Below are 45915 nucleotides of genomic sequence, written 5' to 3'. Positions count from 1 at the left end.
TAGCCCTCTGCTAGAGCTTTGCTAGGCGTTTGGTAGCCCTCTGCTAGAGCTTTGCTAGGCGTTTGGTAGCCCTCTGCTAGAGCTTTGCTAGGCGTTTGGTAGCCCTCTGCTAGAGCTTTGCTAGGCGTTTGGTAGCCCTCTGCTGCAGAATTCTCTGAAGAAATAGCGCCATCTACCTTATCTTTCTTTGGTAGAGCTTTGCTAGAATTTTTCTTAGCATTGGCGGCTTTTTTTCGTCCGCCTTTTGCTCCTCTAGCTCGCATGGACTTTGAGTAATCAATTTCTTTTTTGAGCAAGTCGAACATAACTTTATGTACAGCTGACAACTCAACTTCTTCACCGAACATGCCATACATATGTAGAGCGTAGATTAGTTCTTTTCGGTCTGGTTCTTCTAGAGCGGAGCACACCTCACCGATTTTCTCTGATACAGAGAATGCTTCAGCCATGTTTTAATCACCTCCTTCATAATGTCTTTGCCGTTGTTCTAAAACGGGATGTCTTCGTCATATACCGGTGCCTGCTGAGCGGGCGCTTGCTGGTATTGCTGGTAGCCCCCCTGCTGTGCCGACGCTTGGTCGTTATTGCGCGATGTTAAAAACTCGAGCTTATCAATAACCACCTCTAGTTTGCTGCGCTTTGTTCCGTCTTCTGCTTCCCACGCGTTGTACTTCAGGCGACCATCAACGCCAACCTTTGAGCCTTTAAAGAGGTAGCGGGATACAGATTCAGCACGCGCCCCGAACATGACGCAGGGAACAAAACAAGGGACGTGCTCCCACTCGCCGGTCTGCTGGTTTTTAAATCGCTCATTTACAGCGAGATTGAAATTCAGCACCTGCGCTCCGTTGCGTGTGGCACGTAGTTCAGGATCATGGGTAAGATTGCCGATCAGGCAAACCCGATTCATGGTCATGTTTTCTCCTTTATAATTTTTGATCGTTTATGCAATGGCTATCAAATTCTTAGAATGAGTAAGAGCCGGGCTTAGCTTGCGACTCTGCTGGTTGAGCGTCTACGACCTCTCCGGTCTCAGGATCTACGCCCTCAGGCACCTCTTCGGTCTCATAGTTCGGCTGCGTCTCAATGAGCGGCATATCCTCTTCTTCGTTGAAGACCTGCACCGTCTCGTCAGCCGCTGCTGCCTCTGCGCCCTCAACAGATACCGGCAAGAACTTAAAGGCACGGCGAATAACAGACTTCATCGCCATTGCCTCATAGTCAGTTGCCCAAGGACCATACTTGCCCGCCTTGGAGCGGCGCTTGACCGCTTCTACCTCTTGTTTTGTCATCACGTCGATGTAGTGCCCGCCGTCCTTAAAGTGAGCGACCATGTATACGTGAGTAAGTGGGCGGTTGTCGATCGGCTCAGTACTTGGAACGTGGCGCAGGGTCTCATTTAGCCCGTACTCATACTCGAACTCGTCTCCCTCATGCACGACGCGAGCACTAATATCTCGAAGCTCACCTGAGCGCCGTGCAAGGTCAATCATGCCCTTGTAGCCAAGGATGAAGGTTGCCTCTTTGCGCCCGGTCTTCTTGTTGTTAAACGGCAAGATATAGGCACGTCCCAGCCCGTCAACTGCGGATGGCTCCATGCCAAGAGCCGTACACTTCATGAGGCAGCCAAGTACACTCGCAGGGCTGCACTGAGCTAACTCGGGCGTTTGGTTGTATGCGGAAAGTGCCAGCTGAAACATGCGGTCACGGTTCATATGGCGCGGTGCCACTGCAGAAATTCGGTTCCAATTACGCTCAAGCAAGCCCTTAAAACCGGTGTTTTCAGACTTCTTAATCTCAGTTGATGCCTTAGCAATTGCTCCCATTGTTATAATTCCCTTCTATTAGTTGTCATTAGTTTTTCGCAGGTGAGAAGCGCAAACCACCGTCGCGCATATACTCAGTGGAATACATGGCGCGAAGCCCCGGATGATCTGCATCAAAGCGCTTAGAATCAAAACGGGTCGAGCTAGTGCGAATCCACGCGATTTTACCTGCTGGTGATACGATGCCCCTATGGTCTCCCATTTTGAGTTTCAGCTCTGAAGAGAGGCGCTTCTTATTCTCATCTGCGACCTTGCATGCATCGCAGGCGGCAAGGTACTCAGCGAGCACGTCAGGCGTTTGCCCAAGCTCTAAGAAGTCTTCTGTAGCTCTTGGATGGGCATTGATGATGTATGAGTTATCAACAGCCGCCGGGTCTGGCTCCTCACCACCTTTAACCGCCTTGTTCCAGAAGTTATCAACAGCGGCGTTAACCGCCTTGATGTCTTCCTCGTCGCGCATGATGCGGTACTCACGGTAGTCTTGCCCGCCGATGAGCACGGCTACGTCAGCAAAGGGACGACCGGTAACTGAGAGGTAGTGGGCGACCTGTGTCTGGTAAAACAGCGGTACACCGCTCTCCCACTTATCAGCACTGCGAAGACCTGCGGTTTTAATCTCGAGCACGCCCCAACCAAGCTCAGGGTCTTTGACCTCATAATCAAGTGATGCCTGCGCCCATGGGCGCTCAATTGAGCGGGCAATGGCATTTACACGCCGAATCGTGCGCTCGGGGTGGTTTTGCTTGTAATGCTCGCCTACCACAGGCTCAAGAATGTTGCCCCACATGACTGCGGATTTGCCTGAAATGTCTTCAGATACACCTGTGGTTTTATCAAGCCACACACGATACGGGGACGACCAAGGCGAGAGACCCATGATGGCTGCAACATCAGATCCTCCGATGCCTTGTCGGCGCAAACAAAGCCAAGAATCGTGAATCTCTTCCTCAGTTCCATCAAAACGTATGAGGTCAAAGTACTCTCCCTCACCACTAATCATTGCTTTCATCCTTTCCGATCCCAAATCGGATCAAATCAATTGCTTCTTCAAGTGTGATCTGCACCCAACGACTCTCAGCCCACTCACCAGATACCGACGTTTGACCAGCGAGACGCAGGTAATCAGCGGTGGTAACGTGGACTTGTGATTGAAGAATTGGAGCGCGGTAAACCTTTACAATAAGCATGCCGATATCTGCATCAGCATTTCCGCGCTCTATTACTGTCTGTGAGCGCCACTCGGCAATGAGACCAGGCGTTATGCGTTTGTGGGCTTTGCACTCAGCTATTGCATGAAACGCATGAGCATAAATCCCGTAGATATCACCCATGTCTTTATTACCATGAAGTGCACGGCGCTCAACTCGGTCATCTTCAAGCCCGGCTCTGAGTGCTTTGACCACGGCTGTTTCAAATGTGGTGCCTTTTTTCTTAGCTACGCTCATGCCGTGCCCTCAATCAAACCGGTAACAAGCATGAGCGCGATGAAGAAGATAGCGCCTAAGATATTGCGCTGCTGATCAGTTAAGTCATTTAGCATCATGCGAACTCCCTCACCAACAGCGCTAAGCCTTTAGCGGTGAGCTTCCCGTATGCTTGGCGGGTGATTGTCCCGTCGCTGTGCTGGATCGGCGGGGAAGCAACTTGTTTCATGCAGCCCTGATCAATTGCCCTGCGTGTTGGGGCGGTGCTTGCTTTGCACATAAGCTCACGATCGCGCAGGAAGTCGGTGAGATGATGGCGACGAACTAGCGGGTTGAGACTTGCAATGTAGCGTGCGGCTTCTGTAACCGTGATCAGGCCGTCTTCATCTGAGATGGCGCGCCCAATCTTTGCATGTGTCTGCATTGCTGCTATTTGCCTACGTTGGCGCTCAATGGTGCGCTCGGCAATCAGTACCGCACGCGCCATGGTTTCCTCAGGTGTTTCGTCTGGTGAGGTTGTCATGTACCCACCGTCTCGGCGGATGGCGGGTAGTACCTCGTCGAATACCCATGTTTCGAACTTCTGAGCGCTTTCGAGCTTTGAGGACGCGACAAGGCGATAGAGATCGCCTTCGGAAATGAAGCGAACTTCTTGCGTTCCGCCTGCTGTCGTAAGGGGGTAGCGTTTCACGACCCCCTTGCAATGACGTGCGATAGCGTCTTTGGTATTAACGTATCCAAGCGCGGTAGCAACATCGCGACCGCAGAAATACACGCGCCCATCTGATTCGACGGTGCGCAATGCTCCGAATTGCTCGGAGCCGAATTCGATAATATTCATTTAGAACTCCTCTTCCATCCAACGGTCAACCTCTTTGACCGGGATGCGGTAACCGCGTGCCTGACCAACCGGACAGACGGCATGGAGCCGCCCTGCGTCCATTTCATTTCGAAGGCTTCGCTCATCAAAGCCGGTGAATCGGGCTGTTTCTGAGAATGTGTATGCGAGTTTCGGGGGCAAGCCCGCCGCAACTGCGAACTTAAGCGCGGTTGATACATCAATCGCTTCTGCGATATCCATACGCGAGCGCACACTTTCAAGGCGTGCTAGCAGGTCTGTTACGCCTTCACGGCGCGTCTGCTTTGTAGTAGTATTCATGTTGACCTCCTTTTTGGTCGAGAAAGGCTCCTCTTGGTGGGTGGTAGCCTTTCTTTTTTTGATGTGATGTGTTTTCTTCTGGGGGTACACCTCCCCGCGAGCCTGTTTAGCGAGTCTCTGACTCAAACTCGACCGCCTTACCATGCGAGGCGTACGCCTTTCCGTCGGTGTTAGCGACGCTCTATGCAGTTTTCAAAGAACGGAGTTGCCTTTAGGCTGTGGTCTGGTTATTGACAATTAGTTTTTTGCAGTCCATCCGACTAAGTCATTAGGGGTCACCCCAAGCGCCTCAGCGATTGCAAATAATTTGTTCACCCCGGGGACAACAGACCCGTCTTCCCATTTGAAAACAGACCCCGGGTGCGAATGGGTCAACCGCGCTAGCTCTCGCTGGCTAATATCTTTTCGCGCCCTATACATTCGGATGTTCTCTGCAACGCGGCTCAAATCGAATTCCAAAGTGTCACCTCCTACCTATCAAATAGGGAACATATTCCCTATGCCATCAACTATAGGGAAGTTATTTCTTATGTCAATAGTTAAATACGAAAAAATTTGCCTATATTAGATTGATCTTATAAACTCGTCTTGTGACCTTGGGATTGGAGGCTGATATGAAGCTTAAAATTCGGGAATTGCGTAAAGCTAGAGGGATAACGCAGGGAAATCTTGCTGCCCTTCTATCAGTGGATATAAAAACTGTTGGGAATTGGGAGCTGGGCAAAACGCTTCCGGATATTAGCCAAGCATGGAATATCGCAGTTGCATTGAATACAGATCTAAATGAGTTGCTTGGTTGGTACGAAGACCACCCAATGACCGGGTCGCCGCACATTTCACATGATGAAGAGATTTTATTGCGTGACTATCGTGCAGCTACACCTGAAAGGCGACGCGCCCTAACAATGACTGCCCGCGATTATGCGGGCATGTCAAAAGCGTCAGAGGTAGATTCGCGGCAAGTTGAGAAAAAGAAAGCGGTCTAGCAGTTTCTGAAAAGCAGGGGGCGCTACTAAACGCCCCCAGAGGGTCTCATCGCACACACGGTGGAGAGACAAAGCCATTATAAGTGTGAAGGCGGATAATGGTAGGCTTTAAGTCGGCTATGGCGGGGGGACTTCTACGGAACCCTCGCCTTCTTTCTCCCATAGCGTAAGGAGGAGAGCCAATGGCACAGCGAAGCGCATACGGATGCATCGAGAAAGCGGGGACTAACCGTTGGCGCGTCCGTTGGTGGGGCGATATGCACGATGGAAAAGGCTACCGGCGCTGTTCTAAGACGATTCACGGCTCTAGAAAAGATGCGCGGCTCTATCTATCACAGATGCAAACAGCGCACCATGAAGACGCACCAGGCGTTACTATAGGTGATGTTTTTGAGCGTTGGTATTGGCCGCGCGCTGAGAAGACGCTATCAAAAAATAGCTTGATCAATTACAAGAGCGCATGGAACCGGGTACGGGATAAGTGGGAAAACAGGCTTGTAACCGACGTACACCCGATTGAGATACAAGAATGGTTACTTACCCTTACGGCTTCTCAGACGAAACGAGCCTTGGGCTTGCTCCGCCCGGTGATGGAGTATGCCGTTCGCTATGAGATGATACCGGCGAACCCCTTTAAAGTGAGATACGATACCAACCGCCCGAGCGATAAGAAAAAAGGCGTGATTGAGCGTGACAAGGGAATTTACACGCTTGATGAATGCGCGGCGCTAGTAAATGCTGCTAAGGATAGCCCGCTGCGTGTAGCTATCATTTTGGCGGCATTCGGCTCATGCCGTGTAGGCGAGTCCCTCGCCCCGACAGGTGCCGATGTGCAGGCAATAACCGCGTCTAACGGGATGCTCTGTGCAGCTGTTGCGATTACAGCTCAGGTGAATAACTCCGGAACGTTGGAATACACGCTTAAAAACGAACAGAGCGAGCGCACAGTTATCATCCCCGAACCATTCTCAAAAATCGTGATAGAAGCTGCGAAGAGAGCAGGAACCGGGCTACTCACTCACAATGGGCTAGGTGAGCCGGTCACAGATTATTATCGGCGGTCTGAATGGAAACGTATTTGTAAGTCAGCCGGTCTTCCCTGCTATCTACTTAGAAATCTACGCAACTCATGGCGTACATACATGCGATGGACACTTGGAGCCGACCTAGAGCATGTGGAGCATCTCATGGGGCATGCTGGGAATTCGATATCAGACAAGCATTATGTCCGACCCACCACCGAACAGTTAGTTGAGACCGTATCTATGGCGTTTGAGAAATGGGAAAATTTAGGAAATTGGGACAAATAGGGACAAACAGACTTTATACAAGCCTTCTACCTGTGGTTTTGTCAGATTGGATATTGCTACGTGGTATACGATTCCTCAAGTGTGGAGCGCACCTTTGCCGAAGCATTGGACAAACAAGACGAGGTGCTCGTGTTCGCCAAGCTCCCTTCTTCATTCAAGATTGATACGCCACTGAGAAGCTACAATCCCGACTGGGCCTATGTGGAAGACGCCGGAGGCGAGCGCCGCGTGTACTTCGTAACCGAAACCAAGGGCGGCAAAAATGGTGAGCCTGCGCTGCGCGATGCTGAGCGTATCAAGATCGACTGCGCCAAGAGACACTTTGAAGCGCTGAGCCTGGGTTACGACTTCCACTACAACGTACGCACTACATACCAGTACGAGTCTGCACAGTAAGCCCGGTATGCTATTTTGCCTCTGCCCAGGTAACGCCTGATGAGACATCGGCAACGAGCGGCACCTTGAGCTTAACTACGCCCTCCATGGTTTCTCGCACCATGGCAGAGAGGTGCTCAAGCTCAGATGCCGGGCATTCAAAATCGAGCTCGTCGTGAACTTGCAAGATCATGCGAGCGCTGAAATCTTCCTCACGCAGGCGCGCGGCCACCCGAATCATGGCGAGCTTAATAATGTCTGCAGCACTGCCCTGCATCGGATGGTTCATGGCCGTGCGCTCACCAAAATGGCGGAGGTTGGGATTTCTACTTGCAAGCTCTGGGATGGGACGACGCCGCCCAAACATGGTCTCGGCATAGCCAAGGCGCTTCGCCTGAGCCACCGTCTCATCAAGATAGGTTCGCACACCCGGATACGCTGCAAAATACCGATCAATCATCTCCCGAGCCTCAGCCTGAGGGATATCAAGCGTCTGAGAAAGACCATAGGCTTGCTGCCCGTATACAATGCCAAAGTTCACAGCCTTGGCACGGCTTCTGAGCTCAGGAGTTACCTCATCGATCGATACTCCAAAAACACGAGCTGCCGTTTCGGCATGGAAATCTTCCCCCTCATTGAAAGCGGCGATGAGGTGCTCATCCCCTGAGAGATGAGCGAGAAGGCGGAGTTCAATTTGGCTGTAGTCAACCGCCAAAAAGAGACAGCCAGGGCCTGCAGAAAACGCAGTCTTTACCGTATGCCCCAGCTCTGAGCGCGTAGGGATATTTTGCAAGTTAGGATTTGAGCTCGAAAGGCGACCAGTTGCCGTGACGGTCTGGTTATAGGTAGTGTGCACTCGCCCATCTGCTTTGCGAAGCGCTCCTAAGGTATCAAGATACGTAGACTTGATCTTGGTCTTTTCTCGGTACTCCAAGATTAAGCGCACCACCTCATGATCGTGCGCAAGCTCCTCAAGCACCCGAGCATTCGTTGAATAGTAGCCGCGCTGAGTTTTCTTCAAACCCTTGGTCGGCAAGCCCATGGTCTCAAAGAGTACGCGCGAGAGCTGCTGAGGGCTCGAAAGATTAAAGCTATCGTCTCCTGCAAGGCTGCGAATCTGAGCCTCAAGCTCAGCAATCTGGCTTCCCAATTTTAAAGAAAGCTCATGCAAACGATCGGGGTCAACGAGCATGCCCGTCCGCTCCATATCAGCAAGCACAGAAACCAACGGCATCTCAATGTCTGTGAACACCGACGTCGCGCCTAAGGCTTCTAGCTTTGCCGTTAAAGGTTCAATGAGTGTGCGAGCCAAGGCAGCACTTCTTGCAGCTACCGCACAGGCATCGTGAGGAGCTCCGTCCTCCCCTGCTGCTGGCAGCAGACTCAAGCCCAGATACGTTTCTGCCATCTGCATCTCAGCTATGTCTGACTGTGAGGAATCTAATAGATAGGCAGCTACTCCGCAGTCGAAGATGCGCTGAGGATCCACGTGAGCAAGATCCATAAGCGCAGGCTCTGAGGAGTCAACCGGAGCCAGCTGGTGCAAGAGCGTCTTAATATCTGTTGATACAAGCCTTCCGGCTTGAACTAGGCGCTTGAGCACAGCCGGGATGAGTCCTTGCGAGCAATCATAGCCAGGCGCTGTAAGCGTGCCTGCAGCACCAAAGGCGTCACTCACCGAAAAGAGCGCTCGATCGGTTGCAAGCCATAAGGTCTTCTCAGAACCAAACAGCCCGGGTTGATCTTGCTGCTCTTCTATAGAAGCGCCAATCCAGAGCCCCTCCTCAATGGCGCGCTCAAGCTCAGTCACAGCTACCACAAGCCCCGCCGTACCCTCCTGCTGAGCCTCCTCTAACAGCTCAGGCAAGACAAAACGCGAGCTTCCTGCATGATCTGTATCATCGCCAAGCAGATCCAGAAGACGATTTTGCATCGAGTTAATGCCGAGGCTGCCTAGAGTATTTCTGACCGCAGCCGCATCAAAGCCCGGGAACTGAGCTGCTTCAAAATCAACTTCAATCGGAGCATTCGTTAAGATTGTGGCAACTTTGCGAGAAACAAGAGCATCCTCAATATGGGCACGGAGATTCTCCCCCATCTTGCCTTTTACCTCATGCGCATGGGCAATCACGCCATCAAGATCTCCATACTGAGCAATGAGGGCGGCAGCTTTTTTGGGACCTATGCCTGGAACACCAGGAATATTGTCTGAGCTATCACCCTTTAAGCCATAAAAATCTGGAACCAAATCGGGCGTGATACCCCCGTAGAGATCTTGAACGGTCTCAGGAGTCATAATCTGCACATCGGAAAGACCCTTGCGCGTGCCTACGATCTTTACGTGATCGGTGCTTAACTGATACATATCCCGGTCGCCCGTAATCAGCAGGACGTCCATGCCCGCCTGCTCGCCCAAACGCGCAACCGTTCCTAAAATATCGTCACCTTCCCACCCTTCTGCCTCAAGAATGGGAACAGAGAGCCCCTCCAGTACCTCTTTAATGAGGGGGAATTGCTGACGTAAATCATCATCCATCGACGGGCGATGCGCCTTGTACTCCGGCAGCATATCCATACGAACCTGGGGGCGACCCTTATCAAAGGCGCAGGCAACCGCATCGGGATGAAAGGCATCGATCATCTTTAAGAACATGTTCAAAAAGCCAAAGACGGCATTGGTCGGACGGCCATCGGGAGCCGTCATAGTAGGAGGCACCGCATGAAAGGCGCGGTGCATCAAAGAGTTTCCGTCAATAACGGCCATGGTCATACGGTCAGTACGCGTTGATGCGTCAGACATAGATCCTCGTTTCACTCGGTACCTTGTTCCAGTCTAGAGCAAGCGGGGAAGCTCTACCTATTTGCGAACAGAAAAACGGCTCTCTACCACGGTAGCAATACGAATCTCGCCCACAGATACATCTGCTTGAGAGAGCAGATCGGCCAGCTGAGACTTTGATGGTGCTCGCCCTGAGCCTGCAATTTCTAACGACAAGACATCCTCATCGAGGTCAATCTCGCGCAGGCGATAATCTGAAGTATCAAGCCACGAAAGCGTAGCGCCCGTAGCAGCGCGCTGGCGAGCAGCTTGCTCAATAACATCCTTACTTGCAAGGGTGAGCGGAACAGCCACCGCAAGAGCGCCAATGACTACCACCGTATACCAGAGCTTACGAGCACGCTCGGCACCCTCAGAGTATGCACGAGCGCCCAGACCCATAGCAGCAAACGCAATGCAGCACATCACTTGAATTGAGAAAAAGTTTGCGCCAAACAAGAGCATCGCACCGGCAGCTGATGCGAGATCACCACTTTGCAGCGCAATGCCCACCACACAAAGCGGAGGAACAATGGAAGCAGAAATAGCAATGCCTGGCGCTGCATCGGGAATATCGTCTCGAATTAACGCGAGCGCAGCCATAAGGCCTGAGGCGTGAGCTACGACCAGATCAACCAAGCGCGGAGAGGTGCGTGCGAGCACTTCTTGATTCGTTGCCGTATTAACCGAAATCGGCACCACAGCACTCACCACAATCGCAACACCAATGGCCAGCGCCACTCCTGTTGCTGTAACCAGCAGGGTGCGAATTGCCGCTCGCGGGCGCCCCGTCACAATCGCTAACGCCGTGCCAAGCATCGGCGACATTAAAGGAGCGATGAGCATAGCTCCAATCACGACTGCCGGCGAACCTGCCGCCACGCCTCCGGTAGCGATCACTGCCGAGAGCGCAAGTCGTAAAAAGAACGAAGAATACTGCTCGATCGGATCAGCCACCTTCACAAAGGAACTGCGACAGGCCTCGGTTAGGGCAGCTCGATCAAGGTCTCCTCCCCGCAGAAGCCGGGCGAGGGCGAGTAGCGGGTTTTTCATAGTCGCCTTTCGTTCGTGCGCACACGTTCGTGCGCACACGCGCGAGCAGAATCGAGTGCAAAAGGTATGAAAGCGTAGCTCGAGGAAAGAGCTCGTTTCCAAACATGATACGGGATGGAGTGTTCTTTCGCTACTGAGGCAAAGAGAGGTACTGCATGCTCAAGTCGTGCCCTTCTCGTGCACGCACCCATACTTCACCAACCCCTTTCGTGCACTGATAGCTCGAGCGCGATATAGTGAAGCGGACAGACAAACATCCGAATGATTGGAGCCATGTTTATGGAGCGACCAAACGCCTGGAATCGCTATAGCGACGATCAGCTACAAGAGCTTGAAACGCTCGCAGCTGAATATATCGACTTTATTAGTACCAATAAGACCGAGCGCGCCTGTGCTTCGGCTGCTGTACGCCTCGCCCAAGCTGCAGGCTACAAGGATCTCAACACCCTCATTGAACAAGGGGTATCCCTGAGCGCAGGAGACAAGGTCTATGCCCTCTCCCATGGCAAGACCTTACTGCTTGCCACCATCGGGCGCCGTCCCATTGAAGAGGGCATGAATATCTTGGGCGCGCATATCGATAGCCCGCGCTTGGATCTCAAGCAAAACCCCCTTTACGAAGCGGGTGACTTGGCCTATCTGGATACCCACTATTACGGCGGCGTAAAGGCTTATCACTGGGTTGCAACACCACTGGCGCTCCACGGCGTGGTCTGCCGCCGCGATGGCTCAACCGTTGATATCTCCATTGGAGAAGATCCTGCCGATCCCGTCTTTTGCATCTCAGACCTCCTCATCCATCTGGCCTCTGATCAGATGAAAAAGCCGGCATCTGAGGCAGTAGAACACGAAAACCTCGATGTCCTCATCGGCGGCAGGCCGCTCGCGGCAACTGACGATGAAAAGATTGAAGAGCCCGTTAAGCGGCGGGTGCTGGAGCTGCTCGCTGAGCGCTATGGCATTGAGGAGGAAGATTTCCTCTCTGCAGAAATTGAAGTCGTGCCCGCAGGCAGGGCCCGTGAGCTTGGCTTTGATCGCTCAATGATCTTGGGCTACGGGCATGATGACCGGGTCTGTGCCTATACGTCGCTCAAAGCCGAGCTCGACGTTTCAGATGTAGAGCGCACCAGCGTCTGTTTGCTCGTCGACAAGGAAGAGATTGGCTCTGTTGGTGCCACAGGCATGACGAGCCGCTTCTTTGAAAATACGGTGGCAGAGATCATGACCTTGGCAGGAGAAGATAATCCCTTGGCGCTGCGACGCGCTCTTGCCCGCTCGCGCATGCTCTCAAGCGATGTTTCTGCTGGTTTTGATCAGCTGTATGCAGATCGCTTTGAGAAGCGCAATGCGGCCTTCTTAGGACGCGGACTGTGCTTTAACAAGTACACCGGATCGCGCGGTAAGTCTGGCTCCAACGATGCGAATGCCGAGTATATGGCGCTCATCCGAGACATTATGGATAGCGCCGGCGTGGCCTTCCAAACCTGTGAGCTTGGACGCGTCAATGCGGGTGGCGGCGGAACGATTGCGTATATCCTGGCAGAGTATGGCATGGATGTTATCGATTCTGGGGTTGCCGTCTTGTCGATGCACTCGCTCTGGGAAGTTGCCGATAAGGCAGATGTCTATGAGGCCTATCGTGGCTACAAGGCGTTTATTAGCCGCGCCTAAGAGAGAGCTCAGCTGCACTACCTCTAAGGAGTACGTATGAGTGCCGGAATCCGTGTCATTATCTCTCCAGCAAAACAAATGCTCGCTGGCGCAGATGACCTTCCTATCACGGACGTTCCGGCACACTCATACGAGGCCACGAAGATTATTCAGGAGCTTGCAACGTATGCCGACCCCAAGCTCCAGCAGCTCTGGAAGGTGAGCGATCGGCTGTTTGCGACTTGCAAGCCCATGCTTGAAGATCTCATACAAGATGGGATTCCGCAGCGCAAAAGCGAAATCTTAGGACACGCGTGGACACCCCGACTTTCCCCGGCAATCCTTGCCTATTCTGGCATCCAATACCAAAGCCTTGCTCCGGGCGTGCTCGATGATGCATCGCTTTCCTGGCTTGATGAGCATCTAAGAATTATTTCAGGGCTCTATGGGGTGCTTGCGCCTTTTGATGCTGTTTTGCCCTATCGGCTTGAGATGGGCTCAGGCCTCGCTGTAGGATCAGCGCGAAACCTCTATGAGTTTTGGGGAGACACACTCGCTTACACGGTTTTGCACGGCGAACATGCTGCGGTTGACGTGCATGATGCAGCTTGCACTGATGATGAAGCTGGTACACGCAAGCCCAAGGCAGCAGAGAAAACCGAACCGGTAGAACTGATTAATCTCGCGAGCGTTGAATATGCCCGCGCAGTCCTCCCCCATCTCTCCCCAGGCACACCCTGTACAACCTGCATTTTTGCTGAACTGGTACAGTACGGTCAGCCCAAACAGCGAGCCAGAGCCAGCAAAATTGCGCGCGGATCTATGGTTCGCTGGATGGCAGAACGTGGACTCAACAACACCGACGAGCTCACCGAGTTTTGTATTGGCTATCGATATGCTCCCGAGCTATCGTCTCGCGATCACAAGCTCAACCAGACTCTAGTCTTTGTGCGCGATGCAGCATAGCGAGAAAAAAGACACATGCCGAACTGCCGCCCCGCATGCCGAACTGCCGCCCCACATGCGCCTCATACGAACTACCGCGACCATATCCTCTTGATCTTCAGCCTCAGGCTATAAGCAAACCTCACGCTGGCCGCGCGAACCGTGCTCGAACCTAGGCAATATGGCCCAAGAAGTCTTGCGTGCGCTCGGAGGTAGGATGATCAAAGACCTGCTCAGGCGTGCCCTGCTCTACGATGACGCCACCATCCATGAAAACCACCCGATCGGCCACCTCACGGGCAAAGCCCATCTCATGCGTGACCACCACCATGGTCATTCCTCGATGTGCCAGATCGCGCATGACGCCCAACACATCACGAACAAGCTCAGGGTCTAACGCGCTCGTTGCCTCATCAAACAGCATAACGTCTGGGTTCATAGCAAGCGCACGTGCAATTGCCACGCGCTGCTGCTGGCCGCCCGAGAGCTGTGCGGGCATATAGTTCACACGATCTGCCAGACCCACCTTATCAAGCTCTTCAAGGGCAATACGCTCCGCCTCTTCTCGGCTTCTTTTGAGCACTTTTCGTTGGGCAATCATGACGTTGCGCTTGGCGGATAGATGAGGGAAGAGATTGAACTGCTGAAACACCATGCCCATATGCTGGCGCACGGCATTCACGTCAATGCCTGGAGCCGTAATGTCTTTTCCTTTAAAAAAGATCTTTCCGGATGAGGGACGCTCAAGTAAATTCATACACCTCAGCATCGTAGACTTGCCCGAACCCGAAGGTCCCAAGATAACGACGACCTCGCCACGAGCAATCTCTAGATCAATTGAGCGAAGCACCACTGTGTCTCCAAAGCTTTTGCCAAGACCTCGGATCGAGATAATGGGCTCGTCTGCTCCTTGCTCGGTCATGATGCGTCCTTTCCTGCAAGCGCAAGATCTGCGTGATCCTGAGCCTTGTCCTCATGTCCGTCTTCATCGTCTGAGTCAGAAGGGATTCGTCCGGTATCTGCTCCATGGAGGCGTGCCTCTAGGCGGCTTACAAAGCCTGCAAGTGGCAGGGTAACGAGCAGATAGAAGAAGGCAGCGACCACATAGGGAGTAATCGAGCCGGTGGTGGCCACAATCGTCTTGGCATACATCACGATTTCCATAACACCAACGGCAGCCAACAATGAGGTGTCTTTGAAGAGCAGAATAAACTCACTGGTAAGCGTTGGAATGACGTTTCTAAATGTCTGAGGAATAATGATCGAGACCATGGTTTGCATACCGGTCATACCAAGGGAGCGTGCAGCCTCACCCTGGCCGGTAGGAATCGATTGAATGCCTGCTCGGAAAATCTCACACAAATAAGCCGCTGAGTTCATTGCCATCACAATGACGCCGAGTGGATAGTTGCCCAGATTAACACCGGCTAAGGGCAGGCCAAAGAATGCAATATAGATCTGCAAAAAGGCTGGTGTTCCTCGGATGAGATTCACATACACACTGGCAAGTGCTCGAAGCACCTTAAGCTTTGAGATACGCATGAGCGAAAGGCCAAAGCCCACAGGAATTGCCAAGGGAAAGGCCACCAGCACAATGGCAAGCGCCATCAAAAAGCCTGAAAAGATGATGGGCAGGCTCGTAACAATCAAGACAGGGTTTGCAAACAGGCGCAAGAAACGATTTGCATTCCACGCCTGAACCCAAGGCTGGCTTTCAAGTGAAGCAGCGAGACGATCAACAATTGAGGTGCCGCGCACGGCAATAGCCCCCATACCGTCTACCTCATGCGTTTGGCCAGAGGCAAGCGTATAACCGCCTTCGATCGTAATATCTCCGCCAGCAGCGGGGAACTGCACCCCGTAGACTTCTACACGCACATACACGCCAGCAGGAGCAGGCTCTTGTAGGCGAATCGCTAAAGTCTGACCATCTGCCGTGAAGGTACAGCGAGGAAAACTGCGATCCATCAGGTCTTGGCCAGACAAGAACGTCAAGCGGGCATCTTCGGTGGTATAGCTACTTCCTTCGGGAAAGGTAAGGGTGAGTCCGCTTACAACTTCATCCTCCGCAGCTTGAACCTCCCAGGTAAGGCGTGTATCAATCCCGCCGACCACATCACTTCCGGTATCCGCATTGGGCTGAGCGCTTAAGCGTGTTACCTCAAGCGCAGATGCTGGTGTGGCCAGAAGCGCCTGCACGAACAAACAAAGGACAGCAGCAGCCGTAAGGGCGAGGCGCGTGGATAAGCGTCCGCCGGTCGTTCTCGCATCGAATGGTTTCAAAACTCTCCCATCATAGAGTCCCCGGCTCCAACAAGCCCCTCCCCGCCTAGGCGAGAAGGGGCTTGTCAGCGCGCGATCATCAGCGCTACTTAATGTTGTAGCGCTCCATCAGCGCATCAATGCTGCCGTCTTGCTCCAACTCGTTCAAGACGCGGTTAATATCCTCTTTAAGCTTAGCATTACCCTTGCCCACGGCGATGGCATAATCCTCACCGGTAGAAACCTGCTTGATAACCTGCTCATTATCAAAGGTGGAAGCAACCATTTGAGCGGCGACCGAACGATTGGTAACCAGCGAGCCTACCTGGGCTGCCTGCAGTGCCGAGAAGCAGTCAGTTGCGTTCTTGAAGGGCACCAGCTCAGCATTGGGGAAATTCTCCTTTGCAAAAGCCTCAGCCGTTGAGCCCGACTGCACAGCAATCTTCATGCTTGGCGTATTGATTTTCTCAGTGTAATTGTCTGCCGTAATCTCAGCATTGTCCTTCATGGTAACAATGGCCTGATCATCCATATAGTAGGTATCCGTAAAGTCAATCTGCTTCTTACGATCAGGTGTAACGGTAATAGCAGCAATGCCCACATCGTACTTTGCACCAGAAGCAACACCGGGAACAATGGTATCGAAGTCAACATTTTCGATCTGAACCTTGAGATCGAGCTTCTCTGCTACCAGCTTAATAAGGTCGAGGTCAAAGCCCTTATACTCGCCGTTATCCACATACTCAAAGGGTTCATACTCAGCAGCGGTTCCAACGGTTAGCACACCCTCTTTTACCAGCTGATACTCTGCGAGAGCTTGACCTGAGCCTGTTTGAGCTGAGGGCGCTTTGCCTCCGCATCCGGCAAGTGTAACAGCAAGTGCAATGCCTGCAACAGCGCCAATCTTTTGCAAGAGTTTCATTACGTACCCCTTTCTCGCTTCGACCTTCTATATCGAAGCATCTAAAGTGATAACACTATCGGCGATTATGCCTTTGGATGCAAACTGGGGCTCTTGAATGTTTCGATAATGTATCGAATAGTTATCCGTATAAATAAGGGTGAGTCATGAATATGCCCTCGAAAACCTCATTCAAGGCTCTCGAGGGCACACGGGCATCACGGCAGATGCCAGGCGCAACTACGTCGATAGCGTAAGCGACTTCGTGCAGAGCGCAACGTGCTGCGAGTGACTTCGTGCAGCGTATGAGCTCCCTGTCGTAAACTCGCTCACCACAACAGTCGAATGCAATGCAGCAAGTAAGCCAAGCGCAGCACGTGGGGTCAGCCCGTGAGTGCACCACTATGAACGAACTCAGTGCAGCGGCGAGCAACGTGCCGCAAACAAACTCAGTTCATCTCAGCTGCATCAAGCTCGTTTTGGCGCTCACGATCCCGCTCGAGCACGGGTGCCAAGAAGCGACCGGTATAACTTTGCTCACAGGCAGCTACCTGCTCAGGTGTGCCTGAAACAACAACAGTGCCACCGCCCGATCCGCCCTCTGGACCAAGATCAATAATGCGATCGGCAACCTTGATCACATCAAGGTTGTGCTCAATAACTAAGACGGTATTGCCAGCATCTACCAAGCGCTGCAAGACATCTATGAGCTGACGTACGTCATCAAAATGCAAACCAGTCGTAGGCTCATCCAAGATATAGAAGGTTTTGCCAGTCTGGCGGCGGTGTAGTTCCTTGGCCAATTTAACGCGCTGAGCCTCACCTCCAGAAAGCGTTGTGGCGGGCTGTCCGAGGCGCACATATCCCAAACCAACGTCGTACAAAGTCTGAAGCTTGCGCTTGACCTGAGGAATATTGCCAAAAAAGGCAAGGGCTTCAGTAACGCTCATGTCCAAAACATCGGCAATAGACTTGCCACGATACGTGACCTCTAAGGTCTCGCGGTTATAACGCTTGCCACCACAGACCTCGCAGGGCACGTATATATCGGGCAAAAAGTGCATTTCAATCTTGATCTGACCATCTCCCTTGCAGGCCTCACAGCGGCCTCCAGCCACATTAAAGGAGAAACGCCCAGGCGCATAACCACGTGCTTTTGACTCTGGGACACTCGCAAACAAGGCACGGAGATCATCCCAAAGACCAATATAGGTTGCAGGATTTGACCGAGGCGTGCGGCCAATGGGTGACTGATCAATATCGATGACCTTATCGATCTCTTCAACACCTTCGAGCTTGCGATAGGCACCTACTGGTCGCCCTGAGCGATGAATTGCATTCGTTAAGGCAGGCGCGATGGTGTCGGTTACCAGGCTTGATTTGCCCGAACCCGAAACTCCGGTAACGACCGTAAACGTGCCAAATTCAATACTTGCCCGTACATGCTGCAAATTATTGCATGAGGCACCTGTGATTTTGAGCGCCCCCCTGCCCGGGTGCCTGCGCTCACTCGGAAGGCGTACTATGCGTTTCCCACACAAATACTGACCAGTGAGTGAATCGGGACAGGCCATAATCTCGGCAGGCGTTCCGGCGCAAACAATCTTGCCTCCGTGCTCACCTGCTCCAGGCCCCATATCCACCACATAGTCTGCTGCACGAATCGTATCTTCATCATGCTCAACCACGATGACGGTATTGCCAATATCGCGAAGTCGTTCCAGGGTGGCAATGAGACGCTCATTGTCCCTTTGATGCAGGCCAATGGAGGGCTCATCGAGGATATACAAAACTCCCATGAGCCCTGCACCAATTTGGGTAGCCAGGCGAATACGCTGTGCCTCACCACCCGATAAGGTGGCAGAAGCACGGTCAAGGGTTAGGTAGTCCAGACCAACGTCTACCAAAAAGCGCAGACGCTCTAAGATCTCTTTTACGATTCGCCCGCCAATATAAAGCTGGCGCTCAGACAGTTCCAAGGACTCAAAAAAGGCAAGACTCTCTTTACACGACAAACAGCAGACCTCATAAATTGAGCGACCGCCCACCGTAACTGCCAGCATCTCTGGACGCAGGCGCGCACCCTTGCATGACCCACAAGGCTCTTCTCTGATATAGCGTTCAAGCTTGGCCTTTGTAGCCTCATTCGTGGTTTCTACCGATCGCTCGAACAAGATATTTCGAACACCGGAGAAGGTGGTAAACCAATGCGTATCACGACCATCTTGCGTGTGATAATCGACCCGCATCTTTTTATCGCCCATGCCGTCTAAAAAGACACGCTGTACTCGAGCCGGAAGATCACGCCACGGCGTTTTTGGATCAACCTTTAAATGGATACAGAGTGCTCGAAAAATCTGAGGATAGTAATTGGACTTACCAAAGAAGCTTCCAAATACACCCTCTTCAACCGAAAGCTCAGGATTCTCAATTAAGGCCTCTGCGTCAACAACCTTTTTAAAGCTCAGGCCATCGCAGTCCGGGCAGGCTCCATACGGAGCATTGAATGAAAAATCTCGGGGTTGCAAATCGTCAATAGAATGCCCGTGCTCAGGACAGGAAAGGGCAAGCGAATAGCTGAGTGTCTCCCCCACAGAGCCTTCTGGAGCATCTCGCTCAGGCAAGAGATGAACACCTACATTGCCGTGAGCCAGCATAGTTGCCTGCTCAACAGCAGAAGCGATCCTGCCCAGGCTATCGGGGCGCACCACAATACGATCTACGACCACCTCAATGGTGTGCTTGAACTTCTTATCAAGCTCAATCGCCTCATCTAAGCTGCGAACCTCGCCATCTACGCGAACGCGAGAAAAGCCCTCGCGTTTAAGCTCGGCAAACAGTTTGGCAAACTCGCCTTTTCTACCAACAACCACCGGAGCCAGCAACAAAGCACGCCGACCAGCAGCAGCTTCCAAAATCTTGTCTGCTACCTGATCGGTGGTTTGGCGCTCAATCACCCGCCCGCACTCAGGGCAATGCGGGGTGCCTACCCGCGCAAAAAGCAGACGAAGATAGTCATAAATCTCTGTTACCGTGCCTACGGTCGATCGTGGATTTTTTGATGTCGTTTTTTGATCAATGGAAACCGCTGGGGATAATCCGTCGATTGAATCGAGGTCGGGCTTATCCATCTGCCCTAAGAATTGCCTCGCGTAGCTTGAGAGCGACTCAACGTATCTGCGCTGACCCTCAGCATAGATGGTATCGAAAGCCAAGGAGCTTTTACCTGAACCCGAAAGGCCAGTAATAACGGCGAGTTTGCCACGTGGAATGGTGATATCAATATTTTGTAGGTTATGCTCGCGCGCCCCATGTATGACAATGGACGATTCTTCTGACATACGTCTGATCTCCTGTGTGTTCTTACCGCAGTAATGTGCAGCCATCAGTCTACCCCGTAAGACCCGCACATATGTTCGGACTTGAGAAGATCATAGGTGATTCACGGTCTGTTTGCTCTATCCGGTATGATGGGTGGATCCGCGTGCCAGAAGGTACGTTGCTTTGGAACTCATATGCGAGGTGTTGTTGGTCCATGGTAGAGGCGACCCCAACAATCTATGGCCTGTGGCCCTTATTTTCCCTGTTCCTTCTTATTGGAGGCATGAGCTTTGCCTGTGTTCGTACGTATCAGCAACATAAAACGTTCGATCTTGCCCTCATTATCTCAGCGCTTCCCCATGCGGCTCTTCTCATAGCACTTGCAGTCCTCATTTTTAATAGCCAGGTAGAAAACGAGCCTGGATGGCTTGTTATTGGTCTCGTTTCCCTCTCAATTTCCGCACTTGGGGCACTCACCTTGCTTCGACCACTTGTTGCCAAACGCATTGCTACCTTAAGCCAGACTGGCCGCATTGCGGTTACCGCGCTTCGTGACTCCAGCATCATCCTCGTCGTGGCTATTCTTGGTGTTTGTTTAATTGAAGCTCCGTGGAATGAAGAAATGGCAACAATTGGCATCCTGCCCTTCCTCGTTGCCGTCATCATACTCCTCATTGCCTTTGCGATTGCCTATTTTGCTGGCCAGCGCACCGGCGGTCTTTGTGCCCTCGTCTTACTTGGTGTGGCAGCCCTCGGCATTATTCAGCACTATGTCATTGAGTTTAAGGCGGCAGCAATTTTGCCGAGCGATCTTCTGGCCGCAGGCACCGCTGTTGCCGTAGGCTCAGGCTATGAGATCACGATCACGCGGACGATTGTATCTATCTTGCCGCTCATCGCGCTTTGTTTGACCCTGCTCTCACTCATCTGGCCAGCTCGCCCCGAGAGCTTGCCAAAAGATCTTCGCTCTCGTGCGATCCGTGTGAGTATCAATCTTGCCGCAGCAGCGCTCGTTATTTTGATCGGACAAGGGCTCTATCACTCGGTTCAGCTCGATCGAGATCTCCAAATCGGCTATAGCCGCTGGGATCCCCTCTCAAGCTATAGGGCCAGTGGATTCATCCCCGTCTTTACCTCTATCTTGCAAGATTTTGCGATTAAAGTCCCTGAAGGCTATACCGCATCTGAAGCCGATGAACTCACCGAGCGCTTGGCAGCAACGTGGCATGAGGGTCCAGGAGCTACTCCTGAGCGCCTTGCAGCATCTCAGTACTTTCATGAGCAAACGCCCTCAATTATCGCCATTATGAATGAGACCTTTTCTGACCTGTCTCGCTTTCCCGCACTTGCCGAGGCTGGCTATACCGGTCCTGTCCTTTTCAATTCCATCCCAGATGCAAAAGAGCGTGGCAGTCTTTTGGTCTCGGTCGTAGGCGGTGGTACCGCAAATACAGAGTTTGAGTTTTTAACTGGAGCGTCCATGGCATTTGTGGGGTCAAGCAAGGTGCCCTATCAGCTCTATCGCTTTAACCATCTCCAAACCCTGCCGCGTGTACTTGGTGAGGCCGGATGGTCTACCTGCGCCATTCATCCGCAGTTTGGCTTTAATTACAACCGAGCCAAGGTCTACCCCGAAATGGGCTTTGATACGTTTTTGGATGACCATGCCTTTGTTGATGCGCCTACCTACCACAACTGGACTTCGGATCGCGCAACCTACGACGCCATTCTTGATCGGCTGAGAAACAATCCCGAGCCACAGTTTGTGTTTGATGTCACCATGCAAAACCACGGTGGCTATGCAGCTGATACGGTTCCAGAAAAGGATAAGCCAGGCATTGTGCCCGTCGGCATTGATGATGAAGGTATTATCTCAGAACTCAATGTCTATCTTGCCTGCATGCAGCGATCTGATGAGGATCTCGCCTATCTGATAGAAGAGTTGCGCGGCCTTGATCGCCCCGTTGCTCTAGTATTTTTTGGAGACCATCAGCCCAGCTTTAGTAAGCCCTTAAACGATGCGCTCTATCCTGACGAGGACGAAGAATCTGCCGACCATCTCCTCCGTATTTACGAAACGCCCTACCTCATCTGGACAAACTACGAACTGCAAGGTGAGGGCAGCTCGGAGCCTGAGAGCATGCCAGCAGAAGGTGACAACGACGGCGCGAAAGGAACAGCAGGCTTCACGTACACGGCAGACGAGCATGCTGCAGCAGGTGAAGAAGAGGCGGCGGAGGCTCCAAGCGAAGAGCGACCAGTCATTGGTGCCAGCGCCCTTGCCGCTCGCTTACTTGAGATTATCGGAGCTCCCTTGTCCCCGTACCAGCAGGCGCAACTTGCCTTACGACAGGAGCTACCTGCCGTCAGTGCCTTTGGTATCCAAGGAGCCGACGGACTGAAATACCGTTTAGATGATGCAAGGCCGTGGACGGCTGCGCTCGATAGTTTCCAGCACATTCACTACCGAGCCATTGGTCAATCCCTACGGTAAACGTACCTTCACTGCATGTGCAGCGGCATATCCGGCACGCAGACCAGAGATCCATGCCCAGGCAAGATTGAAGCCGCCACAATCTGCATCTTGATCAAGTACCTCACCTGCAGCATACAAGCCGCTCCTGAGGCAAAGCGTCTTCAAGTCAACGGTGGACAGCGGAATACCGCCACGGTGTATCTGGGCTGAGCGCTCCTCTGCCCTACCCAAAACCTTGAGCGGAAAACTCCGTACGAGCTCATGCACTGGTTTGCCGCTCTTGTGTAAAGCGGCAAGCACCACATCTGCTAAAGCAGGCGCGAGCAGACCGGTAAACCAGCTCGCCTGGTCAGGTTTTGGCGCTAGGTTTTGAGCGCGCCAGGCCAGATCGCGCCCAAGCGCTTCATCGGTAAGGCATGCAACAAGATCAACGGCAAGCTCATCTGCTGCTTGAATCCGACGTGAGAGATTAAAGGCCATAATTCCCGAGATGCCGTAAGGCCGAAAAAGAAGCTCTCCCGCCTCCTCATAGATGGGCTGACCGAGACGTAGCAGCTGAACTGAGGCAGCTATACGCAGACCATCTAACGGTGCCCACATCGAGCCCCCAAGGTCTTTTGGCTCGCAGGCTATCGGGCACAATACTGGCTCTTCTGGCTCATGTTCAAGATCAAAGATTGAGCAGGCTGCTGCCGATCTGCCTCCAACAGCTAAGATGGCGCAGTGAGCACAAATACGCTTAAGAACGGTAGGTGCAGCAGCAAGCGCCCGTCGACGAGCACGGCGACGCGCTACAGACTCTGACACACCGCTTGACGCTGAGGAGGCAGGACTTGCCGTAAAGTCGCCCTCTGGTACCCGCACCTCTAAGATCCAGCCATCGCGCGTCTTTTGAGCACGCTCAAGCGTAGATGCGCAAAGTAGAGCAACCTGCTCACGCTTGCATGCAGCTAAAAGCGCCGCTTGCACACTCGCCGCACGCTTGGTAAGCGGATACCGCCAGCCATCTATCGAGGTCGTTGGCAGGCCAATGCTTGCAAAAAAGTCAGCAAGCTCCGCTTCGGGAGAAGCACCCATAACCGCTCGAGCAGCTTCTGGATGCAGATAATGCTCAGGATGGAGATGATCATTTGAAAGATTGCAGCGTCCATTGCCGGTAGCGAGCAGACTGGTGCCAATTTCAATATCGCGCTCTATCACCAGCACCCGAGCACCACTACGAGCAGATGCAATCGCTGCGGCAAGCCCCGAAGCTCCGCCGCCCATAATGGCAACGTCATAGTCCGCACCCTGCCCGCTTTCCAAACCGTACTCCTTATCCCAAACGTTGTGCGATGCCAAACTCAATTAGTTGCCTTGAGGATCAGCGGAAGCCTCGCTCTGTCTTTTTGGAACGAGCGCTTCAACAGCAGCTACCGCATCGGGCAAGATACCTGTTGGCAGACGATCCTCTAAAACACCCGCATCACAAGCGGCAGCAAGATCAGGGTCAAGCGGCAGACGCCCCAAGATCTCAAGGTCATGTTCGGCCGCCACCTTATCGAGCTTGCTTGACCCGAATACCTCAAGCTTCTTGCCACAATCAGGGCAGATGACATAGCTCATATTCTCTACGATGCCAAGGATATCCAAATCCATGCGCTCAGACATATTCACTGCTTTGGCCACAATCATGCTGACGAGATCTTGTGGGCTTGTCACAATCACAATGCCATCAACTGGCAGTGACTGAAATACCGTGAGGGCAACATCGCCGGTACCCGGTGGCATATCAACCAAGAGGTAATCAAGAGGCCCCCAGCTCGTTTCTGACCAGAATTGGCGAATTGCACCCGCGATCATAGGGCCGCGCCAAAGCACGGGATCAGTTTCATGAGCAAGCAACAAATTGCTCGACATTACCTTGATGCCATGCTCGGAAACCTCAGGCAAGAGAAGTTTGCCAATGCCGCCGACGCGCTTACCAGCCATCCCAAACATCCGTGGAATCGAAGGACCGGTGATATCAGCATCAAGAATTCCAACCGAATGCCCTTGGCGAGCAAGCTCTACAGCCAAGGCTCCTGTAATGAGCGACTTGCCAACACCGCCCTTGCCCGAAAGAACCGCAATCACACGCTTGACCTCAGAGAGGCTATTTTCATCAAACTGCAGAGGAGCTGCATCTGCTCCAGCAGCTTGTCGGTGCTCACATCCCATAGGACGTCCTTTCATCATGGCCTGCAGATGTATCTGTATATGCGCCCATTGTACCCAGAGCAGAGCGCAAGCGTGAGGGAGCCTCAAGCGGGCTGTACAGGAACCTCCGGCTCAGCACATAGCTCAACCGGGAGAAATGGTGGGTGATCCTCAGACGGCGGCATCACGCGCGCCACGTGCTACCTGACTGCGAACCAGCGAACGTGCAGGCAAACTCTTAAGGCGGCATCTTGCGCGCCCAGGTACTGCTTTACTACGAGTCAGCGAATATGGCGAACGATCTCGTAATACAGGATCGAAGGCAGGATCACGCTGCCAAAACAAGCAGGCCGCTCAACACACAAGATCAGGCGTTCATATCTTTCTTGCGCCGACGCAGAGCTCCTCCGAGCATGGCGGCAATGCCAGCGACACGTGCCAAGCTACCCGCTATGACTGAAGCATCACCAGTTTTTGGCAGCGCAGGCGGAGCAAGAGGCGCTGGTGGTGTTGCCGGGGGCTCCGCAGGTGGTGCCGGAGGCGTTGCGGGCGGCTGCTCAGGCGGTGTTACCGGAGGCGTTGGCGGCTCAGGCAACTTCTCGTAGGTTACATAGAAATGCCTCGTGTACTTAATCGTGCCAGTCACCGGGTCATAATCGTAATCAAACATCGGCAGCTTAGACTCTTTGCCATCCGCGTAGAACTTATTCGTATTCAGCTCAAAGTCATCAGCAACATAGCGATAGCCCTCAATATTGCGCAGCAACGATTGATAGGTAGGCTTTTCTTCCATAGGATAGGTTGCAGGACCCCACGAGAAATATTTGTTCTCCAAGGTCACAACATTGCCGTCTTTGTCATGCATGCGATACGTATCTTTCAGCGGGAAGAGATACTCCTCATAGCCGTCATGCCAAAGCGGGCTCTTCTTGGCAATTTGCTTGCCTTCAAGCGCTTGAATTAAATCGTAAGAATCCTGCTTTTTGCGGGCAACCAGCGGGCTTTTCTCTTCAGATTCTTTAATGCCTAAGGCCTTGCGGTAGTCGCTATCCAATACATAGCGCACATCCATAGAGGCCATCGGTCCAAATTTAAAACCAGTTGCGCGCGCACCAATCGTATTGTTGTAGTCGCCGCTGGTGCCCGTGCTTCCTGAGCCATAACTAAAGGCTCCGCTCCACACATTTTTAGGAATCTCATATTCAAAAGAAATATAGTGGAGCACTCCCGGCTCAACATGCTCTTCGATCATCTTATGACCAAAGGCTTTGATATCTTTGCGAGGCGTCGGCCAGATGCTTTTCGATTGCTCAATATAGCTCTCGGTGGGATTTGACCAAAGCGTACTTGGCTGACCATCAAGCTTAACGTTTTGAGGCGTTAAGAGCGAATAATACGGAGCAAGCTTACCTTTCCCATCTGCACCTGGTATGAGCGTGCGTGCATGGAACGCAAATCCCACACGCGGCTGATTGCGCATATAGACATCTTTACCATTGGTATCAAGACGCATAAAGGCATATATCCGCTCACCCGGAATGAGATTCGTAGAGAAGAACTTCACCGGGAGTCGCTGCATCTCTCCGGTTACTGGATGCTTCCGCCAATACTGAATCTCGATGGGCGGGTTTGCTTCAATCCCTTTCGGCGGTTCATAGAAGCGCTTGAGCTCTGGATCCATACCATAAAAATTGGCAGAAGCTGCCTGCTTCTGCTCAGGCGCAAGTGCCTCCCACTCAGGACTTCCCGTCTTTGGATAGGCGGGCTGTGCCTGATCTAAAGCGTTTGCTCGGGGCTCTGATGTAGGATTTGCTTCGAGCGGTGAAGCAAGGGGCTGCACTTGCGGATCAGCCGAGCTTGCCGTTTGTGTATGAGTAGGGAGCGCATCTGTTGGCGATGCAGAAGCGGGATCAGTCGCAGCAGGTGCTGCAGGATCGGCTGCACCTGCAGGCACGGCAATATCAGCTGCGCCATCGGCACTTGCCGCCTCTCCCTCCTCTGCTCCAGCCTGTACCGGAGCATGCGCTTGAGGCACCTCAACAAACGAGCTTCCTCCACCAGAAGAGCTGCCACCTCCGATAGAGCCTCCGCCACCCGATGCTCCTGCTGCCGCTGATGCTTGTGGCAACTCAGTTGCTAAGCCAGCAGCAATAGCAGGAACCGGCCCTGCTACCATCGAGTACGCAAGCACCGCAGCGATTGCTGCACGCCCGGTCGTCAAACCACGCTTCATACGAAAGGAACCTCCTCAATCAAGCTGCGGGATGAATCATCCCTCTCGCAGTAGCAGCATTATATATGATCGTGGAGGTAGCATACGAGCGTCGACCACGCTCATATGTGAAGGCATCCGTGCTTGAACCTTACATGCGTGGCGTAAATCCGCGCCGCTTGCGCTGTCCTGCAAAAACGGAGCCCTTGCGAGCATCCTGCTTTAATGCATCAATGATCTCTCGTTCACTGCCACCTTCGAGTCGTGCCTTGAGCTGTACCAATAGGTCGCGTTGGTGAGCCGCGTGCTCAAAATCCATCGCCTCGGCACTCGCACGCATCCCAGCTTCTAAAGACGCAATCACTTCGGGTAAAGCCTCATCTGGAATCGCTACAATATCAAAGTCAGCCCAATCTGACCTGCTCTGATCGCCCTCTTTTGCCGGACTCAAAAACACACCATCCACACGATCCTTTGAACCCACGTTCTCGACCGCCTCAGCAATGAAACTTGAAATATCTTTCACGGCCTTATGAACTGTTTTGGGCACAATGCCATGCTTCTCGTTAAAGGCAGCCTGGATAGTACGGCGGCGCTTTGTTTCATCGATTGCTTGGCGCATAGAATCGGTAATAGTGTCGGCATACATAATGACGTGCCCATCTGCATTACGAGCGGCACGACCAATGGTCTGAATGAGCGAACGGCGGTTGCGTAAAAAGCCTTCTTTATCTGCATCAAGAATAGCGACAAGCGATACCTCAGGCAGGTCAAGCCCCTCACGAAGCAAATTAATGCCCACCAGCACATCAATCTTTCCCTGGCGCAGATCACGCAGAATCTCAACGCGATCCAGCGTCGCCGTATCTGAGTGCATATAGTTCACTTTAATGCCAGCGTCGAGCATATGATCGGTTAAATCTTCGGCCATCCGCTTGGTCAATGTGGTAATCAGTACACGCTCACCGCGAGCTGCGCGCTCACGAACCTCATCTAATAAATCATCAATCTGCCCACGCACAGGGCGCACATCAATCTGTGGATCAAGCAGCCCTGTGGGGCGAATGATCTGCTCCACATCATTTTGAGAAACCCGAAGCTCATAGTCTCCCGGCGTTGCAGAAACATAGATGAACTGTGGTATGCGCGCCTCAAACTCATCAAAACGCAGCGGGCGGTTATCGAGGGCAGAAGGCAGGCGAAAGCCATGCTCAACTAAGGTTACTTTGCGCGAGCGATCACCCTCATGCATGCCACGAATCTGAGGCACGGTTACATGGCTCTCATCAATAATGCAGAGCATGTCTTCGGGGAAATAGTCAATGAGAGTAAACGGAGGCTCACCTGGACGACGGCCATCCAGATGGCGCGAGTAATTTTCAATACCGGTGCAAAAACCCATGGTTTCCAACAGCTCAAGGTCATACTCGGTTCTTTGCTGCAGGCGCTGGGCTTCCAGCAGCTTATCCGCAGCGCGAAGCTCTGCTACTCGGCTCTCCAGCTCATCTCGAATGGTCTTCAAGGCGGCGGTAACCTTGGGCTTCTCTGTTACATAGTGAGATGCAGGCCAAACCGGCACCGCATCATATTCGCGTAAGATCTCGCCGGTAACCTCATCGATCTCAGCAATCAGCTCAACCTCATCGCCAAAAAACTCAAACCGCAAAGGGTGTTCAGCATAGGGAGGAAAGACGTCCACCACATCGCCGCGTACCCGGAAGGTACCCCGCGCAAGCTCATAGTCATTGCGATCATATTGGATATCAATCAGCGAATGGATAAAGTCGTCGCGCTCAAGTGGAACTTTTTTGTCTACGTTTGGAGCTAAGCCTGCATAGTCTTCTGGGCTACCAATGCCATAGATGCAAGAAACGGAGGCCACCACAATGACATCGCGGCGTGAGAGCAAACTTGCCGTTGCCTGATGGCGAAGCATTTCTACCTCTTCGTTAATCGAAGCATCCTTTTCGATAAAGGTATCTGACTGAGGAACATAGGCTTCAGGCTGATAATAGTCGTAGTACGACACAAAATAGACCACGGCATTATGAGGAAAGAATTCCTTAAGCTCACTGGCAAGCTGCGCTGCCAAGGTTTTATTTGGCGCCATAACCAGAGCTGGTTTGCCGAGAGCCTCAATAGTTTTTGCCATCGTAAACGTCTTGCCAGAACCCGTAACACCTAACAAGACCTGGTAGCGATCTCCCGATTGCACACCTTCTACCAAAGACGCTATGGCTTCCGGCTGGTCTCCTGCCGGGGCAAATGGAGAGCTCACTTCAAACTGGGCATCGCCTGTCGACTGACCAAAACGGCGAAGCTCTCCACCAACACGAGCCATGCTCGAACCTGCTTCCATCTCAACCTCCGCCGTTCTATGTTTCGCCACGCGCGTATTCTCCTTTTAGCACAGAAGGTAGATTTCCTAGCCGCCCTCATGCACCGTACTCATCACCTTATTGGCCTTCATCCTACCCGTTCTCAAGGCAAAGCAAAAAGCACAGAATGAGCCGCGTGTTCGGCTCGCTGCGCATAAGGCGAGCCTCAAGACGCGAAGCGGCTCTTATGAAGCAGCCCATGCGAGATGACACTTACGAAGAGACTCAAACGCCACTGCATGAAGTTGGCGAGCCTCAACCTGCGAAACACCTCATACGAAGATGCGTGTGAAGAAGAGATGCCGACGCCCCCACACGAAGTTGGCGAGCCTCAACCTGCGAAGCGGCTCTTGTGAAGCAGTTCATGCGAAAACACACGTGAAGAAGAAGGGCACACGCTACTGCATGAAGTTGGCGCGACGTGTGCAGTCAAAGCACATCATACAAAGGCATTGGGATAGATCTGGCGGTATCGTTCGCGCGCATTATTAACCCGCGCAAGATAGGTTTGCGTTTCTGGAAAGGTAATGGCGTTATGTAAAACGGTATGCTCACCAAGCCACTGATCAACATTGCCCATACCGGCGTTGTACGCAGCAATTGCGCGATCAGTCTCTCCCTTAAAATAGGTGATCAGATACGAGAGGTACGCACAGCCAAACTCAATATTTGTTGCAGGATCAGTCAAGTTCGAAGCATCATATGCCTCGCCATCAACAAAGCCCTTAGCCACCATATCACTGGCAGTTTCGGGCATGAGCTGCATGAGGCCACATGCACCCTTTGAAGATACAGCCGAAGCATCCCAGCTTGACTCAGTGCGAATCACTGCTGCAACCAAATACGGATCAACTCCATGCCGCGTTGCTGACGCTACAATTTCCTCCTCATAGGAAAAGGGGTAGAGCGACTTGAAGAGAAGACCCGGTGCAAATGAATAGCAAAACGCCACGAGACCCATAATCAGAACCGCTGCAAGCGGAAGCACGCGATACCAGGTAAAAAGACGAGGACGACGGATCTTAGTGCGATCCATCTGCCGCCTCGATCTTGGACGCTCTGAGGATGTCCTTGACGCTCTTGACAAGATCCACCTCCCCATCCTCATTAGCAATCATACGGTCTGCGAATCGACGCAGTGTCTCATCATCTGCCTGCAAGGCATTTCTGCGATCAAACTCTGCCGGATCCATACCACGCGCAGACGCGCGGGTGCGCCGGAGCGCGTAAGGGGCGGTAACGCCAACAACCCGATCGGCTTGGGCAAGCAAGGCTTCATAGCCAAGAAGAACCGACATCTCCACCACGATACAGCTATAACGCGCCTGAGCAGCTACACGGGCGAGCTCTGCGGCAAGTTTTTTCTGCAACGGCGGAAGCACTAAAGCAGACAGTTGCGCTGCCTGAACAGGGGTCGCAAAAGCAAGGCGCGCTAAGGCTGGGCGATTGATGCTACCGTCCTTTTCGAGCACCTCAGATCCAAACTCATCTGCAAGTGCGTGCACCAGATCTGAGCCTGGCTCATACAAGGACTTAGCCAGCTCATCCAAGTCTATCCGGTACGCACCAAAGCGCTCAAAGGCACGAGCAGCCAAAGACTTGCCCGACGCAATCGAGCCTATGAGAAAAATAGTGACCATAGCCCATGTATTTTGCCCCATCTCACGCAAGACGAGAAGCGCATACCGTCCCTTCTTCTGAACTCCACGCGAGCGACCCCACCGTTTGAGCTCCGTCCCTTGCATCTCGTGACACCATTTCACAGAGGCTCACCAAAACATTTCAAACGCGCATTGCGTGCCAGTTGAGCGAACGTTTGTTTGCTTTGCTGGTATACTGCTCCTTACAGGCTGCCTCAGCTTTTCAGCCGAATCAATGTCCGAAGGGGGCTTGGATGAACAACCGCAATATTGATGTTCTTGCCCTCATTGATGAAATTCTGGACAGTTCATCTGGTCGCAAGCTTTCCCGATGGTCAGACGAGGTTCATCGAGAAGAGCCTTTGATTATGACGGGCACCCAATTATCCAAGTCAGCAAAAGCGCGCTTGCGTCAGTTCAGAAACATCTCTTCCTGGAAGACGGATGAATACGGGCACAAATTTCGCATCTCTCCTGAAGAGCTCTTTTATGAGCAGGCTCATTTCCTCGCAGACTGGGAAGAGCATGAAGAAAACTATTGCCTCTATCACGGTGACCTACCGTATTACGTAGATTTAAATGATCGGCAGCTGAGGAGCTATCTGTATTGGAGAACACAGGTACGCAAAGGCGAGATTCAGCCGGTAAATTTTAAGTTTATCTATCTCTATTTTGCCGAGATCCTCTGCGGGGCAGGAGTATCCGATCCGTGGGAGGGCTACCGTTTGCTTGCAACCATGTATCGCACGTGTTTGCAGCTCGCTGATGCCATGCGCCTCTGGAACGATGATCTTGAACTCTTGCATATCTGGCTCGTCGATTATGTGGTCTACCATGACCTTGATCTTGACCTCGTTACACAACCTGCACAGGCTATGTATGACAAACACCTTATCAACGTCATGCGCTTTACTGATGAGGCACTTGCTGCTCTTCCACCTAAGCGGCGCACCAAACGCGCCCCAGATATTCATATCAGCCCTGAGCAAGCACAAGCGCTGCTCGACTCACTGAATGCCTTGGTACCCATAGCCATCGGCCAGGGAAACGATATGGCCCCTTACGTTGAGGATCTGGCGTGGGTCGTAGCTATGGTATGGATCCGTCTTGCTTGTCATTACCGCGATAGACGAAAAGTTGGCTTGATTGAATCGTTATTTGGCACGCAGACGACCTATGCCTATCCCATCTTTATGCGCCTTCCTTTGTATGAGAACGTTCGGCACAAAGACTGTATTGCAGAATTTGGCGAGCTCACTCGCCTTGAGTGTAAAGATGGAGACTGGTTCTTCACGGGTATGCTTGATGCAGACCTTCCGAACGACCGGCTTGCCGCTCTTCTTAATCCTATTGACAATAGTTTTCGAGATGCGCTTGACCTCCCATCGATGCCGCGCTGGTTCAATACACCCATCTATATGCAACGATTCATTGACGAAGCGATTGATGATCGTGTAGAGCTCATTCATGCACGCCCGGTATTTGATCGCTCCAAGCTCTCTGGTATCAGGCAAGCAGCTGAAAAAACCCGTGAATCTCTGCTCACCGATGAAGAACGAGAGCAGGCTCCTGCTTTTGAAAACCCACGTATGTCAAGCGCCCAAGCTCAGGCGCAAAGCACATCCGGCAGATGTGCACGTATCAAAACGAGGCATGTCATGCAGTCATCTGTGGAGCGTGAATCTCAGAGCGCCCCTCTTCATGGCACCCAAATTGATACGCCGAAGAGCGAAAAGCCCAGCGGTGCACATCATGCCCGCACACATGAGCATCAAAACGCTCCTGCCACAGCTGAGCAGCTTGACGTGCTACCGATTTGCTCTAACAAAGAAGCTCCTACCGAGGCGCAAGATGAGCAGAGCACAGCGTGGCTTGTCTATCTTGCAGCCCTACTTGCACACGATATCGATCAAACCAAGGCCATCTGTGCCAGCAGTGGGCGCTCAGAAGATCTTATGGTTGATTGTATAAATGAAGCCCTCTTTGACCTGCTTGGAGATACCGCGCTTGAATATGGCGCAACAGGACCGGTAGTCGTAGATGAATATCGTGAAGAGTTGGAAAGGATCATACGTGATGGCATCTCATAACACCGACATCCCCCGCGTACCCAAGCGTATTGCCGCAACAATTCTCAATTCACTCAAAGCCGGCGTGGTGCCCCGTATTGGCCTGCCATATATCACCGTTGGACGCGAACTTGAAATTCGCGCACTCTTGGCAGACCTTGATCTTATTGGCTCTGGTGGAGCAAGTTTTCGATTTATTTCAGGGCGGTATGGAGCTGGTAAGAGCTTTTTGCTCCAAACCATCCGCACCCACGCCATGGGAGAAGGTTTTGCTGTAGCCGATGCCGACCTCTCCCCTGAGCGTCGACTCCAAGGAGGCCAAGGTCAGGGTCTGGCCACCTACCGTGAACTTGTAGGGCATCTCTCCGTTCGTACACGGCCAGAAGGAGGAGCACTCCCCTTACTCCTTGACCGTTGGGTTGAAGCATATGACGAGGACGCAGCGGCGGCTACCTCCATACAAAACCTAACTGAGCTGATCGGTGGCTTTGAGTTTACGCGCATGCTCATGCGCTACCGCGCAAGCGTCAAGGAGGGCAACGATGAGGAGCGAATGGCAATTCTTCGCTGGCTCAGAGGTGAGTATCGAACACGCTCAGAAGCTCGAGCCGATCTTGGCGTGACCTCAATCATTACCGATGAAACCTGGTATGACCATATCAAGCTCTTGGCTGCTCTCTTGGTATCAGCAGGCTATCGTGGACTCGTCGTTCTCATCGATGAGCTGGTAAACCTCTATAAGATCCCGCATGCAATTTCTCGCCAGTACAATTACGAGAAGCTCCTTACCATGTATAACGACACCCTCCAAGGGCGAGCACAGCACCTCGGCATCATTGTAGGAGGCACACCAACCGCGATTAAAGACCGCCGACGTGGCGTCTTTTCCTATGAGGCACTCAGGAGCCGTCTCACCTCAGGGCGCTTTGCTCAAGAGGGCATGCGCGATATGTTGGCACCTATTATTCATCTGCATCCGTTGACCTACGAAGAACTCCTCGTTCTCATTGAGAAGCTCTCTCAAATTCATGCAGGATACTTTGGCTATGATCGTCTGCCGGATGAAGAAGATCTTATCGCCTTTTTGAAGGTGGAGTTCGAGCGCGTCGGTGCCTCCACTCATCTCACTCCGCGTGAGGTGATTCGTGACTTTATTGAGCTGCTCGATATTGCCTGGCAAACGCCAGACGCAAGCTTTTCTGAGCTCATTGCTCATCGCCCGGAAGAGCAAGGGACGCGCATTGGCTTTATAGCTCCCGAAAGAACACTCGGCAGCACAGATACTGGCAACAATCCTGGTAGCACAGGGTCTCGCGCCTCAGAGCCTAACGATGTGCTCGGCGCGAGCGAGCCTGCACATGATCCCTTTGCCGATTTTACGCTCTAGCTTTAAGCGCCCTCGTGCGTTTCCAAGCGATTTGCCTCAGCCTGATGCCGGGTTGCTAGTACCTTACCGCCATGATCAAAAAGGATTCGATGCTGCATGAACTCATAGTCTTGTCGTGCATCATCTGAAGATCCAGCCTGCTCAGGCAATCGCCATGTTCCATCGGCATCCTGGCGACCCACCACATTGATAACGGGCAGCTCAGCGCGCAGGGCAAGACGTGCCTTTTGATACTCGCTCATCGGAGCGCCAATTCGATGCATGAGCATGGCTCCGAGCGAACTAATATCAAGATCGAGATCGCGCGGATACTCGGGCAAACCTGCTTCTTCCAAATCAAAATTTGCCCATACAAGATAACGCGTTTGATACAGGCGCTCCACATGAACTGCCGGATCCTCACCGGGGAAATATGCGTCATTCATAGCATCAGTAAAGAAGGGCTGATGATCCCCATACATAACCACTACTACCGGGCGCTCCATCAGCTTCAGGCGAGCGAGTAGCGAATCGAGTGCTTTATCAGAATCTTCATTTAAAGCGAGATACTCATCTGCCCAGGTTACATGGTCAAAATCGACGCCCTGCGGCCGAATGTTCACGCGCTGCTCTGGAGGAACGAGGCCTGTGTCGTAGCCGGCGTGCCCCTCCATGGTTACGTCGTGAATAAAGACTGGATCCTTTGAGGTCTCCAGCTCGCGGAGGCAGGCATCGTAGGTAGCTGCATCGGTCACCTTATGACACAGCTCAGGAGCTCCGGGAAAATCTTTAATGGTCAAGAATGAATCAAAGCCGAGGTCTTCAAAGACATTGACCCGGTTCCAATTGCTCCCATGATTGGGATGCATCGCAACCGTGCGATAGCCCTGATTCTTAAAGTGACGAGCAAGATTTTCAACCGGTGCGAGATTGTAGTTGAGATACGGATACGAACCCGCTCCCAAAAATGCCATGGTATTGCCCGTGAGGAACTCAAACTCACTATTGCAGGTACCAGCACCAAAGGCACTCATATAGCTCACGCCAGACATGAGCGCATCAGGCAGATCAAGAAAGCGCTTCGGACCCGTATATCCGCAGCGCAGGCCATCAAAGATCGAAAGGTCAGCGAAGGACTCGTTCATAATGCAGATCACTGAAGGCTTAAGCTCTTGGAAGCGCGTCGCTGCACGAGCACGAGCCGGGTGAGCTCCGAGTGCCGGGCTTTCATCGTATACGCGAGCATAGCGCTCAAGAAGATCTTCAGCTGACCTTCGGCGATAGCCAGCTGGTTTGGCGGGTACCAAGCGCTGAGCGCTCGAGATAAAGGTCGGCAGAAAGCCCTGTCGATAATAGCTATCTAGTGGCATCCACGCGCGCAAGCCAACACCCAAGCGATCACGATAGCTAATGAAGGGTTGGGCTGCTAGAAGCGCACCTGCAGCGAGCCAGGTACGACGAGGAAGTGGTGTGCGCAAAAGTCCAGAAGCTGGTTTTGAGCGATCCTGATCATCGGTGTTTGATGCGGCATCCGAGATATGCAGATGAGCTTCCGCATGTGCAGTCTGTGCTTCGCTCTCCTGGGTGCTCGAAGGTGCAACAGCAGCCGTCGGCTCATCCTGCAAGCTGCCAGAGGAGTACTGCGACTCCCAAGAGTCCGCCTCTGCATCTACACCTGATTGCGAAGCGGCAACCGGGCTCAGCTGAGCCAAGGGATGTATGAACGAGAGCAGCGTGATTGCCACTGCAGCAGAGGCAATGCCATACAGGCAAAAGGGGCTCAACACATAGTGATAGCTACCCGCCACGGTGGCTGCTGTAGAGAGCGCCAGTACATCGCCGGGCTGAATTGGCATCGACTTGAAGGTGATCACAAAAAACTGAGCCAGACCAACTCCTGCCAATACCAAAAGTGCGAGAGCCGCTGGCAGCCCGTGCCCGCGACACGCGCTTACTAAAAATAAAAGCGCTGCCGCTACCAGTCCGAACTCTAGCAAAAGATGTGGCAGATACATCGACCAAATCTCATGGTTTGAGGGAAGCTCAAGGGCAAGCACGCCACATGCGGCAGCAAGCATACAAAGGATGAAGCCCGTGAGCGCCGGATGAGATGAACTCAAAGAAAAGCGAGCTACTACCGTCTGAGGTATTAAAGCAAGAACTGATACAGCGGCAAGTACGAGTGCGCTCACAAGAGCCGAGACGGGCTCAGACTCAACCATGCCAACACCCGCTAAGACAGCAAGACCAAGCGACATGACACTCAAAAGGGCTGACCAAGCTATACGCGAGGGTGCAATACGACTCTCGCGAGACAGATTCTCATGACGTGAATGATGGCTGCTAAAACAAAAGACGGCCGGAGCCAAAGCAGCAGCCCAGAAGCAAACGAATGCTAGATTCACCGTTTCGACCTCGCAATCAGGATCTCTACGAACAGAGCAGTGACCTCAGAAGGGCTGCGGGTGCGAGGTATACCTGATTCTTACGCACGGCAGGACTCCTCGGACAAATCATGTCCTACACATTGCCCCAAACACCTATGATGGGCAGCCGCTCGAGCCGACGCAGACGGTGTTGCATCTTCAGGAACACCGCATGCTGCTGCAGCGCAGGCTCCACAAATGCCATAGAGTACCGTTTTACTTCTATCTACCTCAAAGCCATGCTCATCTAAGATATGACCAGCAAAACTCTCGAGCATAGAGCACGACAACGTAAGCACCCGGCCACAACGCTCACAGCGAAGCTGGCCTTGGGTTGCATCAAACTCTGGGGCAGCTGAGCGATACTGAGCGGCTCCACCACGAACATCGGCAACTTTGAGCATACGCCCCTCGTCAACAAGGCGCTCAAGGGTTCGGTAGACCGTCGTACGGCCAACCTGGATATCCTGCTCTTTTAAGAGCGAAAGCACCTCATCAACCGTAAGGTAGGCATCGGCTCGCGAGACCATGACAGACAGGATAGACTTGCGCTGCCAGGTATCATATGTCCTGCGTGTCATGGCACCTCCTTTACCAGTAACTGCTCCGAACAGATACGCAAACCACTACAAACCAAGCGTTTGTTTTGATGCAGTATCCCGTGGATAACCTTGAAGTATGGCACGACGTCCGCACCCCGTCCAAGACGCACAAAAGAAGCACGTGAAAACAGGCTACGGACGCCGAACACCTTGATCGCCAATCTGTCTGAGTACAACCAAAGCACCTCTGTATACAGAGCGCTGAGGATGGCAAGCCCCATCAGAAGCAAAACCTGACGTGCCATACACAAGCCGAAGGGATCAGATACGAAACGTGCGAACCCCTTGCCTTAGGCTCGAGCAATTCCTAAACGCTCTGCCATTTCAGCATTGGCACTCACCAGATCAGCAGGTGAAAAATCACGAATTGAGCTATGACCCATAATGCGGCAAAACATTGCAATGTCCTCAAAGGTTGCACGGTAGAAGTTCTCCACACGCTGAGCAGCATGATCCCAATTCAAGCGAGCACGCAGCTCTTCATCTTGGGTTGCAATACCCATGGGGCACATGCCTGAGCCGCAGATTCGATACTGCTGGCAGCCCAAAGCCATCAGGGATGCGGTAGCCAGCGCTACGGCATCGGCACCTAAGGCAAGCGCCTTTACAATATCTGAGGCCACACGCAAGCCACCAGTAATGATCAAGCCTGCATCTGACTCAAGCTCATCAAGGCGGCGACGCGCCCGAACAAGCGCATACATCGTAGGAACCGAAGCGGCATCGCGAAGCATCACCGGGGAAGCTCCAGTCGCTCCTCCCCTGCCGTCGATCGTAATAAAGTCTGCTCCCGCAATGACAGCCATATCAATATCGCGCTCAATATGACCTGCCGCCAACTTGATACCTACCGGAGCGCCAAGGCTGCGCTCGCGCATCTCATCCACCAGTGCGCGCAAATCATCGGCATTCTCTACACCCGGAAGGGTTGAAGGAGAAATAATATCTTCACCGGGCTTTCGGCCGCGAATGCGAGCGATTTCTTCAGTCACCTTACTGCCTGGCAGATGCCCACCCATACCAGGCTTAGTTCCCTGGCCAATCTTAATTTCAATGGCACCTGCTGCACGGAGATTTTCATCGGTTACCGAATAGCGCAATGGGGCAATCTCGAAGATATACCGATCAGAGGCTTCACGCTCTGCTGGCAAGATGCCTCCCTCTCCTGAGCACATAGCAGTACCTGCAGCAGTGGCACCACGAGCGAGGGCCTCTTTTGCCTCTGCGGACAAGGCACCAAATGACATATGCGACACAAAGGCAGGGCCTTCCAGCACAAGCGGACGAGCGCACTTTGGACCGATCACACATCTCAGATCAACATCGGAGCCCTCAGCAAGCGGCATCGGGTCAAGTTGCGCCCCTAAGACAAGAATATCTTCCCAAGCGGGCAGCGGCAGATCGGTTGCCATCGCGCCATCGGGCACCTTACCGCTCAGAGCCATCTCACGAATGGCATCAAAATGACGAATCGATGAAGCATCTCGTCTCAGATTCGCCGGCACCGCAAGCGGGTTTTCTTCACCTTCAGATGAAGCGCCCGAACTTGCCGCTGCTGATTCCGATCTTGAATCCTCATCCTCTACTAAGATGAACTCTGAAAGCGGCGTACCACACATAAGGCAGACCGACTCATCTGTAACTGAGCCTTCCGTAGCCTCATCATAGATCCACCCACACAACGGGCACCGATACCTTGCCATCATAGACTCCCCTCTATTAAGACAGTGTACTAATAGTGTAACAGGCAGCACCATTCCTGCAATGGCTCATCGTTTGGTGAGAGAGATCGTGCTATGATAGAACGCATGTTCGATAGTGGAAATGAAGTGCGCATGGATACCTTTAGCAGATATGCCCCCTTTATCCAGGAGTTTATTTTTAACCATGGTTGGAACGAGCTGCACGGCATTCAAACTGCCGCAGCCTCTGCCATTTTTGATACTGACGACCACGTCTTGCTCACCTCAGGCACCGCATCGGGAAAAACTGAGGCTGCGTTTTTTCCTATCTTGTCGCTCATGATGGAAGACCCAGCCACGAGCGTAGATGTCCTCTATATCGCACCACTCAAGGCCTTAATTAACGATCAGTTCCAACGGCTCGATGAACTTACCGAAGCGGCGGGAATCCCGGTATGGCGCTGGCACGGAGATGTTTCTGCCTCGCATAAACGTCGGCTGCTCAAGCAACCCTCAGGAATTTTGCAAATCACGCCTGAGTCACTTGAAGCCCTGCTTATGAGGCATACACCAAGCATACCGGCTCTTTTTCACGATACACGCTTTATTGTGATCGATGAGCTTCACTCACTGCTTCGCCAAGATCGAGGTAGCCAGACCCTCTGTTTGATTGAGCGGCTCGCGCGCTTGAGTGGATCCTGTCCTCGGCGTATTGGGCTTTCTGCCACGCTTGGAGAGCCTGAACGAGCAGCCGAGCTTCTTGCTGCAGGCACACAGAGATCCTGCGTCATTCCTCGGTTTACGGAGCCCAATCGCAGCTGGTCGCTTACTCTGGAGCACTTCTTTACGGCAGGCCCTCAAGCAGGTGCAAGCGTAAGCTCGCGGGTGACGGCAGGGAGATACGAAGCTGTCAGTAAGCAGGTCGGAGTGAGGGAAAACGACTTGCCTCACGCAGCTTCGAGCACCTCTGTCTTTGATGGTGTGCGAGCCCCCATCCCGGTAGAAGTTCTTGAAATTGAAGATGTGCCTCAGCCAAGCAGTGAATCCTTAGAGCAGCTCCTTCTCGCAAAAGACCGTGATCCGGATCCACACTGGAGTACCATCCGCCTCCTTTCTCCCACTCGCCCCTACCGCGCAAGTCAAATCCATCCTGAGTTTCAGGGCGCAGACCCAGGAATTATTTCAATCTATGAGGGTAGTACAGGGTCAAAATGTCTTGTTTTTTCTAACTCGCGTGAAGAGGCAGAATGGGTCTGCTCAATGCTTCGATCGCTTGCTCAAACGGCTGGCGAGCCAGACCGCTTCCTCATTCACCACGGAAATATTTCGTCCAGCTTGCGTGAGTCTGCAGAAGAGCTCATGCGCGAGGACGATCGAGCCGATACCACCGTTACCACTGCCACCCTTGAGTTGGGCATTGATATCGGACGCCTTGAGCGCACCTTCCAGATCGATGCACCCTTTACCGTTTCGGGCTTCTTACAGCGCCTCGGTCGCACTGGTCGCAGGGACACGCCCCCAGAGATGCATTTTATTATTCGAGAGGAACCCTCAGAGCCCCGGTCAACCTTTCCTGAAACCATCCCGTGGAAACTCCTGCAGGGAATCGCCCTCATCCAGCTCTACCTTGAGGATCGCTATGTTGAGCCGCCAAGCAACCGTAAGCTCCCCTATAGCCTGCTCTACCACCAAATCATGTCCACCCTCGCCGCTACCGGTGAGCTCACACCCGCCGAGCTTGCCAGTCGCATCCTCACGCTCACGCCATTTCGTCGTATCACCACCAATGATCTGAGGGCTTTACTACACCACCTCATTCGCACCGATCAGATAGAGCTCACAGAAACAGGTGGCCTCATCGTAGGCTTGCAGGGCGAGCGCCAAATTAACTCGCATAAGTTCTTTGCGGTCTTTCAAGAAAACATTGAGTACGCTGTGAGAAGCGAGGGCATAGAGCTCGGCACCGTGGTGAACCCACCTCCCGTAGGTGAGCGCTTAGCCATTGCTGGCAAGTGCTGGCTCGTAGAAGAACTTGATTATGAGCGGCGTGTTGTTCATTGCACCCAAATTCCCGGTCGTGTTCCTGCCTATTTTGGAAACTGTGCAGGCAGTATTGAGACGCGCGTGCTCGAACGCATGCAGCAAGCACTAGCCGAAACCGAGACCTATCCGTATCTGCTCACCAACGCTCGAGCACGGCTTGCCAGCGCTCGAAAAGAGGCCAGGTTAGCTCATATCACTGGCCGCAGCGCTTGTCCGCTCATACATCTTGGAGAAGATAGCTGGGCGCTCCTACCGTGGCTTGGCAGCTATGCCTTTTTAGCGCTGGAGCGCTTTTTAAAGATTCGCTGTGCGAAGCGCCTGGGGCTTCGTGGGCTCGACGCTTCACGTCCCTATTTCATGCAATTTCGCCTCAAGCCCAGCATTGATGCCGAAACATTTTTTTCTGTGCTTGGCAAAGAAGCCCAAAACGGCCTCGATCCACAAGATCTGCTCTATACCAATGAAGTGCCCCGTTTTGAAAAATACGACTCGTTTATTCCCGATGCACTCGTACGCAAGGGATTTGCGCTTGGCGTCCTCGACGTTGAAGGCATGCTTGCTCGCGTGCAAAGCTGGGCTCAGGAGTTTGGAGATGGCTCGACACCCGCCTACTTACCTCCCGCATCTCCATCGTACATGGAAGTTCCTAAAAACTCGTCATCATAAGCAACCTCATGATCAAAGGCATAGGCGGTATTTGAGGCAGCCACAATATAGTTTTCGGTATCCGACCAGACTGGATCAGAGGCAGCAATGACATGCACATACTTGTACACCTCTCGCATCGTGGACACGAGGTTGCGCAAGAAGGTGTAATCGCCGCCCTGGCTGAGGGCTACATTCGTAAAGTGTACGCCGCCCGGCTCAAGGTAGCTTGCAAGCACCTGCACACCCTCTACAGTATGAAGATCAGCTACCGGTTGAGCCCCCGCAAAAGCATCAACGATGATGGCGTGGTAGTGCGGCAAACACACCTCCTGCTCAGAAGAGACTGTGGAAGAAAACACCTGGGCACACCCGCGCTCTAAGAGCGCTCGTCCTTCTTCGGCAAAAATCCTGAGCGAGTTTTTCTCAGCCTGGCTCTCATCCGTAAGCGTTCGCTCCAACTCATCTAAGAAAAACCAGCTCCTGGCTGCACGAATAATAGCTGGCTCGGGCTCAATCACATCAAGTGCAACGGGAGCTTGTGTACTCAACAGATGCTTGGGGTAAGAAAACCCGCCGCCTCCTACCACAAGCACGCGAAATGGCTCTTCTTGAGGACGAGCCACCAAGCACGCATCAAAACCTTTGATATACGCAAAGACCGGATCAAATCGCCGCTCATCGAGATACGTAGCGCTTTGAAACACGCCTCCCTGGCTTAAGACTCGAGCCCGGCATCCATCTTCTGACTCCACCATATGAACCCGAGCAGACCCTGAACTCATGCGCACAACCTGTAAGGTATGCCGCCGCGCGAGAGAAATGGCTGCAGCTCCAATGAGCGTTCCTGCTGCCACCACACCAGCAGCAATCGCGCCTTTCATGCCTTTATCCATGAGGCCTCACCTCAATTTCGCATCGTTGATACAGTCCCGCATCTTCAAAACCAAGACTTCGATAGTAGCCACGGGTGCCCACCGCTGAAATCACCTTGATAGCATGAAAACCAGCGCGAGCCGCCAGATCTTGAGCCTCTCTGATGAGCGCCCGCCCAAGGCCGAGATGCTGAGCGGCCTGGCCATCTTCTCCCAAACGGGCGACCCGTCCATAAATATGAACCTCGCGAATCATAGCCTCACCAGCGCGCAGATACCGCTCAACACCCAGCGTTTTGAGCGCCTCCTCGCGCGGCAGCGAGAGCCGCAAAAAACCAGCAATTTTGCCATCCGGCGCACGCCACTCAAGAAAGTGCTCATGTGCCACCGTTGTTTCATACGCAACATCGCAGAGGGTAAGATCTTGAGCCTCAACTTCTGCCGTGCCTACTTCGCGAAAGCGAATCTCTTGCACCTCGTCTGCAACATGTGATGTGCGCAGCTGTTCCTCTACAAGCTGGCGCAAATTGGGCTTTTTGCTCCCTGCTTCAATATCTTCAGATGAGAAATCACGGATCATACGAGAAATCCGACAATACGGCGGTGTATCCAAAATCATATCTGCCAAAAGCCTGATCAGCTCATCTTCTGGATACGGCTGCCAGCTTCCATCTTCAAAGGCCGTACGCAGACGCGCACTACCGATAAGCACACAGGGATAGAGCTTAATCTCATCAGGTAAAAAGCTCGGGTTGCTCACGAGCTGCTCGTAGGCTCGCCGATCACGATCAGGATTTGAACCAGGAAGATTCAGCATCTGGTGCACATGGATTTTAAATCCAAAAAGACGAAGGAGCGAGAACGCCTGCTGAATACGAGCGATCTCAATTCCTCTCCCCGATGCATCAAGCACTGCCTGGTCAAGGCTTTGCACACCCATTTGCACCTTAGTGCACCCAAGGCGGCGCATATCGGCCAAGGAACGCGCCGAAATTGCGTCTGGACGCGTTTCGACCACCAAACCAACTACTCGCCGAGGTGCCTGCTCATTTTCTTTTTGGAGGCGTTCAAGCTCTTCCCAGCTACCCGTCTGATAGTGCTCAAGCGCCCGATCGAGTGCACGACTACCGTAGAGCTTGCGCACCGCATGGTTATAGTCAATCATTCCCTCATCTACGAGGGCTTGGAGCTCAAAAAGCTCAGGATCGGTATCAAGTGCCTGCTGCTGAAACCCTGCCTGGGCATACCATGCGCGTCGCGCATCTGCGTCGCTAGGGAGTTGAGTTGAGCCTTTATGCGCCTGGGAGTTCTGGGTGATCGATTGAGATGTATCTGAGCCTGCACGCGCCGCTTCCCTCGCTTGAAAACCATCCCCAGCAAAGGCATCTACCACGCGCGCATCCTCAGCAGATCCATGCGATGTGGCACACACTTCATGGGCCGCTTCACCTGAACGAGTATGGCCGCACGACTGCGCACCCGATCTCTCACCTGTCCCGCGCGCCCGCTCATTGACCGCTCGAAATAGCTCAGAGGCAAACCACAGGCGATAGGACTCCGGATAATCAGTCCACGTTCCACCGAGAACAATGAGCTCAACTTTATCGGTGGGATGACCCATCTGCTCGAGCGTTCGTAAACGCGCTTCAACCTGCAAGTACGGATCAAAATAGCAAAGCTCTGCTCGAGCACAGGCAGGCTCGTTGTGCACATAGCTCTTCGGCATACGAATATCGTTAGGGCAAAATAGACAGGAGCCAGAGCATGGCCAGGGCTTTGTGATGACCGTCACCGTTGCCACACCAGAGGCCGTCCTTCGCGGCTTCATGCGCAAGACAGAAATAATTCCCTGGTCAGTCTGAGGGTCAATCTGCCAGGACTTCCAAAGATCGGGATTGTTGCGCTTCACCCCAAGGTAGTACGGCAGCAGACGCCGCTTGGCAAACCGTCGTTTGTCGGCACCGTCTTTGCGCAGACGCGCATGAATCATGCGGGTCAGCTCGCGGTCATCCACCTCAAGCCCTTGGCGCAAAGCGCGGGCAATCTCCAAAATAATGCTATCCATAGATCCAAATTGTAGCCTAGGAACTCAGTACGGGTTGGAAAACAACGTGAAGCCCTGAGAAAGAAGCTACCATGTATGAGCAAACAAGAGCTTCGGTAATGCTATGAGCAGGCAGCAGCCAAAGATGAGCGCATTGATGAGCTACATGGCCAGCAGCAAAGCCACAAAGCACTGGGGATGAGCTCGGTGCAAGCTAGGTTGGGACTCTGGGCGGCACGTGGCAAAACCGGGGCTGAAGTGCCATGGTAGTGTCAGAAAACCGGCATGAAAGCAAAGGGCGTAAGTACATGAACTATGAAGATCATCGTGAGACTCACCCCTCGGTGCTCGCACAACAAACGATGACACGCGCTACCGCTCAGCAGCTCATCGATCTCAATACGCGGTTTTATCAAACTCATGCCGCAACATTTTCTGCAACCCGGAGCGTTCCTTGGGAGGGATGGAAGCGCGTTGTCGAACTGATTCGCACACACGCACAAAATACGATTGAGCAAGATGTGCGCAAACAGACTCCGCATGGCGAGCAGAACAGTGCAGTACTGCCAAGGTGCCTGCGCGTCCTCGATCTCGCATCTGGCAACCTTCGCTTTGCTCGGTATGCAAGCGCTCAGCTTGCAGATATGCAGCTCAAGATCCACGCCATTGATAACAACCCCGATCTGCTATCGGCAACCCCACCTCAACCAACGTGGAAGCTCGAGCGCCGCGACATCCTCAAAGACCTCATGGACGATAGTTCTAGTTTGCCGACTGATACCTATGATGTCGCCGTCTGCTTTGGCTTTATGCACCATATCCCCACGAGAGCATTGCGAGGCGCACTCATACGAGAACTGGGGCACAGTCTTTGCGAAGGCGGTATCGCTCTGATCTCATTTTGGCAGTTTATGGATGATGAGCGGCTGGCGGCAAAAGCAAAAACTGCCCAAGCACAAACGCACGCCGCACCGCCCTTCCCCGGGTTTGAACACGCAATCCTTGAGCCAGGCGATCATATCCTTGGCTGGATGGATCTTGAGGGCGCGTGGCGCTACTGCCATCACACGAGTGAGGAAGAACTTGACCAGCTCACGCAAGAGCTCGGCAACGGCCTTGTTGAGCTTGAGCGGTTTTCTTCCGATGGAAAATCTGGACACCTGAACCGTTACCTTGTTCTTCAAAAGCGATCATAGTCAGTAGCGTACAATGACCACGCGCCTGCTTACTTTTCAGCCCGATTCATGAA

Annotated in this window: 35 protein-coding genes; 10 read left to right on the top strand and 25 right to left on the bottom strand. The window is 52.9% G+C overall.

Features of this window, described 5'->3' with window-relative positions:
* The 8 genes from K6V98_RS08205 to K6V98_RS08170 form a co-directional block, all read right to left on the bottom strand.
* The coding region (locus K6V98_RS08205; protein ID WP_222200041.1) for a DUF6291 domain-containing protein at window positions 1-449 on the bottom strand (449 nt) is incomplete at its 3' end.
* A 38-nt stretch (window positions 450-487) separates the two neighbouring features.
* Window positions 488-916: a single-stranded DNA-binding protein gene (locus K6V98_RS08200; protein WP_222200040.1), complete on the bottom strand. Its 429-nt coding sequence runs from the start codon at window positions 914-916 to the stop codon at window positions 488-490.
* Window positions 917-965: 49 nt separating this feature from the next.
* The gene (locus tag K6V98_RS08195; protein ID WP_222200039.1) at window positions 966-1826 is read right to left on the bottom strand and encodes a recombinase RecT; all 861 of its coding nucleotides are present in this window, start codon (window positions 1824-1826) and stop codon (window positions 966-968) included.
* Window positions 1827-1854: 28 nt separating this feature from the next.
* Window positions 1855-2826, bottom strand: coding sequence for a YqaJ viral recombinase family nuclease (locus tag K6V98_RS08190; RefSeq protein ID WP_222200038.1), 972 nt, complete (start codon window positions 2824-2826; stop codon window positions 1855-1857).
* The gene (locus K6V98_RS08185) at window positions 2819-3271 is read right to left on the bottom strand and encodes a putative PDDEXK endonuclease (RefSeq protein WP_222200037.1); all 453 of its coding nucleotides are present in this window, start codon (window positions 3269-3271) and stop codon (window positions 2819-2821) included. Before K6V98_RS08185 ends, K6V98_RS08190 begins: the two co-directional genes overlap by 8 nt.
* 94 nt (window positions 3272-3365) lie before the next feature.
* Complete coding sequence (locus K6V98_RS08180) at window positions 3366-4091, bottom strand: BRO family protein (RefSeq protein WP_222200036.1); 726 nt, start codon at window positions 4089-4091, stop codon at window positions 3366-3368.
* Entirely contained in the window at window positions 4092-4409 is a 318-nt protein-coding gene (locus K6V98_RS08175; RefSeq protein WP_222200035.1) for a helix-turn-helix domain-containing protein, read from the bottom strand. It abuts the gene before it with no gap.
* A gap of 237 nt (window positions 4410-4646) precedes the next feature.
* A complete protein-coding gene (locus K6V98_RS08170; protein WP_306792867.1) occupies window positions 4647-4856 on the bottom strand; it encodes a helix-turn-helix domain-containing protein in 210 nt (69 codons plus the stop codon).
* A 167-nt stretch (window positions 4857-5023) separates the two neighbouring features.
* On the opposite strand from K6V98_RS08170, the gene K6V98_RS08165 reads away from it, so the two are divergent.
* The 3 genes from K6V98_RS08165 (at window position 5024) to K6V98_RS08155 (ending at window position 7101) form a co-directional block, all read left to right on the top strand.
* Window positions 5024-5395, top strand: a complete 372-nt coding sequence (locus tag K6V98_RS08165) for a helix-turn-helix transcriptional regulator (RefSeq protein ID WP_222200033.1) — start codon at window positions 5024-5026, stop codon at window positions 5393-5395.
* 182 nt (window positions 5396-5577) lie between these two features.
* Window positions 5578-6705 carry a tyrosine-type recombinase/integrase gene (locus K6V98_RS08160; protein WP_222200032.1) on the top strand — a complete coding sequence of 376 codons (1128 nt, stop codon included), beginning with the start codon at window positions 5578-5580 and terminating at the stop codon, window positions 6703-6705.
* Window positions 6706-6765: 60 nt separating this feature from the next.
* Window positions 6766-7101, top strand: coding sequence for a restriction endonuclease (locus K6V98_RS08155; protein WP_371734549.1), 336 nt, complete (start codon window positions 6766-6768; stop codon window positions 7099-7101).
* A gap of 10 nt (window positions 7102-7111) precedes the next feature.
* On the opposite strand, the gene polA is transcribed toward K6V98_RS08155, so the two are convergent.
* Both polA and K6V98_RS08145 read right to left on the bottom strand, forming a co-directional pair.
* On the bottom strand, window positions 7112-9880 hold the full coding sequence (gene polA / locus K6V98_RS08150) for a DNA polymerase I (protein ID WP_222200031.1): 2769 nt from the start codon (window positions 9878-9880) through the stop codon (window positions 7112-7114).
* 57 nt (window positions 9881-9937) lie between these two features.
* Window positions 9938-10951, bottom strand: coding sequence for a DUF389 domain-containing protein (locus K6V98_RS08145; protein ID WP_222200030.1), 1014 nt, complete (start codon window positions 10949-10951; stop codon window positions 9938-9940).
* Between the two features lie 279 nt (window positions 10952-11230).
* Here K6V98_RS08145 and K6V98_RS08140 point away from each other — a divergent pair, with 279 nt between their 5' ends.
* Together K6V98_RS08140 and K6V98_RS08135 are read left to right on the top strand one after the other, a co-directional pair.
* On the top strand, window positions 11231-12622 hold the full coding sequence (locus K6V98_RS08140) for an aminopeptidase (protein WP_222200029.1): 1392 nt from the start codon (window positions 11231-11233) through the stop codon (window positions 12620-12622).
* 36 nt (window positions 12623-12658) lie between these two features.
* The gene (locus K6V98_RS08135; protein WP_222200028.1) at window positions 12659-13567 is read left to right on the top strand and encodes a YaaA family protein; all 909 of its coding nucleotides are present in this window, start codon (window positions 12659-12661) and stop codon (window positions 13565-13567) included.
* Window positions 13568-13718: 151 nt separating this feature from the next.
* Here the strand turns inward: K6V98_RS08135 and K6V98_RS08130 are convergent, their stop codons facing one another.
* The 4 genes from K6V98_RS08130 to uvrA all read right to left on the bottom strand — a co-directional run bounded on the left by K6V98_RS08130 (window position 13719) and on the right by uvrA (window position 20050).
* Window positions 13719-14468 carry an amino acid ABC transporter ATP-binding protein gene (locus tag K6V98_RS08130; RefSeq protein ID WP_306792862.1) on the bottom strand — a complete coding sequence of 250 codons (750 nt, stop codon included), beginning with the start codon at window positions 14466-14468 and terminating at the stop codon, window positions 13719-13721.
* Window positions 14465-15829: an amino acid ABC transporter permease gene (locus K6V98_RS08125; RefSeq protein ID WP_222200027.1), complete on the bottom strand. Its 1365-nt coding sequence runs from the start codon at window positions 15827-15829 to the stop codon at window positions 14465-14467. Before K6V98_RS08125 ends, K6V98_RS08130 begins: the two co-directional genes overlap by 4 nt.
* Window positions 15830-15914: 85 nt before the next feature.
* Window positions 15915-16730 (bottom strand): ABC transporter substrate-binding protein, encoded by an 816-nt coding sequence (locus tag K6V98_RS08120; RefSeq protein WP_222200026.1) that lies wholly within the window; start codon window positions 16728-16730, stop codon window positions 15915-15917.
* A 428-nt stretch (window positions 16731-17158) separates the two neighbouring features.
* The gene (gene uvrA, locus K6V98_RS08115) at window positions 17159-20050 is read right to left on the bottom strand and encodes an excinuclease ABC subunit UvrA (RefSeq protein ID WP_222200025.1); all 2892 of its coding nucleotides are present in this window, start codon (window positions 20048-20050) and stop codon (window positions 17159-17161) included.
* Between the two features lie 194 nt (window positions 20051-20244).
* On the opposite strand from uvrA, the gene K6V98_RS08110 reads away from it, so the two are divergent.
* Window positions 20245-22524, top strand: coding sequence for an LTA synthase family protein (locus K6V98_RS08110; RefSeq protein WP_222200024.1), 2280 nt, complete (start codon window positions 20245-20247; stop codon window positions 22522-22524).
* Here the strand turns inward: K6V98_RS08110 and K6V98_RS08105 are convergent.
* The 6 genes from K6V98_RS08105 to coaE all read right to left on the bottom strand — a co-directional run bounded on the left by K6V98_RS08105 (window position 22516) and on the right by coaE (window position 31019).
* Entirely contained in the window at window positions 22516-23811 is a 1296-nt protein-coding gene (locus tag K6V98_RS08105; protein WP_306792861.1) for an NAD(P)/FAD-dependent oxidoreductase, read from the bottom strand. The genes K6V98_RS08110 and K6V98_RS08105 overlap by 9 nt on opposite strands.
* A 42-nt stretch (window positions 23812-23853) precedes the next feature.
* Window positions 23854-24705, bottom strand: coding sequence for an Mrp/NBP35 family ATP-binding protein (locus K6V98_RS08100; protein ID WP_222200023.1), 852 nt, complete (start codon window positions 24703-24705; stop codon window positions 23854-23856).
* 346 nt (window positions 24706-25051) lie between these two features.
* Window positions 25052-26917, bottom strand: a complete 1866-nt coding sequence (locus K6V98_RS08095; RefSeq protein ID WP_222200022.1) for an LPXTG cell wall anchor domain-containing protein — start codon at window positions 26915-26917, stop codon at window positions 25052-25054.
* Window positions 26918-27047: 130 nt separating this feature from the next.
* Window positions 27048-29255, bottom strand: coding sequence for an excinuclease ABC subunit UvrB (uvrB, locus tag K6V98_RS08090; protein ID WP_222200047.1), 2208 nt, complete (start codon window positions 29253-29255; stop codon window positions 27048-27050).
* Window positions 29256-29713: 458 nt separating this feature from the next.
* On the bottom strand, window positions 29714-30310 hold the full coding sequence (locus K6V98_RS08085; protein WP_222200021.1) for a lytic transglycosylase domain-containing protein: 597 nt from the start codon (window positions 30308-30310) through the stop codon (window positions 29714-29716).
* Complete coding sequence (coaE, locus tag K6V98_RS08080; protein WP_222200020.1) at window positions 30297-31019, bottom strand: dephospho-CoA kinase; 723 nt, start codon at window positions 31017-31019, stop codon at window positions 30297-30299. Before coaE ends, K6V98_RS08085 begins: the two co-directional genes overlap by 14 nt.
* A gap of 149 nt (window positions 31020-31168) precedes the next feature.
* Here coaE and K6V98_RS08075 point away from each other — a divergent pair, with 149 nt between their 5' ends.
* Together K6V98_RS08075 and K6V98_RS08070 are read left to right on the top strand one after the other, a co-directional pair.
* Window positions 31169-33004, top strand: a complete 1836-nt coding sequence (locus K6V98_RS08075; RefSeq protein WP_222200019.1) for a TerB N-terminal domain-containing protein — start codon at window positions 31169-31171, stop codon at window positions 33002-33004.
* Window positions 32991-34370, top strand: a complete 1380-nt coding sequence (locus K6V98_RS08070) for an ATP-binding protein (protein WP_222200018.1) — start codon at window positions 32991-32993, stop codon at window positions 34368-34370. The genes K6V98_RS08075 and K6V98_RS08070 overlap by 14 nt, the downstream gene beginning before the upstream one ends.
* 2 nt (window positions 34371-34372) lie before the next feature.
* Here K6V98_RS08070 and K6V98_RS08825 read toward each other — a convergent pair whose 3' ends face one another.
* The 3 genes from K6V98_RS08825 to K6V98_RS08055 all read right to left on the bottom strand — a co-directional run bounded on the left by K6V98_RS08825 (window position 34373) and on the right by K6V98_RS08055 (window position 39083).
* Window positions 34373-36754, bottom strand: coding sequence for an LTA synthase family protein (locus K6V98_RS08825; RefSeq protein ID WP_222200017.1), 2382 nt, complete (start codon window positions 36752-36754; stop codon window positions 34373-34375).
* An 80-nt stretch (window positions 36755-36834) separates the two neighbouring features.
* Entirely contained in the window at window positions 36835-37356 is a 522-nt protein-coding gene (locus K6V98_RS08060; RefSeq protein WP_222200016.1) for a Fur family transcriptional regulator, read from the bottom strand.
* 311 nt (window positions 37357-37667) lie between these two features.
* Window positions 37668-39083: a glutamate synthase-related protein gene (locus tag K6V98_RS08055; RefSeq protein WP_222200015.1), complete on the bottom strand. Its 1416-nt coding sequence runs from the start codon at window positions 39081-39083 to the stop codon at window positions 37668-37670.
* A gap of 129 nt (window positions 39084-39212) precedes the next feature.
* Here K6V98_RS08055 and K6V98_RS08050 point away from each other — a divergent pair, with 129 nt between their 5' ends.
* Window positions 39213-41768: a DEAD/DEAH box helicase gene (locus K6V98_RS08050; RefSeq protein WP_222200046.1), complete on the top strand. Its 2556-nt coding sequence runs from the start codon at window positions 39213-39215 to the stop codon at window positions 41766-41768.
* On the opposite strand, the gene K6V98_RS08045 is transcribed toward K6V98_RS08050, so the two are convergent.
* Both K6V98_RS08045 and K6V98_RS08040 read right to left on the bottom strand, forming a co-directional pair.
* Window positions 41711-42643, bottom strand: coding sequence for a spermidine synthase (locus K6V98_RS08045; protein WP_222200014.1), 933 nt, complete (start codon window positions 42641-42643; stop codon window positions 41711-41713). The two genes, K6V98_RS08050 and K6V98_RS08045, sit on opposite strands and share 58 nt — an antisense overlap.
* Complete coding sequence (locus tag K6V98_RS08040; protein ID WP_222200013.1) at window positions 42636-44687, bottom strand: elongator complex protein 3; 2052 nt, start codon at window positions 44685-44687, stop codon at window positions 42636-42638. The genes K6V98_RS08045 and K6V98_RS08040 overlap by 8 nt, the downstream gene beginning before the upstream one ends.
* A 287-nt stretch (window positions 44688-44974) precedes the next feature.
* Between K6V98_RS08040 and K6V98_RS08035 the strand changes: the two genes are divergently transcribed.
* Window positions 44975-45862: a class I SAM-dependent methyltransferase gene (locus K6V98_RS08035; protein WP_222200012.1), complete on the top strand. Its 888-nt coding sequence runs from the start codon at window positions 44975-44977 to the stop codon at window positions 45860-45862.
* Window positions 45863-45915 lie beyond the last annotated feature (53 nt).

The organism is Collinsella ureilytica (assembly GCF_019795105.1).
Classification (GTDB): domain Bacteria; phylum Actinomycetota; class Coriobacteriia; order Coriobacteriales; family Coriobacteriaceae; genus Collinsella; species Collinsella ureilytica.
The sequence above is the reverse complement of the archived record's forward strand: the minus strand, read 5'-3'. Positions and strand labels throughout refer to the sequence as shown.

Bases quoted from the DNA above. Each gene is read 5' to 3' on its own strand.
- K6V98_RS08200 (WP_222200040.1), bottom strand. From the start codon at position 916: ATGACCATGAATCGGGTTTGCCTGATCGGCAATCTTACCCATGATCCT.
- K6V98_RS08195 (WP_222200039.1), bottom strand. From the start codon at position 1,826: ATGGGAGCAATTGCTAAGGCATCAACTGAGATTAAGAAGTCTGAAAAC.
- K6V98_RS08190 (WP_222200038.1), bottom strand. From the start codon at position 2,826: ATGATTAGTGGTGAGGGAGAGTACTTTGACCTCATACGTTTTGATGGA.
- K6V98_RS08185 (WP_222200037.1), bottom strand. From the start codon at position 3,271: ATGAGCGTAGCTAAGAAAAAAGGCACCACATTTGAAACAGCCGTGGTC.
- K6V98_RS08180 (WP_222200036.1), bottom strand. From the start codon at position 4,091: ATGAATATTATCGAATTCGGCTCCGAGCAATTCGGAGCATTGCGCACC.
- K6V98_RS08175 (WP_222200035.1), bottom strand. From the start codon at position 4,409: ATGAATACTACTACAAAGCAGACGCGCCGTGAAGGCGTAACAGACCTG.
- K6V98_RS08165 (WP_222200033.1), top strand. From the start codon at position 5,024: ATGAAGCTTAAAATTCGGGAATTGCGTAAAGCTAGAGGGATAACGCAG.
- K6V98_RS08160 (WP_222200032.1), top strand. From the start codon at position 5,578: ATGGCACAGCGAAGCGCATACGGATGCATCGAGAAAGCGGGGACTAAC.
- polA (WP_222200031.1), bottom strand. From the start codon at position 9,880: ATGTCTGACGCATCAACGCGTACTGACCGTATGACCATGGCCGTTATT.
- K6V98_RS08145 (WP_222200030.1), bottom strand. From the start codon at position 10,951: ATGAAAAACCCGCTACTCGCCCTCGCCCGGCTTCTGCGGGGAGGAGAC.
- K6V98_RS08140 (WP_222200029.1), top strand. From the start codon at position 11,231: ATGGAGCGACCAAACGCCTGGAATCGCTATAGCGACGATCAGCTACAA.
- K6V98_RS08135 (WP_222200028.1), top strand. From the start codon at position 12,659: ATGAGTGCCGGAATCCGTGTCATTATCTCTCCAGCAAAACAAATGCTC.
- K6V98_RS08130 (WP_306792862.1), bottom strand. From the start codon at position 14,468: ATGACCGAGCAAGGAGCAGACGAGCCCATTATCTCGATCCGAGGTCTT.
- K6V98_RS08120 (WP_222200026.1), bottom strand. From the start codon at position 16,730: ATGAAACTCTTGCAAAAGATTGGCGCTGTTGCAGGCATTGCACTTGCT.
- uvrA (WP_222200025.1), bottom strand. From the start codon at position 20,050: ATGTCAGAAGAATCGTCCATTGTCATACATGGGGCGCGCGAGCATAAC.
- K6V98_RS08110 (WP_222200024.1), top strand. From the start codon at position 20,245: ATGGTAGAGGCGACCCCAACAATCTATGGCCTGTGGCCCTTATTTTCC.
- K6V98_RS08100 (WP_222200023.1), bottom strand. From the start codon at position 24,705: ATGGGATGTGAGCACCGACAAGCTGCTGGAGCAGATGCAGCTCCTCTG.
- K6V98_RS08095 (WP_222200022.1), bottom strand. From the start codon at position 26,917: ATGAAGCGTGGTTTGACGACCGGGCGTGCAGCAATCGCTGCGGTGCTT.
- uvrB (WP_222200047.1), bottom strand. From the start codon at position 29,255: ATGGAAGCAGGTTCGAGCATGGCTCGTGTTGGTGGAGAGCTTCGCCGT.
- K6V98_RS08085 (WP_222200021.1), bottom strand. From the start codon at position 30,310: ATGGATCGCACTAAGATCCGTCGTCCTCGTCTTTTTACCTGGTATCGC.
- coaE (WP_222200020.1), bottom strand. From the start codon at position 31,019: ATGCAAGGGACGGAGCTCAAACGGTGGGGTCGCTCGCGTGGAGTTCAG.
- K6V98_RS08075 (WP_222200019.1), top strand. From the start codon at position 31,169: ATGAACAACCGCAATATTGATGTTCTTGCCCTCATTGATGAAATTCTG.
- K6V98_RS08070 (WP_222200018.1), top strand. From the start codon at position 32,991: ATGGCATCTCATAACACCGACATCCCCCGCGTACCCAAGCGTATTGCC.
- K6V98_RS08060 (WP_222200016.1), bottom strand. From the start codon at position 37,356: ATGACACGCAGGACATATGATACCTGGCAGCGCAAGTCTATCCTGTCT.
- K6V98_RS08055 (WP_222200015.1), bottom strand. From the start codon at position 39,083: ATGATGGCAAGGTATCGGTGCCCGTTGTGTGGGTGGATCTATGATGAG.
- K6V98_RS08050 (WP_222200046.1), top strand. From the start codon at position 39,213: ATGGATACCTTTAGCAGATATGCCCCCTTTATCCAGGAGTTTATTTTT.
- K6V98_RS08045 (WP_222200014.1), bottom strand. From the start codon at position 42,643: ATGGATAAAGGCATGAAAGGCGCGATTGCTGCTGGTGTGGTGGCAGCA.
- K6V98_RS08040 (WP_222200013.1), bottom strand. From the start codon at position 44,687: ATGGATAGCATTATTTTGGAGATTGCCCGCGCTTTGCGCCAAGGGCTT.
- K6V98_RS08035 (WP_222200012.1), top strand. From the start codon at position 44,975: ATGAACTATGAAGATCATCGTGAGACTCACCCCTCGGTGCTCGCACAA.